A 57,671-nucleotide genomic window follows, 5' to 3' on the forward strand; every position below is an offset into this window, starting at 1 on the left:
ACGGCACTCGGGATCCTCGATTCCCGGATCTGCTCATCGCCTCCCGACTATCTCCCCCGACTGCCGCGTCGCACGATCCAGTCACCCGGGTAGCCCGGGAGACGGTGGATCCGGTGCGGATCCGGGATGTCCGTGAGCCGCAGGCGCAGATCCGTGAGCGCGCGCTGCAGGGTCATCAGCTCGCCGGGCTCGTCGTGCCCCAGCGGCAGTCTCTCGCGCCCACTGCTCCCAGGGGTGATCGCGTCGCATCGGCGGTCCGCGCGCTCGCCGGTCGTGCGGTGCTCCGCCATCCGTTCCCTCGCCGCATGCTCTGCCGTCGCGGGGCTTCTCGGAACATCGGTGTCGGATGCGCGGCTCGCGGATGCGCATCGTCGTCGGTAGGTGCCGAGCGGATCGAGGTTGATCGCCCCGCGGGTCGCGCTGCGGCCGTGGCGGGTGGTCCAGCGTACGGTGCGGCGTTCGCCGTCCTCGTCGCGGACCACGCGTGCCGTCTCCCCGGCGAGCTCCTTCTGGTTGCATGCGGCGCAGAGCCCGTTCCCGTTGTCGAGGGACGTCGCCCCGCCCTGCGACCAGGGCGTGATGTGGTCGATCTGCCGTATCGGAGCGTCACAGTGGGGGCCGCGGCAGGTCTGGTGGGCGAGGGTGAGGAACCTGGTCAGCGCTGCGGGGAACGCCCGCGACCGTGATTCCACCGCGACCAGGTCGCCGTGGTCGAGGTCGGCGTAGAGCTGACGGATCGTGAGGGCGAGGTCGGTGTCCTCCTCGGCCTGGGCCGCGCGGAGCATCTCCTCGCGCACGTGGTCGTAGGGGACGGTCCCGAATCCTTCGACCAGGGCGGCATCGGCGTGCGCGGGGGCGAGGAGGGAGCGGTCGGTGATGACGATCCCGATGTCGAGCGTCGTGGGGTCGATGCCGTCGCCGCGGCCGATCAGCGCATCGGCGAAGAGGTCGGCCATGATCTGCTGGTGGCCGCGCCGGTCGCCCTGGGCGCGGGCGTTCTCGGCCGCGACGTCGAGTCCCTTGCGGATCCGAGCGCCGTCGATGCCGGGGACGAGGGCGGTGATCCGCGCCATCCCGTGGTCGGTGCGCCGCACCGTCACGTGCCGCTCCCGCTTCGCGGCCTGGTGGCGCGCGGCGGCACCGGCAGGGTCGAGGGCGTGGAGGATCCTCGCCGCCTCGTCGCCCCACTGCTGAGGCCCGCACCCTTCGAGCTCGGCGAGCCGGGAGGTGAGGATCATATCGACCTGTCGACGCTGCTCCGGGGTCGCCGGGCCGAGGACCGAGCCGACCTTGTGGGCGGACTGCGGGAGCATGCGCGCGGAGGACAGCGCCGAGATCATCCCGGGCATGCTGCCGACGAGCCGGCGGGAGGTCGCGAGTGTGCGCCCTGCGACCGCGCGGGAGGACTTCAGCGCCCGCGACGCTTCGGCACGGGCCACCAGCGCGGCCTGCCTGGGGCTCTCCTCCCGCCGGACGCAGTCCGCCTTCACCGCGTCCTCGAGGTGCACCACTGTCCGCGCGCGCAGCGCCTCGAGCGCTCCTTCCAGGCCGACGATGGTCTCGAGGAGCGTCATCGTCCCGTCGATGTCCAGCGAGTCCAGGGGCGCGGAGCCCCGCGAACCGAGCTCGGCGAGGATCTCGCGGGTGGCGAGGAGGTCGAGCTCGCCGATGGTCAGCTGCTCGGCGTCGACCTGGATCGGGCGGTCCGCACGAGGAGGGAGTTCGCCGGCCGGATCTCCGGACGGGCGGAAGTGCTCCCCGGACGGGGGGCCGTGATGACCGGAGGCGCCGGCGGCACCTTCGGGTACATCGCGCTCGTTCGAGGATTCCTTCGACATGCCTCTATTTTCGCACAGCCATTCGAGAACGAGAAGACCCACATTGCAGCTACCGGTCAGGAACTTCATAGTGTGGATAAATAGGTCGCGGGGAGGAGAGGTCGGCGTTTGCGGCAAGGAGCCGCACCAGCACCCGTCCGCCGACCTGCAGGCCCGCATCCATCCCGGGCCTCAACTGCGCGTTCGAATCCACGGCGGAATGTCAAGCAGGGTCGATTCCTGTGGATAGCTCGCATGCCGTCCACGATCGGACGCGCCGAATTGTGGACAGCGCACTGTGGAAAACCAATATGTGGGGAGGAACCCTCGACACGACACGGTGGATGACTCCGGTTCGTGGAGGAACCGTCCATGCCGCACCGGGACGGGGCCGCGCCCGGAGGGGCGGGCCGCAGCCCGGCTCAGCACTCCTCGAGCACGCTCGCGCCGGGCGCCGAGCCCCGCGCGATCAGGCAGGACTCCACCAGCTTGCCCTCCGTCAGGCCTGCCGCGATGGTGCGCGCGGCGGCCTCGTCCTCGACCAGCGCGGCGACCGTCGGTCCGGAGCCGCTGACGATCGCGCCGATCGCGCCGAGCCGCTCGGCGGCCTCGACGACCTCCTCGAGCCGGGGATGCAGGGCGAACGCCGCGGCCTGGAGGTCGTTGTGGAGGGTGTCGGCGAGCAGCTCGAGGTTGCCGCCGCTGAGCGCCTGGAGCTGTCGCTCGTCGATCTCGGGTCGCTCCGGCGGCACTCGCCCGCCCGCGAGCACGAGCTCGTCGAAGCGCCGGAAGACCTCCGGGGTGGAGAGGTGCCCGCCGGGGACGGCGAGCAGCCAGGTCCATTCGCCGTGGGTGAGCACCGTGGTGAGGTCCGCACCGTTGCCGCGCCCGAGCGCGGTGTGGCCGAGCATCGAGAAAGGCACGTCGGCGCCGAGCCGTGCCCCGAGCGTGCGCAGCGCCTCGGCGCCGAGACCCAGCCCCCACAGCCGGTCCAGCGCCACGAGCACCGCCGCCGCATCGGCCGAGCCGCCCGCCATGCCGCCGGCGACGGGGACCTGCTTGCGGACGTGGAGCGCCGCCGCGTCCCGCACGCCGCACTCGGTGCGCAGCAGCTCGGCGGCGCGCAGGGCGAGGTTGGTGCCGTCCAGCGGCACCTCCCCGGGCACCTCGGAGGTGATCTCGAGGCTCATCTCGTCGGCGCGGGTCGCCGTGACGGTCTCGTAGAGGTCGACCGCCTGGAACACCGTCGCGAGCGCGTGGTAGCCGCGGCCGTCCACGCCGCCGACGTGCAGGGACAGGTTGATCTTGCCGGGGGCGCGCACGACCACCCGTTCGAGGGCGCCGCTCACCCCTCGGCTCCCGTCGCGTCGTCCTCGGGCGCGGAGCGCCCCGTCCCCTCGCCCGCCTCGGCGTCGCCCTCGGCCTGCTCGGCAGCGGCGTGCGCGATGGCGCGGAACTGCTCGATCTCGAGGGTCTCTCCTCGAGCCGACGGGTCGATCCCGGCGGCGCGGAGGATCTCCTCGGCGCGTGCCGCGGCGCCCGCCCAGCCGGCGAGCGCGGCGCGCAGGGTCTTGCGGCGCTGGGCGAAGGCCGCATCGATCACGGCGAAGACCTGCTCCCGCTCCGCCGCGGTGCCGAGCGGCTCCTCGTGGCGGACCAGCTGCACCAGGGCGGAGTCGACGTTGGGGACGGGCCAGAAGATCTGGCGTGAGATCCGTCCGGCCTGGACGGCGCGGCCGTACCAGGCGGCCTTCACGCTCGGACCGCCGTAGGTGCGGGAGCCGGGTCCGGCGGTGAGACGGTCGACGACCTCGGACTGGACCATGACCAGCGCCGAGCGGAGCGAGTCGAAGCGCTCCAGCATGGTCAGCAGGATGGGGGTGGCGACGTTGTAGGGCAGGTTCGCGACCAGCATCGTCGGCTCCCCCGCGCGGGGCAGTGCGGGCAGCTCGGTGACCTGGAGAGCGTCGGCGTGGACGAGGCGGAAGCGCTCCTCCTCGACGCCGCGGGCGCGCAGGGTGAGAGGGAGCAGCTCGGCGAGCCCGCGGTCGAGCTCGACGGCGACGACGTCCGCCTGCGCCTCGAGCAGGCCGAGCGTGAGGGACCCCAGACCCGGCCCGACCTCGAGCACGGCCTGGCCGGGCTCGACGCCGGCGCGTCCGACGATGGTGCGCACCGTGTTGAGGTCCATCACGAAGTTCTGGCCGCGCTGCTTCGAGGGGCGGATCCCTGCGGCCTCGGCGAGCTCGCGGATGTCGCGGTGGGTCAGCAGCAGGCCGGCGCCGTCCTGCTCGCCCCCGCGCCCCTGCTCCCCCGTGCTCATGCCGCGGCCGTCTCGGGCCAGCCGTACACGTCCTGGGTGGTGACCCGCACCGCGCGGCAGGCCTCCTCGAGGGAGGCACCGGTGGTCTCCGCGATCGTCGCCATGGTCAGCGGGATCAGGTACGAGGAGTTCGGCCGGCCGCGATAGGGCACGGGGGTGAGGAAGGGCGCGTCGGTCTCGACCATGACCTGTCCGAGGCCCACCTCGGCGAGCGCGGCGCGGAGGTCGGTCGCGTTCTTGAAGGTGACGGTGCCCGCGAAGGAGAGGTACCAGCCGCGGTCCGCGCACTCGCGCGCGAACTCCGCGTCGCCGGAGAAGCAGTGGAAGACGGTCCGCTCGGGGGCGCCGTCGGCCTCGAGGATCTCGAGCACGTCGCGGTGCGCGTCGCGGTCGTGGATCTGGAGCGGGAGGTCGAGCTCCTTGGCGAGCGCGATGTGGGCGCGGAAGGAGGAGATCTGCGCCTCGCGGGCCTGCTCGTCCTTGCGGGAGGTGCGGAACCAGTCCAGGCCCGTCTCCCCGACCACGACCATTCCGGGCCCGCGCAGCAGCTCCGAGACCTCGGCGATCGCGGCGTCGAGGCCGACGATCCCGCGCCCTTCGTGGTCGTGGCCGCGGGCGTGCAGCGCCGCCTCGTTGGGGTGCACGGCGACGCCGCCGCGCAGGGTCGGCGGGCAGTCCGGGGCGGCCAGCAGCGCCGCGGTCCAGCGCACCGCCTCGATGTCGGAGCCGATCGTGATCTGCGCGTCGATGCCGGCGGCGGCGGCGCGGTCCACGTGGTCCTGGACGCTGAGCTGCGTGTCGCCGTCGGCGAAGTCGAGGTGGCAGTGGTTGTCGATCACCGGGGACGGCAGCGGCTCGGGCGCGGGCGGCCAGGAGCGGTCGCGCTTCTTCCCGCGCGGATCGATGTCCTCGCGGTCGCGCACCGGCGGGAGCGCGGAGGCGGGGGTGTTCTCGTGCGGTGACGGCATGCGACCATCGTAGGAGGGTCGCCGCACTGCTCCGCACCGTGTCCTCGGGAGCGCCCCCGCGGCCTGAGTGGCCGACGGCCATCGCTCTGCCGCGCAGTGCCGCAGAGGCGCCCGACTGGCCGTGTCCTGCACCGCCGGTGTGCTACCTCACGGAGCGCGAGGGCGCGGAATCGATGCGGATGTGGCAGGATGGGTCGTCGTTGCGCGCCCTTTCGTGCACCCGAGCGCCCCGATCGTCGTGTCCCCGGACACTGCAGCGGGTTCGGGTCGCTGCTCGGGACGGACGCCAACGCCGTTCATCCTCCGGACCGTCCAAGGAGCGTCCCATGGCAGTGCCCAAGTTCAAGATGTCCCGTGCGCGCACGCACTCCCGCCGCTCGCAGTGGAAGGCGAACAACGCCGACCTCGTGCAGGTGACGGTCCGCGGCCGCACCGCCAACGTCCCGCGCCGCCTCGCGAAGGCCTACCAGCGCGGCCTCCTCCAGATCGAGGACTGATCTCGCGCGGGCACGGCCCGCACGCAGGACCTTCGAGAACGCCCCCGGCACCTGGCGCCGGGGGCGTTCTCGCATGCGGGGCCCGCACGCCACGGGGCGCTCACACCCCCGGCGCCCCATCGCCGGCGTCCTCACCGCCGACGGGCGGCGAGCGCGAGGTCGTACAGCTCGCTCGCGCCGACGCCCTCGTGGGCCCGGGCGATCTCCTTCGCCGCGTCCTTGAGCCGCTCCCCCGCCGCCGCCCGCTCGAGCACCTCGTCGACGAGGTCCTCGGCGGAGGCGAGGACCGGCTCGGCCCCGGCGATGACGATCACGATCTCGCCGAGGACCTCGGTGCCCTCCGCCCAACGGACCAGCTCGGCGAGGGTGCCGCGCAGGATCTCCTCGTGCGTCTTGGTCAGCTCGCGGGCCACGGCCGCGCGTCGGCCCTCGCCGAAGGCCTCCGCCATCGCGGCGAGGGTCGCGGCGGTGCGCCGCGGCGATTCGAAGAAGACCATGGTGCGGCGTTCGCCCGCGAGCGGCTCGAGGGCGCTCGCGCGCCGGCCCCCGCGCCGGGGCGGGAAGCCCTCGAAGGTGAAGCGGTCCGGGGCGATCCCCGAGGCGGCGAGCGCGGTGAGCACGGCCGACGGGCCGGGGATCACCGTGACGGGCAGCCCCTCCTCCGCGGCGGCGCGCACGGCCTCGAAGCCGGGATCGGAGACCACCGGCATCCCGGCATCGGTGACCACGAGGACCCGCTGCCCGGCGCGGACCGCCTCGAGCAGCGTCGCGGTCCGCTCGGCCTCGTTGTGCTCGTGGTAGGAGAGGATCCTCGCGCCCGTGGAGACCTCGAGGTCGGTCATCAGCCGGTGCAGGCGCCGGGTGTCCTCGGCGGCGATGAGGTCCGCGGAGCCGAGCGCCCGCAGCAGGCGCACCGAGGCGTCCAGGGGGTTCCCGATCGGGGTGGCGGCGAGGGTGAGGACTCCGGGCTCGAGCATCCCGCCATGCTAGTGCCGTCGGTGCCGGTCCCCACGACGCCGTAGGGCTCCGCGTGCTGTCCGTGGCGCGGCCTGCCGATCACCTAGCATGACCGGGTGCGCACCGAGCTGTCCGAGGAGGAGTCCGCGGCGGGGGCCCGTCGTCGTGCGGCCGTCGAGGACGAGCCGGGCGCGCTGCTGGCCTCCTACCGTCGGCGTCTGCGCGCCGTCGACCTGCCGGTCTCGCGGATGGCCTGGGCCGGGGCGATGGCAGTGTTCGGCCTCGCGCTCGTGCTGCGGCTGTGGGGGCTGGGCTCCATCGGGGAGCTGATCTTCGACGAGACCTACTACGTCAAGGACGGCTACGCGCTCACGCAGACCGGCGTGGAGATGGACTGGCCCGAGGAGCCCGACGCGGCCTTCGAGGCCGGGGATGTCGACTCCTATGAGGAGACCGGCTCGTACGTGGTCCATCCGCCGCTCGGGAAGTGGCTGATCGGCGCGGGCATGACGCTGCTGGGGGCGGACAGCCCCTGGGGCTGGCGGATCTCCTCCGCCGTGCTCGGCTCCCTCGCGGTGCTGATGCTGACCTTCATCGCGCGGCGGCTGTTCCGCTCCACCACCGCGGGCCTCATCGCGGGGCTCCTGTTCGCCGTGGACGGGATGGCGCTGGTCCATGCGCGCACGAGCCTGCTGGACCCCTTCTTGATGGTGTTCGTGCTCGCCGCCTTCGGTGCGCTGCTCATCGACCGCGACCGGTTCCGGGAGCATCTCGCGCTGACCGCCGCCCGGATGCAGCTGGCCTCCGAGGCGCCGCCGCCGCTCGGGGCCTCGGGCGGGCTGCGGCCCTGGCGGATCCTGGCCGGGGCGCTGCTCGGCGCGGCCTGCGCGGTGAAGTGGTCGGGGCTGTACTTCGTGGCGGTCTTCGGGATCATGACCGTGCTGTGGGACTGGTGGGCGCGCCGCAGGATCGCCCAGCCCCGCTGGTTCCTCGTCGGGCTGGTGAAGGACGCGATCCCCGCGTTCTTCGCGGTGGTCGGCACGGCGCTGCTGACCTACCTCGTCTCCTGGGCCGGCTGGTTCGCCTCCTCGGTCGGGTACAACCGCCATCTCGCGGTCGACGAGGGCGTCGCCACCGGGTTCGGTCCGCTCGATGCGCTGATCTCGCTGTGGCTGTACCACCGCCAGGCCTACGACTTCCACGTCGGCCTCGACTCCGAGCACCCCTATCAGGCGCACCCGGCGGGCTGGCTGCTGCAGCTGCGACCGACGAACTTCTACTACCGCTCCTACGACTACGGGGAGAACGGCTGCGAGGTCGCCAAGTGCGGCGCGCACATCCTCGACGTCGGCAATCCGCTGATCTGGTGGCTGGGAGCGCTGGCGATCCTCGTCGCCGTGGTGCTCGGGATCGTGCATCGCGACGGGCGGGCGTGGGCGTCGCTGTCGGGGATCGTCGCCGGCTACCTGCCGTGGCTGCTGTACACCGACCGCACCATCTTCACCTTCTACGCGATCGCCTTCGAGCCGTGGCTGATCCTGTGCCTGACCTACATGCTCAGCCTCGTGATCGGTCCGCCCGGCGCGGAGCGGGAGCGGCGCCTGGCGGGCGGGCTGTTCGTCGGCTCGCTGCTGGTGCTCATCGTGATGGTCTCGGCGTTCTTCTGGCCGGTGTGGACCGGGCAGGTGCTGGACGTGGAGCAGTGGCAGTACCGGATGTGGCTGCCGTCCTGGACCTGACGGACCGCGGGCGCGCCGGCGTCCCGTGCGGCAACCCCGCAGTCCGGTGCATCACGGCCCCTGACCGCCGCTACGATGACGCCATGGCCTCGGACTCTTCAGCGCTGCGAGCTCTCGCCCACGACCTCGGTGTCAGCACCCGGTACTGGGGGTGGGACGGCACAGAGAAGGATGTCGCGGACTCCACCCTGCACGCGATCCTCGCCGCGCTCGGCTCTCCGGTCGCCTCCGACGGGGACATCGCCGCCGTCCGCGCCCGCCGCGAGCGCGCCCCGTGGGAGCGCACCCTCCCGCCCGTGACGGTGATGCGCGAGAACCGTTCCTCGAGCGTCCCCGTGCACGTCGAACACGGCACCCCCGTCACTGTGCACGTCCTGCTCGAGGAGGGCGGCCGGGTCGACCTCGTCCAGGGCGAGGACCACACCCCCGCCCACGACCTGGACGGCACGCTGCGCGGCCGCGCCCGCTTCCTGCTGCCGGAGGGGCTGCCGCTGGGCTGGCACCGGCTGGTCGCCGAGACCGCCGCCGGTCCCGCCGAGGCGGACCTCGTGGTCACCCCGGCACGGCTCACCGTCCACGAGCAGTACGCGGCCCGGCGCGCCTTCGGCGTCCAGGCGCAGCTGTACTCGGTCCGCTCGGAACGCTCCTGGGGCATCGGCGACCTCGCCGACATGCGCGACCTCGCCGCGATCACCGGAGCCCGCCACGGCGCGGACTTCCTGCTGGTGAACCCGCTGCACGCCTCCTACCCGACCCCGCCCGTGGAGCCCTCCCCCATCTCCCGGTCACCCGGCGCTTCACTGCCCCGCTGTACCTGCGGATCGAGGACGTGCCCGAGCACCGCTCCCTCACCGAGGTCGCCCGTCAGAAGGTCGAGCTGCTGCGCGGCACGGTCGAGGACCGCAACACGCGCGGGGACCGGCTCGAGCGCGACGCCGTGCTGGAGGCGAAGCTCGAGGCGCTCGAGGAGCTGTTCGCGGTGCCGCTGACGGCGGGCCGGGCCGCGCTGCTGGACGCCTACCGGGCGCGGGAGGGGCAGGGGCTCGAGGACTTCGCCCTGTGGTCCGCGATCGCGGAGTCGGTGCGCGGCACGGCCGACGAGGAACTGCTGCAGCACCTCGACGAGGCGACACTCGAGCGGGCCCGGACCGAGCTCGCCGACCGGATCGAGTTCCACGTCCGCGTGCAGTGGTGGCTGGACGAGCAGATGGCCGCCGCCCAGGCCGCCTCGCGCGAGGCCGGGATGCGGATCGGGATCATGCACGACCTCGCCGTCGGCGTGGAGCAGGTCGGCGCGGACTCCTGGGCGCTGCAGGACGTGCTCGCGCGCGGCGCGACCGTCGGCGCCCCCGCCGACCAGTACAACCAGCAGGGCCAGAACTGGTCCCAGCCGCCCTGGCACCCGGAGCGTCTGCGCGAGGCGTCCTACCGGCCGTGGCGGGACATGCTGCGCACACTCATGCGGCATGCCGGTGCGCTGCGCATCGACCACGTGCTGGGCCTGTTCCGGCTGTGGTGGATCCCCGAGGGGCACGAGGCGGCCGACGGCGCCTACGTCTCCTACGACCACGAGGCGATGATCGGAATCCTCGCGCTGGAGGCGCAGCGCTCGGGCACCCTCGTCGTCGGCGAGGACCTGGGCACCTTCGAGCCGTGGGTGCGCGACTACCTGGTGGACCGCGGGATCATGGGCACCTCGATCCTGTGGTTCGAGTACGACGGCGAGGGGAAGCCGCTGCGCGCCGAGGACTACCGCACCCTGTGCATGGCCTCTGTGAACACCCATGACCTGCCGCCGACGGCCGGCTATCTCGCCGGCGACCACGTCACCCTCCGCCACGAGCTCGGGCTGCTGGAGCGGCCGCTGGACGAGGAGCTCGCGGCCGACGCCGCCGGGCGCGAGGAGGTGCTGGACGTGCTGCGTGCCGAGGGGCTGCTGGCCCCGGGTCCGGCAGGCGACGTCGAGGAGACGGTGATCGCACTGCACCGGCACCTGGCCCGCACCCCGTCGATGCTGCTCGGGGTCTCGCTCGTGGACTGCGTGGGCGAGCGGCGGATCCAGAACCAGCCGGGCACCGACGAGGAGTACCCCAACTGGCGGATCCCGCTCGCGGACCCGGCCGGCCGGCCCGTCGGCCTCGACGAGATCGCGACCGATCCCCGCACCGCACGGCTGCTCGCCGCGGTGCGGGAGGGGATCGGCGGGCGCTGAGCCCGCTGTCCCCCGACCGCCGGGACGCTCGACGACGCAGCCCCGCCTCCCGTGATCGTGGGAGGCGGGGCTGCGTCGTCGGCGGGGCAGGCTCAGGAGGCGGTGACGGTGCCCCACTCCTCGCGCGCCTCGAGGAAGGCGCGGGCCGCGGCCTGGGCGCCCTCGAGGCTGTGGTGGGCGCCCCAGCCGCACTGGACCTCGTTCGCGGCGGGGACCTCGTCGGCCGCGAGCAGGTCGCGCAGGGTCGCCTCGAGGATCGGGGCGAAGCCGTCTGCGTCGTGGTCCCCCACCAGCAGCACGTAGAACCCGGTGCGGCAGCCCATCGGGGAGACGTCCAGGACGTCCCCGGAGTGGTTGCGCATGTGCTCGGCCATCATGTGCTCGAGGGAGTGGACCGTCTCGGACTCGAGATGGGCGAGGTTCGGCTGGGTGAAGCGGACGTCGAACTTGGTGAGCACGTCGCCGCCGGGCAGCTCCTTGCGGTCGGCGATGCGCAGGTAGGGCGCGGCGACGGTGCGGTGGTCGAGGTTGAAGCTCTCGACGTTCATACGGGGCTGATCGGTCATGGTTCTCCTCTGGTCGGGGGTGGGCGGAGGGGTCAGGGGCCGATGCGGCGGATGCGAGGTCCGCGCAGTCGGCGGGTGCGGAGGCGCGACGCGGGGGCTCTGCGCGGCTCGGGCGCGGTCAGCGGCTCGAGCGGGAGGTGCGGCCGCGGACCACGCCGACGAACTCCTGACGGATCTCGTCGTCGGACGCGCGCGGCCAGGCGAGCGCGATGCGGGTCGGTTCGCCGTCCCGCAGCGGGAGGGCGACGGCGTCCTTGCGACGGTGGAGGCGGGCGAGGGAGAGCGGGACCCGCGTGAAGCCGACTCCGCTCGCGGCCACGGCGATCCGCGAGGCGGCATCGTCGAGGTGCTCCTGCCGGATCTCGGTCTGCCCCTCGAGGTCGGCCTCGACGATGTCGTCGTGCAGGCTCAGCACGTCCTCGTCGCCGACGACCACGCAGGCCCGCTCCTCCCACAGCGCCACCCGGTGCAGCTGCTCGCCCGACTGCTCCGGCAGCGGGAGGCGCACGAAGCACATGTCGACCTCGCCGCCGATCAGCGCCTCCGTCTGGCGGGACAGCGGCACGGGGACGAGCTCGAGCCAGGCATCGCGGCGGCCGGACTTCCAGCGGCGCAGGAAGCGGTCGGGCTCGACGCCGGGCACGAAGCCGACGCGCAGGGTGGTGTGGTGCATGGGACCAGACTAGGGCCCGAGACGGTCCTGGGTCGTCCCGGGGCTCGTCAATCGTTCGGCGCGGGCGAGGACGCGCAGCAGGTCCGGGGTGAAGCGCTCGGCGCGGACGAGGTTCAGCATGTGGTTGCCGTAGGGCAGCAGCTCGAGCCGGCCCTGCGGGGCGGCGGCGGCGAACGAGCGCTCGTGCAGTCGCAGCTGCTCGAAGCGGCCGTGGAGGAAGGTCACCGGCACCGGGATGCGGGACAGCTCGCCGCGCAGGTCCAGGGAGGCGACGGCGGCGAAGGCGGGGGCGACCACGTCGATGTCGGCCCGACCGCCGCGCAGGTAGGCGCGGGCCCCGTCCCGGCCCAGCAGCCAGGTGAAGGGGAAGGCCTCGGAGCCGCTGCGCATCGCGGGCAGCAGGTCGGTGGCGGTGATCAGGCGGGCGTAGAGCCGGGCGGTGAGCGGGGTGGGCTGCACCGCGGCGCCGCAGGCGACGAGGGAGCCGAGGACGGGGGATGCACCGGCCCAGTCGGTGCCGGCGTCGGCCCGGTCCGCCGCGCCGAGCCGCGCCGCGGAGCGGATCGCGAGCATCCCGCCGAGCGAGCTGCCGACGAGGTGGACGGGCAGAGCGGTCGCCTCGTGCGCGGTGCGCGCCGCGCCCTCGATGACGGACTGCGCGGCCTCGAGGGTGAAGTTCTCGCCGCGGCGTGCGCCGTGCCCGGGCAGGTCCGGGGCGAGGACGTGGTGGCCGGCGGCGCGGAGCGCGGGCACCTGCGGGTCCCACTGGCTGTGGGAGGTGCGGGTGCCGTGCACGAGCACGACGGGCCAGGGACGTGCGGGCCCGGCGGGGCGGGTCGCGGCGGGGTCGCTCACGCCGGCACCGTCGCCGCCGCGCAGCGGTGCAGCACCTTCGCGAAGCGCTTGGGGCGGGAGAGGTTCGCGATGTGCCCGGCATCCTGGAGGATCACGAGCTCGCCGTCGCGGGCGGCTTCGACGAAGAGCGCCTCGTGGCGGCGGAAGGGGTCGTGCTCGCCGTTGACGAAGGTGATCGGCACGTCGATCGCGGCGACGTCGGCGAGCAGGTCGAGGGCGCCGATCGTGCGCACCACGGTGCGGATCACGCCGTGGGCGCGGCCGCCTCCGTAGTAGCGCTTCGCGGCCTTGCGGGTGTGGCGCCGGGCGAAGGAGCGGGCGACGCGGGCGTCGGAGTCGCCGGGCAGCCAGTCCTTCATCGTCATCCACAGCCCGTACATCCGCGCCATCGCGGGTCCGGGCACGATCGTGCAGTCCGCGGCGACCACGCCCGCGAGCCGGCCGGGGTTCGTGCCGGCGAAGTGGAGGGTGAGATAGCCGCCGAGCGAGAGGCCGACGAGCAGCGGCGGCTGCTGGCAGCGGGAGACGGCCTCGTCGATCGTGGCGAGCGCGGACTCGAGGGTGAAGGGCTCGCCGCGGCGGGCGCCGTGGCCGGGCAGGTCCGGGGCGATCACCTCGTAGCCGCGGTCGCTCAGACGGCGCACCTGGCCCTTCCACATGGTGCGCGAGGAGCGCACGGCGTGGATCAGCACGATGCTCCGAGTCACGGCGTCCTCTCCTGTGGCGTTCAGCTCCCCCAAGGGAGAGTACCGGGAGCCTGCTACCCACGGCTGCATCGCAGCCCGCGGACGACTCCCCGAAAGGATCTCGCCGGGACGGACAGCCCTCCGTCGCGCCCCTTCGCCGCCGCTGCGCCGGCGCACGTCGGAGGGCGATTCCGTTTCCTCCCGGTAAGCCCTATTCTCCCGATACGGGGCGAGGACGCCCCTTTCCAGGCGAAGGAGCCCACCATGCTGACCAGTGTGTTCGACCGTCTTCGTCCCGCTCTCGTGTGGTGTGCCGCCCTGGCCCTCTCGGGCTGCGTCTCCATCAATGTCCCGACCGCTGACCAGCCCCCTCCGGACGAGCCCGAGGTCGTCGCCGAGGACGCCGGTCAGGAGGGCGAGCTCTCGGACGAGCAGGAGCCGGAGAAGGGCCCTGAGGAAGACGCTGGTCCGGTCTCCGCCGACCCGGGCGATGCCGGATCGACACCGGAGCAGGACCCCGACGAGGACGCTGACGCCGACGCCTCCTCCAGCTGGGAGACCGTCACGAAGGAGACGAGCTCGGGAATCGCCCGCCTCACCGTGGTCGGCTGTGATCCGTCGGTGTACGGCTCCGGAAGCGGATTCCTCGTCGCCCCGGATCTCATGGTCACGGCGGCGCACGTGGTCGACGAGGCGATCACGACCACCGTCGCCGTCGACGGAGAGGTCCGGGACGCCATGACGCTCGGCATCGACGACGACGCCGACGTCGCCCTACTGCTACTGGACAGGCCCTTGGACGGGGCGCACGTCTTCTCCTGGCCGGAGGACGAGGTCGGCATCGGAACGGACATCGCGGCGCTCGGGTTCCCCTACGGCGGCGACCTGTCGATCAACAGCGGGACTCTCAGCAGCATCGAGCAACGCGAGGGCCTGGAGTGGGTACGGATCAGCGCGGACGTGAATCTGGGAAACAGCGGAGGGCCGGTCATCACTCGCTCGGGGGACGTCGTCGGCATCGTCAGCCACGGCTACCACGAGATCGACGGACGCCCGGCCAATGCCATGAGCTACGCCCTCTCCCATGCCACTGCGCGTCCGCTGGTCGACGAGTGGGCCCAGTCCCCCGGCCGACCGGCCACGCCGGAGTGCGTTACCGAGACGGATCCGTCCGAGGTGGCCGTCGACGGCGATGTCTCCGACCCCGAGGTCGCCTTCGCTTTGCTCACCCTTCTCGTGCACGGCGACGCCATCAACCAAGGCAGCTACGACAGCGCGTTCGCGATCTTCACACCCCGGATGCAGGAGGCCATGGGCGGCGTCGAGGCCTGGTCGAGCGGGTTGCACAGTTCGTACTGGACCGAGCTCACGCTGACCGACAGCACGGTCACGCAGGGCGGTGTCTCGCTACGGGTGGCGCTCCGCACCGAGCAGGCGCCGGAGGACGGCCCGGACGGCCAGTCCTGCAGCGACTGGGACCTCACCTACGATCTCGTCCGGGACGGAGACACGCAGGAGCTGCTCATCGACAAGGTGACCTCGCACAGCGACCCCGTCGGCTGCTGACTACTCTGGAGCGATGCCGAGCTACCGCCTCCATCTGCCGATCGGTGCGCTCCGCCCCGGCTCCTCCCCCGCCGACGTGCTCGAGCAGGCCGCGCTCGCGCTCGGCTCCCTCCACGCCGTGGAGCGGAAGGACGTCGAGGCGCCGCTCGTCGCGGGCCGGCGCATCGGCCGGTTGGTGCTGCGCTTCGGCGTGGATCCGAGCTCCCGGGCGGAGGAGGACGAGTCGGCACGGCGGGCCCTCGCGGCGGTGGCCCGGCATCTCGAGGAGACGGTGTGCGAGGTCGCTCCGGCGAGCGCCGTGGTGCTGAGCCGCGGTGCGGGCGGACGGTTCCGTCCGATCCCGCCCTCACGCTCCGGGGCCTGATGACGAGTGCCGGGCCTGGGACGGACCCTGGTCGTGTGGTGGGATGAGAGCGGTGCGCCGTCCGCGCGTGCTGCCGTCGTCCCAGGGGGAGAACGATGATCCAGCCCGTCACCGCACCCGTCGGCCGCCCGCTCGTCAGCGCAGTCACCGGCACCAACGGCAAGACCACCGTCGCGACCGCGACCCTGCAGCTGCTGCGCGCGGCGGGGCTGCGCGCGGCCGGCTGCGACTCGACCGGGATCGACGACGTGCACGGTGCGGTGAGGCCCGCGCAGTTCCGGCGCTCTGCGCAGTTCCTGCCGGACCTCATCGCCGAGCAGGTCGCGCTCGGTGCGGAGGCGATCTCGCTCGAGGCCTTCGTGGGGATCCTCAAGGACGGGCTGCTCGAGCACGTCGAGGTCGACGTGGCGGTGTGCACCGGGCTCGAGCGCGACCATCTCGACGTGCACGGCAGCCTCGAGGCGTACTGGGGCGCGAAGCTGCGGCTGTTCGAGGAGCACCTGCGGCCCGGCGGGGTGGCCGTGCTGGCCACGGACTGCGTGCAGGGGGATCTGGTGCGGGACGCCGTGGCGCGGCGCGGGGCGCGCCTGGCGACGGTCGGCCCCGGCGGGGACGTGGCGCTCGAGGAGGCCGAGGAGGTCGCCGTGGCCGACGGGACGGTGCGGCTAGAGGGGGTGCTGCGCGTGGGCTCGCAGCGTCTCCCGGTCGTGCTGCCGACGGTGCACGCGGTGGCGGTGACGAACCTGCTGCTGGCGGCGAGCGCGGTGATCGCCCTCGGTGCGGGGCCCGGGACGGTGGCCGAGGCGCTGGCCGGGGTGACTCCTCCCCGGGCCGGCTCGAGGTGATCGGGCGCCGCGGCGGCGTCACCGCGATGGTCGACACCGCGCACAACCCCGCGGCGCTGCGCACGGCGCTCACCGCAGTGCGGGCGCGGACCGAGGGCAGGGTGCTCCTGGTGGTCGGCGTCGGCGGGGAGCGCGACCGGGCCAAGCGCACCCCGATGGGCGAGATCGCGGCCGAGCTCGCGGAGCTCGTCGTCCTCGCCGACGACAACCCGCGCCGGGAGCCGCCCGTCCGGATCCGCGCCGAGGTGCGGGACGGCTGTCCGGACTCGATCCCCGGCCTGGCCGTCGCCCGCGAGAAGCCGATCGATTGTCGCCCGCGCAAGCTAAGGCGGCGCGATCCCGTTGTCGGCGGTTCGGGTCAGACGGGGCCTTTACGAGCCGCACTGAGCGGCACCTAGTAGCAGGCCCGAGGTTCGCGCCGTGCGCGCCCCCAAGTTACCAATTTGCCGAGTGGTCTCTACATTCTTCGCGGCAACCTTGGCCGGCCTTATTCAACACCTAGGAATTGCCGTATAATTTTCGATGGGAGCGCTGACGAAATCTGGTAACCAGCCAGGCAGAACGCAGCCCGATGGGAAGCGTGGGGACAGTACCTACACCAGTTCTCCCCACTCTTCCGCTTCGGCCTCCCTATCTTGCGCTGCCGATTCCTCAGCAGCCGCAAGTGCAGGGGCATTTACTTCGTCAAGTAGATCCTCCAAACCCCACGCTAGGTAGAAGGCGAAGAAGGGATCAGTGATGGTGAATGTTGATGTTGCGCCTGCGTCTCGATACTCCAATACCGGCTGCAGGTCAGCTTGCGCATATGGATCCATCCCCGCCTCCACTGCGTCCTGCAGAGCCTTGAGTGAAGGCAGCTTTTCGAGAAGTTTAGTGGCGGCAATAAGGGACATATTCTTAATTATGGCGGTCGGCACGGTCTTTGGTGGTGGAACTTGATCGACAACGTTCCCGATTGCGATTCTCAGCTCGTCTTTTGTAAGATCGAGCTTGGGCCCAGTACTTGCGACTGCAAGCAGCACCATTTGATACGCATCAACTTCCCCGCCGGACTTGATCGGTATTAACTTCCGGTCGCTACCTCGAGTCTCCGGACCCTTGGCAAGTTTTATTACCCATGCCTTAATGTCATCGAGAAGCTGCGCCTTGAAGAACGCCTCCCAATCATTCGGCCTTGATAGCGTTACTTTCCTAGGCTGCGCTCCAAGGATGCCGTTCGGTTCGCCGACGCACAGTTCGCGGCAGAGTTGCTGCATAAGTTGGGGGCTACCAAAGCTCTGCTCTGCGAGCTTGCCTGCTAGTTCACCGTCTATGTCATCTAGATTGAGTTTGGCAAATCCATCCTTTGCAATAGTAATAAGGTCCGGCGTTTCCCAGTATTCGACAGGCAGGGGTAGCATCCTGTCCCGCATGTCATTAAGACTCGTCAGCACATTAATTACGCGATTCCCAATGGAGATAAAGACCACTCGACGCCCGGGCGCATCCTTTGAGCCAAACACGAGCGGCTTGAGCGCTTTAATTATGTCCTCCTGCGCGCCGCGAGGTACAAAATGGATATCGTCGATCACAAGCGGTCGCTCAGTAGCGAGAAGCGCCTCCCTTGCGACAAGCTCGATCGGTCGATCGACCGCCACGCTGTATCCATTGCTAGTTGAGTCTTTATAGGTCGGATTTGTCGCAATATGCGTACCCGGTATACCCGCCTGGACGTTGATATTAACGCTAAGTTCATCGGAGTTGCTGTTGTCGCGCTTGATGTTGGTATAAAGGTTGAGCCGATCGCCGATACGCGCCCAAAGAACGTCAACGGAAGTCAATCCATGCCCATCAATCCAGATCGGATCGTATTGGCTCAGAAGGTTTTGCACGAGAACTGTCTTGCCGGTCTTGGAGGGCCCGTTCACAATTAGAATTTTACCGCGGTCCATCCACCACTTCTGAACGGCGGACTCTTCTTTCGTCCGTGGCCGATAGGTGTACCTTGGATATTGGCCGGGGTTAAAAACGTCGCTGGTCGAAAGCGGGTACGCTGCAGATGACTTTCGTATCATGCACGTGACTCTACCGTCACGCGACGCTCGCGGCGCGGGTTTGACAGATTTTGGTGCCGGCAGCGATGCTTCTGATGCCCAGACAGATGAGGGCGGTGCAGGGCTAGTACGATCAAGTTGCCAGACATTCCTCGAGCTGAGCGCTGAATCTGAATCGGCCCAGGTTCTCTGCCGCTACTTTGCGGGTTCGGGCTCCCGGGTGAGGGCCTCGTTGTGCAGCGTCTCGAACTCTATCGGGGTGAGCATCCCGAGGGTGCCGTGGAGGCGGCGGTTGTTGTACCAGTCGACCCAGCCGGCGGTCGCGAACTCGACGTCCGCGAGGGTCCGGTAGGGGCCGGCGTGGAAGACGGTGGTGCGGATGCACTCGGTCTTGTAGAGCCCGTTGATCGTCTCCATCAGCGCGTTGTCCAAGGCGTCGCCGACGGTCCCGATCGACGGGGCGATGCCCTCGAGGGCGAGATGCTCGGTCAGTCGAATGGCGGTGTACTGAGTCCCAGCGTCGCTGTGATGGATCAAGTTCCCTGGTGAGACCGGGTTTCCTTCCCTCTCGCGGTTCCACAGCGCGATGCGCAGCGGGGTCATGACCAGGTCGACCTGCTTCGAGGTCGAGGCGTGCCAGCCCACGATTCGCTGGGCGAAGACGTCGACGACGAACGCGACGTAGACGAACCCCGCCCAGGTGCGGACGTAGGTGAAGTCGGTGACCCAGACCCGGTTCGGAGCAGGGGCGGTGAAATCGCGATTCAGCAGGTCACCGGCCCGTTTCCCGTCCGGGCCGGGGATCGTGGTGCGGACCTTCTTCACTCGCCGGATGCCCTCAAGACCGAGGGTCCGCATCGCCCGGTCCACCGCCCCGCGGGAGGTGCCGGCCAGGCCTTCCTGGCGGCGGAGCCGCGCGACCCACTTCCTACGTCCGTAGAGGCCCTCGGGCGTCATATGGACCTGCCCGGTGGCGGGGTTGATGGTCCAGGCGAGGTCGCGGATCTTGTCCTCGACCAGGGCGTCTGTGACGGTGCGGGCCGCGATGCTGGCCGGCTTCTTCCAGGCCCGGTAGGTGCGTGCAGCGATCTTCAGGCCCTGCTGGCGCGGGACGCGGAGGATCGGCTCGACTGCATAGCCCTCGGCTCTCATCTCGTCGATGAACGCGCAGATCAGCGGTTGTGGGGGCCGAGCTCCCCCGCGAAGAAAATCGAGGCGCGGCGCAGGATCTCATTGTCCTCCCGCAGCCGCTTGTTCTCGGCCTTCAGGCGCTTGACCTCTGCAGACTCCTTGGTCGTGATGCCGGGGCGGGTCCCGTCGTCGACCTCGGCCTGCGCGAGCCAGCGCCGCACGGACTCCCGCGAGACACCTTCCTGCCGAGCCACTGCGGTGACGGCGGCGGTCAAGGTGGGGTACTCCTGGAGGTGCTCCCTGACGAGCCGCACGCACCTCGCGCGCAGCTGGGGAACGATCTTCTTCGGCATGCTGTCCATCCTCTCGGACTCAAACAGCAGCGGCATCAAACCTGGGCCGATTCAGCTCGCGAACTGCGCCGACATCTACGCTCGCTGCGACGACACGAACCGGCGGCTCTGCAACCAGGCGTTCTTCACCAAGGTCTACATCGACGAGGACAACGAGCTGCGCGTCGAGCACAACCGGCCCTTCGAGATGCTGCTCGACCCGCAGGTCAACGCCAACGCGCTGACCTGGGCCGCAGATACCGACAAGGCCCGAACCTCCACCAACATTGAAGTTGGCAAGGGTTCGAGCCTTGTGCGTGGTGTGGACGCGGGTGGACTCAAACCGAACACCTGGCAGCGATTGGAGCGGCTGAGTTCCGCGTGGAATCAGGCGAAGCTCGTGCTCGGCGACCAGCCGGACGGCGCAGCTGACGATGAGCCGGGAGTCGTCGTGAACCCTAGGAGACGAGCTAGAACACCCCTCACGGAGAGCCAAGTGGACGCTATCCGAACAGCCCGCGCGAACGGTGAGAGCGTGGTCTCGATCTGTCAGCGGTTCAACGTGCATCGGATGACCGTCTGGACGCACACGAGAGACTTGTTCTGACGTCCCCTTGTGCTGCACACTCCGAGGTGACCGTGCACGAGCTGCGGCACACGAGCGTTGCTGAGTCCGGAGGCCTGTCGGCTTCACTTGCGATAATGGCACCGTGAAGTTTAAGCGCCGCAACCTCGAAGCTCTTGCTGACCTCATCGTGGGCAACACGGGCCGTGACGACGCGGAAAATGAGGACGAAGCCAAGTACTTCCCCTACCGGTCCAGCATGTACATCACCTCGTTCTTCCAAGAGCTGGAGACTGAGTACCAGCATGACGGTTCCACTCGCCACCGCTGGGTGGCAGATGTGCTGGAACAGATGCTGGCCGAACCGCACGACGGACCCAACCGCCCGCCAGAGATCTTCTGTCGCCTCATCGATCAGCTGATGAGCCCGGCCGATCGTCTCAACGAAGGGTCAGACCGTCCTCGGGCGCTCGCGCAACTCAACGAGGTCCTTGGCCGCGAAGGTTTCGAGGCATTCTATGGCGAAGACAACCACTGCTATCTGCGTCATGTCGGCACCCAGACCGTGACCATCCTTGCCACCAACCCCCACCGACCCTTCAGCAAGGCTGAGCTGGAACGGCGGCAACTCCTGACGGCGTACCTCAACGAGTGCAGCGAGGATGACCTCATCGAGGAGGTGCTACTCCCGATGTTCAGACAGCTTGGCTACCACCGCATCACGGCTGCCGGGCACAAGGATAAGGCTCTGGAGTACGGCAAGGACATTTGGATGCGATACACCTTGCCGACGCAGCACATTCTCTACTTCGGAATCCAGGCGAAGAAGGGCAAGCTCGACGCTTCGGGGGCAACCAAGACGGGTAACGCCAACATGGCTGAGATCCACAACCAGGCGCTCATGATGCTGGCGCACGAGATCTTTGACCCCGAGACCAATCGTCGCGTCCTGGTCGATCATGCCTTCATCGTGGCGGGCGGCGAGATCACCAAGGCGGCGCGCAACTGGCTCGGCAACGCACTCGACGCCCACAAGCGCAGCCAGATCATGTTCATGGATCGCGACGACATCTTGAACCTCTACGTCGTCGCAAACCTACCGCTCCCAGAAGGTGCGTTGCCGCCAACGCCAACCAGTCCGTGGTCCACGAACGCCGAGACTCCGTTTTGAACCGCGACGGCGTTCGCCAGCGGCATCGGTGCGACGAAGGCAAGTTGACGTACGCTGCCAGCCTCGCCCGGCTAGCAGAATCGAGGAAGGAGTGCGATGAATAGTCACTTTCAAAAGGCAGGTGAGTTCCTGCGAGATACTGCGCAGGAGTCTGCTCGACAGGTATTAAGCGATCATCGTGATGACGGCCACATAAGGGGTTTTACTGGCCATTCGCGGTTAAGCGTGGAGGTGTCGTGAGTCAAGGGGCTCGCGCCCTTGTTGGATGATGGGTTCTGCGAAGAATCACATCGTCTACCGAAGGACGCGAGCCATGTTCCAGCCTACGGGCACTGACCTGTCCCTGCCCACTGCCAGCAGCACTGCCGAGCTCTTTCGGGATCCGGCCTCGGTGGTGTTCAACCTCGACGGCTACCAGGTGCTCTCAGCGTGTGATCTGCCGATGGGTGGCCGCCGGGTCATCGCCGCGGCCAACAGCAGTGAGGCGGCCTGCCCTGACTGTGGGGTGATCTCGGCCCGGGTGCATCAGCGCACCCGCCAGAAGGTCAAAGACCTCGGCGTCGGCGGCAAGAACATCGAGCTGATAGTCATCAAGCCTCGGTTCCTGTGCACCGAGGTTGCCTGTGCTCGGCGGACCTTCACTCAGGTCACCAGCCAGCTGCCCTTCCGTGCCCGGTGCACCGCCCGGTTGAAGGCCGCCGCTGTCGAGTCGGTGCTGGATGAGGGGATGCCGATCTGGCGGGCTTGTGCCCGTCACCGGTTGGGCTGGGCAACGATCAACGCCGCAGTAGTAGCCGATACGCTCACTATCCCTGACCCGGACCTGGTGCCGGTGCGGGCGCTGGGGATCGATGAGCACCGCTTCGCTCGAGCGAAGTGGTTCAAGCACCCCGAGACTGCTCAGTGGTGCCGGGTCGAACCGTGGATGTCGACCTTCGTCAACGCCGACACCGGCAACATCCTCGGCGTCGTCGACGGCCGCTCCAGCGCGAACATCACCCGCTGGCTGAAGCAACGCTCCCAGGCGTGGCTGGAGCAGCTGCAGGTGGTCGCGATCGATCCCTCCAGCGCGTTCCGCAACGCCGTACGCCAGGTGCTGCCGGCGGTGGAGATCAGCGTTGATCACTGGCACGTAGTCCGCCTCGGTAACCAGATGCTCACCGAAGTCCGTCAACGAGTCACCCGCGAAGTCCTGGGCCGCAGAGGCCGCAAAGAAGACTCCGTGTGGGCTCACCGGATGCTGTTGCTAAGAGCCGGAGACCGACTCACCGATGCTGGGCTGCACCGGCTCGAAGAAGTCCTCGCCGACGCCGACTTCGAGCAGGTCGCAGCTGCCTGGGCAGTCAAAGAGCGCCTGCGGGCCATGCTGGCCGCCAAGGACATCCCAGCAGCCCAGAACGCCCGGATCGACTTCGAAATGGCGGTCACCGCCGCTGACATGGTCGAGACCGATAAGCTCGCCGCCACGGTCGCGAACTGGTGGACCGAGATCAAGGTCTTCGTCCGCACCCAGGTCACCAACGCCAGGACCGAATCCGCGAACACCGGGATCAAACAGATCAAGCGTACTGGCCGCGGATTCCGCAACCAGAGGAACTACCAATCACGTATTCTGGGTACCAGCGTCAGGCAGACACGCCGACGCCGCAGGATCCCCCACCAACAGGGACTCCACGCTCAACGGTGAATAGCCGGCATACTCGTCCAGATCGACTTCATGGTCGAACAGGAAGTTCAAGGCGTACTCCGTGGCACTGATACCGGTCACTTCAGCATCAGCAAGACTCGGCGGCGCGTAGCGCTGAAGGATCCGGGTCCGGAACAGCGCGATGAGGTCAGCCCGATTGCCGACATAGTGCCGAATATGGCTGCGACTCATTCCGCTCTCGGCGGCAACCTTCTCCAGGGTGGTGCCATTTACGCCGTTGCGGGCGATAGAACGACCGGTCGCAGCAAGGATCGTCGCGATCCGCTCCTCCGCCAGACTTGGACGCCCCACAACCACTCCTCCCTTTTGTTTGTCATTAATGACAATAGAGCAATGATCAGAACCTGTGGATGGCCCTCGGCGGGGTGACGTGAAAGTGGCGTACCTCCCGAGCAAGATCTGAAGCCCATACAAGTTCTGATCAGGGTCGGCGTTGGCGCGCCGGCTCGGGAAGGTACGCCCATGCTCAAGGTAGTCCAGGAGAGCACCAAGTCCAACGTCGACGCGACCACCGTTGGGGGTGGGTCGCTGCTGGATGAGATCGTGCGCGATGGCGCCAGGCAGATGCTCGCGGCCGCGCTGCAGGCCGAGGTCGCCGCCTACATTGAGCGGTTCATCGAGGAGGTCGACGAGCACGGCCACCGGCTCGTGGTGCGCAACGGGTACCACGCGCCCCGGGTGGTGACCACCGCCGCTGGTGCGGTCCCGGTCCGGCAGCCTCGGGTCAACGACCGGCGGGTGGATGAGGCCACCGGTCAGCGCAAGCGGTTCGCCTCGGCGATCCTGCCCGCGTGGGCCCGCAAGTCCCCGCAGCTGGCCGAGGTGCTGCCGCTGCTGTACCTGCACGGCCTGTCGAGCTCGGACTTCGCTCCGGCGCTGGAGCAGTTCCTGGGCACCGCCTCCGGACTATCGGCCAAGACGATCACCCGGCTGACCGAGCAGTGGCAGGCCGAGGCCGCCGCGTTCAACCAGCGGTCGCTGGCCGAGACCGACTACGTGTACGTGTGGGTCGACGGGATCCACCTCAAGGTCCGCCTGACCCAGGACAAGGTCTGCCTGCTCGTCATGGTCGGCGTCCGCGCCGACGGCACCAAGGAGCTCGTCGCGCTCGAGGACGGGCACCGCGAGTCCACCGAGTCCTGGGCAGACCTGCTGCGCTCGTGCAAGCGTCGCGGCATGGCCGCCCCCGTCCTTGCCGTCGGCGACGGCGCCCTGGGGTTCTGGCGTGCGCTGCGGGACGTCTTTCCCGAGACCGCCGAGCAGCGGTGCTGGTGGCACAAGATCGGCAACGTGCTCGCCGCGCTGCCCAAGTCGGTGCACAAGGACGCCAAGGCCGCCCTCGCCGAGATCTACAACGCGCAGGACCGCGAGCACGCCGAGGCCGCGGCGCAGGCGTTCGCGGCCGCCTACGGTGCGAAGTGGCCCAAGGCGGCCGCGAAGATCACCGAGGACCTGGACGTGCTGCTGGCGTTCTACGACTTCCCGGCCGAGCACTGGGTGCACCTGCGCACGACCAACCCGATCGAGTCCACGTTCGCCACCGTCCGGCTGCGGCAGCGCGTCACCAAGGGACCGGGCTCGCGCGCCGCGGGCATCGCCATGGCGTTCAAGCTCATCGAGTCCGCGCAACGACGCTGGCGCGCGGTCAACGCACCCCACCTCGTGGCCCTCGTCCGCGCCGGCGCCACCTTCGAGAAGGGAAAGCTCGTCGAACGACCCGAGGAATCAGCAAACCAGCAACACGTAGCGTGACACGCCGATCCACAGGTCTTGACAATTACTCTTATGACAATATACTATCAGCCTGTACGCGGTGAGCGACGGAGAGAGGAAACGATGGAAAAGATCCGCCAGGAGACCCCAGTGGTCGAGACGGCATATGGTCCGGTGCGCGGCACCGTCGAGGATTCGATATTGGCTTTCCGCGGCATTCCCTATGCCGCACCGCCAGTAGGTGACCGGCGGTTCAAAGCGCCTGAGCCCCCGGAACCATGGACTGAGCCGCGAGAGGCGACGCAGTTCGGCCCGGCCTGTCCCCAGGAGTACAGCGAGCTGGAGCTTCCGGAAGGCCTGGAGCTTCCGGAAGGCTCGCCCATCTCTGAGGACTGCTTGACCCTCAACGTGTGGTCACGCTCATTGGAGGGCAATGATCCGGTGATCGTGTTCATCCATGGAGGCGGCTTCGTCGCAGGATCGGCCAGCATTCCTTGGTATGACGGTGCAGACCTCGCCCGGCGCGGGGCGACGGTGGTCTCGATCCAGTACCGTCTTGGCCCGTTCGGCTGGCTCGATCTCAGCGACCTCGGCCCCGAGTACGCACAGAGCATGAACAACGGCCTGAAGGATCAGATGGCCGCACTGCAGTGGGTCCGGCAGAACATCGCTGCCTTCGGCGGGGATCCGCGGAACGTGACGGTCTCAGGTGAATCTGCTGGCGCGATCAGCATCTCCGCACTCATGGGAGCCCCGGAGGCTGATGGACTCTATGATCGGGCCATTCTGCAAAGCGGCACCGCCGGCACTGTAGCCTCCCGCAAGTGGGCCGCAGGCGTGGCGAAGACCTTCGCCAAGAAGGCTCGGGTGAAGAACCTGGCGGAGGTGCTCGAGCTCAGCACCGAACAGATGCTCCGGGCCGCATCGAAGCTGTACTCCTCCGAGTTCTTCGACACTGTGTTCCACCCGGTGGTCGATGGCGGGCTCATCCCCGAACTGCCGTCTGCGCGGATCGCCTCACCAGATGGCCCGAGCACACCGGTGATCATCGGGACCACACTCGACGAGGCCCGCTACTGGTACTACCCACTGCCTGTGATCCGACGACTCCCCTTGGTCTATTCGCGTCCCTGGCTGGAGGCCCTGGTCAGCGACCGCGCTGATGAGGTCATCGAGGCGTATCGGACCGAACGCCCGGATCTGACTGACTCGGAGCTGCAGCTGGCGATGATCGGCGACGTCGGGTTCCGCATGCCGGCGATCCGCATGGCCGATGCGCTCTCAGCCCGCGGCGTCGAGACCCACATGTACCTCGCGACCGTTCCGACCATAGACATGGACGGCGCTCTGGGCTCCCCGCACGCGGTGGAGCTTCCATTCGTCTTCGGCACCACCGGCGCCGCCACGACGTTCGTCGCCGACGATGCCGCCAACCGTCGCCTCTCCGAGCAGGTTCAGGATCTGTGGGTCTCCTTCGCCCAGGGGCAGACTCCGACCACCGCGGAGACAACCTGGACTCAGTACGACGAGGACACCAGGTCCACCTTAATCATGGACACTGACCTGCGCGTCGAGAGCGACCCATATCCGGCCGCCAGACAGGCGTGGGGCGAGCTGTCCTTCAACGGTGCCGAGCCCGGCTTGGAAGGCCTCACCCCATTCCAGTACGCCGGCACCAACACATACGACCCACGAGTCATCGGTGCTGTCATCGGATGGGGGCGGGTCTGAGCTGCAGGTGCAGTGCTGCTCGGTCTGGCGGCCGGGGCATTGCTGCTGGGGCGGCGTCTCTGGCGCGGGTGATGCCGGCGGCGTGGACGACGATCTGGTGCGTCCTGTGGAGTAGCGTCCGGGATAGTGGTGTACGAGCCTCGGTGAGCTGGCTGTTGGAATGACAGTGACGGCCACCGCGTGTTCTTTCGAGTGAACCTCTCACAGCACTCTCGAAAGGAGCCACGACGATGACCGTCACCCCTTCCAGTATCGACCTGAAGGCCCTTCTGGAGAAAGAGGTCCTGCAGGCCTCTCCGGACCTGATTCGGGAACTGCTGCAGATCTTCATCAACACCCTGCTCTCGGCCGAGGCTGACGCGGTCTGTGGGGCCGAGTACGGTGCCCGTGATGCATCCCGGAGCAACCGGCGCAACGGCTACCGGCACCGAGAGCTCGATACCCGGGCTGGGACCATCGATGTCGCAGTCCCGAAGCTGCGGGAAGGCTCCTACTTCCCCGACTGGCTGCTGGAGCGCAAGAAACGCGCGGAGCGGGCTCTGACCTCGGTGGTGGCCACCTGCTACCTGCTCGGTGTCAGCACCCGCCGGATGGACAAGCTGGTCGGCTCTTTGGGGATCACCAGCCTGTCGAAGTCCCAGGTCAGTGACATGGCCGCCGAGCTCGATGAGCAGGTCGAGGCCTTCCGCACCCGGCCGTTGGATGCCGGGCCCTACACCCTGGTCGCCGCAGACGCGATGGTGATCAAGGTCCGTGAGCATGGGCGAGTGATCAACGTCCACGCGCTGATCGCTACCGGAGTCAACAGCGACGGATACCGTGAGATCCTCGGGGTCCAGGTCACCTCTGCTGAGGACGGAGCCGGATGGCTCTCCTTCTTCCGCGACCTGGTCGCAAGGGGCCTGTCCGGGGTCAAGCTGGTCACCTCTGATGCCCACCCCGGGCTGAAGGCCGCGGTGGCCGCGACCCTGCCTGGGGCAGCCTGGCAGCGGTGCAGGACCCACTACGCGGTGAACCTGATGAGCATCACTCCCAAGCAGCAGTGGCCAGCAGTGCGGGCGTTGCTGCACAGCATCTATGACCAGCCCGGCCCTGAGGCCGTCCATGCCCAGTTCGACCGAGTCGTTGAGGACCTCGATGCCAAGCTGCCCAAGGTCGCTGACCACCTCGCCGCCGCCCGGGAAGACATCCTGGCCTTCACCGCCTTCCCCAAGGCCATCTGGCGCAAAGTCTGGTCCAACAACCCCAACGAGAGACTCAACCGCGAGATCCGCCGCCGCACCGATGTCGTGGGGATCTTCCCCGACCGCGACTCCATCACCCGGCTGGTCGGAGCGGTGCTGGCTGAGCAGCACGATGAATGGGCAGAAGCCCGCCGATACCTCTCGCTGGAAGCCATCGAAGCAGCCCAGGCCCTCGAGCCCACCAGCAGTCAGGAGGTGAGCACCACAGAGCCCACCCTCGAAGCCATCCCCGCCTGAACACACCCTGAAACGAGAGCACACCGCGAACACGACTCATACACCACTACTCAGGACTTGACCTCCTGTGGGGATCGAACCCACAATCAGCGGGTCAAAAGTCGCAGCACCTTGGGTAGCACCCTGGCTGCCTACCCAGGAGGTACCGAACACACCCACACAGTACCTACCCTCGGCTACCAAACCAGCCAGAACAGCAGTGTGAGGGAATCGAGGCAGTCTTCCAACCGCCACCATTCAGCATCACTGCTGTAATTCTGCGTAGGCAGTCAGCGCCGCCCAGAGGTTAATCCGCTTTTGAACTCGACCACGTCGCCGTCCTTCATGACGTAGTCCTTGCCCTCCAGGCGGACCTTTCCGGCGGCTTTGGCCTCGTTCATGGAGCCGGCAGCCACCAGATCATCGAAGCTGACGATCTCGGCCTTGATGAAGCCACGCTGGAAATCAGTGTGAATCACACCAGCCGCCTCCGGCGCTGTCGCGCCCTGCGGGATAGTCCAGGCGCGTGTCTCCTTCGGGCCCGCCGTCAGGTAGGTCTGCAGCCCCAGGGTGTTGAAGCCCACGCGTGCCAGCTGATCCAGACCGGACTCCTCCTGACCGTTGAGCTCCAGCATCTCGCGGGCTTCCTCCTCAGAGAGATCCACCAGATCAGACTCCAGCTTGGCGTCAAGGAACACCGACTCAGCCGGTGCCACCAGATCCGCCAGCTCCTTCTGACGCTCAGGAGAACCCAGCACACCCTCATCTGCGTTGAAGACATAGATGAACGGTTTAGCGGTCAGCAAGCTGATCTGCGCCAGCTGATCCATATCCAGTGATGAAGCCTTGGAGAACACCGTCTCCCCCGCCTCCAGCACGGTCAGCGCCTCCCGGTAAGCATCCAGGGTGGCCTTATCAGCCTTCTTACCCGAGACCTGCTTCTCCAACTTCGGGATCGCGTTCTCCAGGGTCTGCATATCAGCCAGGATCAGCTCAGTGTTGATGGTCTCCATGTCAGAGGTGGGATCCACCTTGCCGTCCACATGGATGACATTCTCATCCTCGAAGACACGCACCACCTGAGCGATCGCATGAGCCTCACGAATATTGGCCAGGAACTGGTTGCCCAGACCCTCACCCTCGGAGGCGCCCTTCACAATGCCGGCGATGTCCACAAAAGACACCGTGGCCGGAAGGATCTTCTCCGAGCCGAAGATCTCGGCCAGCTTCCCCAACCGCTCGTCCGGCAGGTTCACCACGCCCACATTGGGTTCAATGGTCGCGAACGGGTAGTTCGCCGCCAGGATCGTCTGCCGGGTCAGTGCGTTGAAGAGGGTCGACTTACCCACATTGGGGAGTCCCACGATTCCGATAGTCAGTGCCACGATCCCCTAACCTACCGCGGGAGCCCCCGCTATGCCGAGTCCAGTGTCCGTTCCACCGATTCCCGTCTCGGAGCACCCTGTGCCAGTATGAGGTGATATTGCCCACAAATAGGACCCGTTATCGGGCTCTTCAGAGTTGAGTGTGGGGTGAGGCGTCGAGGCCGCCGGTGATGAGGAGCATTCGGAGGCGGTAGTGCTCGAAATTCCGGAAGCCGCGGGCGGTGCGGCGGCCGAGCTCGATGAGCCCGTTGACGGCCTCGGTGCCGCCGTTGCTCGCGCCGTTGGTGTCGAAGTAGGCCAGGAACGCTGTCCGCCAGCGGCGCAGAGTCTTCCCGAGCCTGGCGATCTCCGGGATCGGGCAGGACGGCAGGGAGGCGATGAGCTCCTCGGCGAGCTGTCGCCCTCGTGCGGGTGTGGGCTGGTGGAAGACGTCGCGGAGGTCTTGGGAGCAGTGGTAGGCGACCTCGACCGCGACATGCTCGGGATGCGCCGCGAACGCGCTGGCCAGCCGAGTCTGCTGGCGCGGGGTGAGGCGTTCGCGCCCCGCGCGGAGGATGTGGCGGATGCCGTAGAGGGGATCTCCCTTGCGGCCGCGGTGGCCGAGGGTCTCCTGCTGGATCCGGCGGCGAACGTCATCGACCGCCGCCCCGCCGAGCTTGACGATGTGGAAGGCGTCCAGCACGCAGGTCGCATCTTCGAGCTGGTCATCGATCGCGTTCTTATATCCCTGGAACGGGTCCAGCGTCGCGATCTCGACCCGCCGTCGGAACGTCTCGCCCCGCTCGTCCAGCCAGTCTCGGTAGGCCTTGCCGGATCGGCCGGGGACCAGGTCCAGCAGCCTGGCGGTGGGGTGGGGTCCTCGGGTCAGGTCGACCATCCCGGTGAGCTCCTTCGGGCCGCGCCGGCGCGGGTCGCGGTGGTGCCAGATGTGCTCGTCCACGCCCAGGACCTGCACTCCCTCGAACCGGGACGGGTCGTTCGCAGCCTCGATCAGGAGTGGTCGGACCTGGGACCAGACCGTGTTCCAGGTCGTGCCGAGCTGACGAGCAAGGCCCTGGATAGTCGCTCCCTCGCGGCGGAGCTGACCGATCGCCCAGCGGATCGCGCGCGTGCTCAGCAGGCCCCGCGGAGCGCAGACCTCCGGGTCCTGCTCCACGAACGAGACCACCTCGCAGAGGCCCTCGTGGCAGATCCAGCGGCGCTTGCGCCACCGGATCCGCACTGGACGGCCCGCCCAGGGCGCATCGATCACCTCGACCATCACTCGGCCGTGACCAGCGGCGATGACTCCGCAACCAGGGCATCCGGCCACTGGATCGCAGGACTCGACCTCGAGCACCAGGCCCGTACGGCCCTTCACCACCGAGGCCAGATGGAGGGTGGGGAAATCGAGGAGAAGATCGCAACGGTCGCAGCGGCCGAGCGCGTCAGAGCAGGCGCACGTAGAGTTGGGCATTGTCGAGGTCCTTGAGATTAGCGGGGGTAGAAGTCCGCTCATCATCGAGGACCTCGACGTCTATCCCCAGCTACCCGACGCCACCGGCGCGCCCACACTCAACTCTGAAGAGCCCGTTATCGTCTTGCTCCTTTCCGCGTGACTATGCGCCACAATCAAGAATCCGCCCCCTCCTAATTCGCGAGTCTCACTTCAGATTCGAAATAACGTAGGGATGTTTTGTGCACAAGCATGTTTGGTCCGCGCAAGGCTGCCCCGTCAGCCGTGCGCCTGACTGACGAGGTAAAGAACTGAAAGGTAGAAAATCATGGCAGCTGCGTCTGCAGTCTCCAAAGTGAATTGGCCGGTGTTCATCGTGTCCGCGGTGCTCATCCTGGCCTTCACGCTCTGGGCCGCCCTTGCACCGGGCACCGCCTACACCACGCTGGAAACAGCGTTCACATGGCTCAGTGAGTACCTGGGCTGGTACTTCATTCTTACGGCGGCGATCATTGTCATCTTCGTACTGATCGTGGCATTCTCACGCGTCGGTAAGACGAGGCTTGGCCCCGACCACTCCAAACCCAAGTTCAGCCTTTTCACCTGGGCCTCCATGCTCTTCGCCGCCGGTATCGGCGTAGACCTGATGTTCTTCTCCGTAGTTGGTCCCGCCACGAACCTGCGAGTAGGCCCCGGAGCAGCCGAAGGCACCCTCCAGGCCGCTGAAGAGGCTGCCCTGTGGACTATGTTCCACTACGGCATCCCAGGTTGGGCGATGTACGCCCTTACCGGTATGGCATTCGGGCTCTTCGCCTATCGCTACCACCTGCCGCTGTCTATCCGCAGCGCGCTCTACCCCATCATTGGCAAGCGTGCTAAAGGGGCTATTCACCGTTGAGCGTGGAGCCCTTGTTGGTGGGGGGTCCTGCGGCGTCGGCGTGTCTGCCTGACGCTGGTGCCTAGGATACGTGATTGATAGTTCTTCTGGTTGCGGAACCCGCGGCCGGTGCGCTTGATCTGCTTGATCCCGGTGTTCGCCGACTCGGTCCTGGCGTTGGTGACTTGGGTGCGGACGAAGACTTTGATCTCGGTCCACCACTTCGCCACCGTGGCGGCGAGTTTATCGGTCTCGGCCATGTCAGCGGCGGCCACGGCCATTTCGAAGTCGATCCGGGCGTTCTGGGCTGCTGGGATGTCTTTGGCGGCCAGCAGGGCCCGCAGGCGCTCCTTGACCGCCCAGGCAGCTGCGACCTGCTCGTAGTCCTCATCATCGAGGACTTGCTCTAACCGGTGGAGTCCGGCGTCGGTGAGTCGATCTCCTGCCCGGAGTAGCAGCATCCGGTGAGCCCACACCGAGTCCTCTTTCCGGCCCCGCCGGCCCAGGACTTCGCGGGTGACTCGTTGGCGGACCTCGGTGAGCATCTGGTTACCGAGGCGGACTACGTGCCAGTGATCAACGCTGATCTCCACCGCCGGCAGCACCTGGCGTACGGCGTTGCGGAACGCGCTGGAGGGATCGATCGCGACCACCTGCAGCTGCTCCAGCCACGCCTGGGAGCGTTGCTTCAGCCAGCGGGTGATGTTCGCGCTGGAGCGGCCGTCGACGACGCCGAGGATGTGGCCGGTGTCGGCGTCGACGAAGGTCGACATCCACGGTTCGACCCGGCACCACTGAGCAGTCTCGGGGTGCTTGAACCACTTAGCGCGGGCGAAGCGGTGCTCATCAATCCCGAGTGCTCGTACCGGCACCATGTCGGGGTCGGGGATGGTGAGGGCATCGGCAGTGACGGCGGTGTTGATTGTTGCCCACCCAAGCTGGTAGCGGGCGCAGGTTCGCCAGATCGGCATCCCCTCATCCAGCACTGCTTCGACGGCGGCTTCCTTCAACCGGGCGGTGCACCGGGCACGGAAAGGAAGCTGGTCGGTGACCTGGGTGAAGGTCCGCCGAGCACAGGCGGCCTCGCTGCAGAGGAACCGGGGTTTGATGATCACCAGTTCGATGTCTTTGCCGCCGACGCCGAGGTCTTTGACCTTCTGGCGGGTGCGCTGATGCACCCGAGTCGAGACCACCCCGCAGTCAGGGCAGGCCGCCTCGACGCTGTTGGCAGCGGCGGTGACCCGCCGGCCGCCCAGCGGCAGATCACAGGCTGCGAGAACCTGGTAACCGTCCAGGTTGAACACCACCGAGGCCGGATCCCGAAAGAGCTCGGCAGGGCTGCTGACAGTGGGCAGGGACAGGTGTGGGCCCGTAGGCTGGAACATGGCTCGCGTCCTTCGGTAGACGATGTGATTCTTCGCAGAACCCATCATCCAACAAGGGCGCGAGCCCCTTGACTCACGACACCTCCACGCTCAACCGCGAATGGCCGTTTTACTAGCGCTGCTGGTATAGCCTTGCGCCGAATTCAAGAGAAGCTCGATGCGTACAGAGAACAGATGAAGGGTCCAGGTCTGTCCAAGTCTGAGCAAGCGAACTACGCGCAACTGGACGAACTGAAGTCTGAGATCGAGGCGGAATGCGACCGCTACTGGCGAGGCAGCGGCATCGACTGGAGACCTCTAAAGCCGGTCGCCAAGGGCGTCGTCAAGCGAGCCGACGAATCACAGTCTGATGACTGAAGTGATGTCTCACTTCTAGTTAGGAAGGCTGGGATCCTCGTGCAAAGTCGTCCGCTCGTATCTCCGTGCCCTCTCCGACTGGAGTCATACCGACACGAAATCTAGATAATTGCGTCCTGCATGACCAACATGTGATTCATGATCGACAACTCCTTGACCTTGCCAAGCCCGGGAAAGTGCTGACGCTGATACAGATCGCGGAACCCGTCGATTCCTAGGTTTGTTGGGAGCGACCTTTCGTCAACGAAGTCGATGAGCTTCTCAAGGGCCTCGAAGAACTTCCCAGCCGGGTCATCCTGAGTCTCGTTGCTGTCAGAGCAGAAGTGCTTCAGGCGGACAACATCACCGGATTCATATGTGAAGTGGATAACCACCGCATAGGCAGGCCCGCCGCCGGATTGAAATCCCCTTCCAAGCGTGAGGAAATCGCTGACGCCGAGGTAGCCTGCGCTCTTGTAGCCGGCAACGCGAGTGCTGAAGATCCCCTCTTCACGGCCGACGTACTCTCGATTGCGCGGCAAAGCAGGAAACGGGTCATTCGCCCAAACCACCGGAAGGCCTCCGAGGGGAAGACCATATGACGCCGGGACCGTCCGATCTTCGGCAATGTTCCATCGAACTCCGTGATACGTCGCACCTTGTAGGGTCACGGAGAGATCCAGTTCATGAACGATGTCGAGTGTGAACTCGTGTCCAGCACCCCTGGCCTCACTGATCCAACGTGACATCGCCGCGTGATCAGCGTCAGCATTGGAGAGGACCGCAAGTCCGTGGTGCTTGAGAAGATCATTCTCAAGGTAGTAGTCGCCAAGCCCTCTCCAACTACCCTTCGAACGTAGGTCACCAACCGAGGGGTTAAGGACGAGGTCACAACTGCCTCCCTCGTCGGCTATCGCTCCCAACCTCCGCGTGAAGAGGTCGTTTGGCGCGGCCACCGGCTCGAGAACCGGTACGACACGCGAAGATGCAGCAAAACTTGAGGCGCAGTTACGCACGGCGAAGACCTCATGCTGTCGTGCCCTCAGCCTAGGCATATACATTTGCCACCTCCTGGTTCATCCAATCTTGAAGACTGGATATCTGCTGTCTCGTCGGATCAAGCTTTAAAACGGCGGGCCGCACCGGTTCGGGCAATTTAGCGATCAATGTACGGCCAGCCCGCGGCTTCCGCGCTCTCAGCTGATCGGCTACCGCGTTGTGGAAAATCAGCGGGTCCAGATCTCGGGAAGCTGCTAGTGCGTATGAGAACACCCGCGTGTTCGGGAGATCGGGAACAGTAGAGCCAAGAGCAGACAGGACTCTGAGATACTCTGCGCGACGAAGTGACCGCATTAAGACCTCTGAGTCAAGGTATTCACGGCTAAACTCCGCGTTGCGGACAGTCTCCACGCGACCGTTCACATTAAGCCAGTGAAGACCAACAGTCTCGAACTCCCGGGCAGCGAGCAGTCGTTCCACTACGCGCTTTGATGCCATAACAGACACCAAGGGTGCAATTTTCCGGTAATCGTGTAGTTGGCTATCGAGTCGGGAAGTGTTGTCGAGGTCGCTCTTGATCTCGACGGCGTGCAACGAGTCTGTCACGGCCAAGAAGTCGACGATGGAGCGGCCGACCCTGAACTCCGGCAGAAGGATGCCGTCGCTCCACGGGATCATCTGACCGAGAACGGCTCTACGGTAGACGAGATCGTTACGGTAGTGGCGCGAAAGCCATCGGTCGCAACGCCAGATCAGTGTTCGAACGGTGGATGCGCCAATGGCTAGACCACTCTCAACAAGACTTGAAATGGTGCGATTCGCCAACTTCGATGCCGGGCCGTCTCGCATCGCTGAGCGGAGAACGGGAGCCGAAAGCAATGCCGAAGCCGCTGCCGCCTGGCTCTCTACAACGCTCATGATTTGGCCTCGTTCGGGGGTCCGTACATCAGCCAGTCGAGAGTCACGGCCAACTTGGCGTACTGCGTGAGGTAGTAGGACTGCTGACGATAGCTTCGGTTGTTGTTCAGGTACTCTCGCAAGCCCTCACCGTCGCGGGTCTCGTCGAGCAACGACCAAGGGTGGCCAAGAATCCAGTCCTCTCCTTCGCGATCGAGCACGTCTTGAAAGGTCACACCATCCGGGAGAGAGCGTTTTCCCAGGTTCTTGGTTTCTCGGGATATATAGGAATGAATCTTGGATGGGACCTCAAGCTGCGGCAGCAAGCTCCCCGCCTCGTCAAGGAATCCACCTTGCCGGAGATGCTTCCAGTAGGGCACATACCAGTTGCTAGCGAAGGAACTCCCGAACGCCTCCGATATCACCTGGTCACTGGGAAGCCCACGGTCTGGCGAACCAAGCACATCATCAACGAGGTCCCAGCGAGATAGGCCAATGATCCCTTTAACAGTCATCTTGGCACCAACACCGAACACCACGTCGAGTTGATCCGAAGCTGACTCAATGTCGGAAACCTGCACGAGTCGACCGTCAGGATCGTTGCTCTTCACCAGTTCGTAAATCTGATTCTTGAGCTGACGTAGAACACGAGCCGGAAGCGCCCTCTCCTTGATTCCTAGCGCTCGAAAGACGTCGATGAAGTCGGGGACAACAATCTCAAATGCCTCGATTTGACCACCTTCGATCTGCACAGTTCGAGAGCGAATCTCTGGGGAAGCTTCCGAGTCCCAGTTGACGAAAAGTAGGCGCTCCTTAAGCTTGCTCGCGTTGGTGCCACGCATCGCCTTCACCAGCGAACGAAGTATCTCAAGTACGTTGTTGTCACTCAGGCTGTAGCCAAGGAAAACGATCGGGTGCTCGACGAAGAAGGTCATCAGCTTGGCGGCAAGGTACGCATCTCGCTCTTGAAAGTCCTCGTAGTCCTCCCCCGTCAGAACGAGTGAACGCGGCTGCTGCGAGGACCCGTGAATCATGTAGATTTCCGCGATACCTTGTGGATCGGCAAACAGCAACTCATCTTGGCCAGTAAAGACGGTGTAGTCAGGGTAAACAACGGACATCAGCCTGTCGAAGTTGGTCGTTATCACTCCTTCGACGTTTGCGCTCTGCAGGAGCGAGAACTCGGAAGCGTGCTCGGCCGTCGGCTCGAATCCTTCAATCGCTTCTTCGAAATACCTTGCCACTTCGATCTTTAGCGCTGATGAGGGATCAGTAACCTCAGGACCATACCTGTCTCTCGAATCTGAGAATCGCTTATCGGACCACCACACCGAGTAAAACTCATTGGCCAGCAGTGAGGCAGTCTTAGGAAGATCGCCTGAAGCGAGGCCACGGTAGTACTCATACGGGTGGCTAGTAAATGCAGCAAAGTGTCTGAGGAGACCTTCCCAATCGGGCAGATCAGCATACCGTCTTGAAATCCCCGAGCCGATAAACAGGTACGGCGCAGCCATCGTCTTCAGATGAGAGCTGAGGAAGTCGTACGCGGTACCCATGCTACATAGGGTATCTTCCGGCGTCCTCCCGCGTAGTCGGTTCCGTGGTGACACGCCCGGCGGAGCAGTTTTCCACCCGCCACAACGTCGTCACCGAGTGGTTCTCCGCGTGGCGTGTCGTCGCGCGCCTGATGAGGTCGCGGGTCAGAGTCCACGTCGTGGTGTGTTGCCGACGGTCGACTGAGGTCCTCTGTGATCATCGTGTTGAGCACTCGCCTTGATGTGCCGCAACGCATGCTGACCGGCTCGGTACTCGGCCGCTTGGTCAGGGCCACGCACGATGTTCGGGTCGCCCAGCGGTGCCGGGCCGCTGACGTCGTATTGGTAGCGGTACAGCGCGACCGTGGCGGCGTGTGCTTCCCACCGCTCTCGCGCTTCGGGTCGTGAACTCGGCTGGCCGAGCCGCGCCACCCATTCGGCTCCCGCTTCTTGGGCGTCGTGCAGGAGTCCGCGCGCGGCAGCCTCGATCAGCGCCTGCCGCTCGGTGAGCGCGGTCTGCATGTCGTCTGCGATCGGCTCGGCAGGCGTGGAGATGAGTCCGGCAACTCGTACTGTGGTTCGTTTGCCGGGCCGGAGCTTCTGAGTGGCTTGGTCGAGCATGTCGGCCAGCTGCGCGGCGGGGTCGGCCTGGTCTTCGCCGGGCGTGAGTCTCGGTGCGAGCGCGGTGAGCGCGACGGCTGCAAGGTGGCCGGCTGCCTCGTGACGTGCGAGTGCGCTCTCCAAGCGCTCGTAGTAGGGGCTGGTGAACACGTCGTCGGCCACGTTCTCGGGGAACGGCGCGATGTCGAGCAGCGCGGCCCAGCGGTCGATCTGCGCTTCGCGGGCGAGCACGTCGTACTCGGCGAGCAGCGTGGACAGCGAGGCGTGACGGTCTACCTCGAGCGTCAGCGTCTCGGTCGCGGAGAGGTCGGCGTCGCTGCGCGCAAGCACCTTGGCAAGCCGGTCGATCAGGGTCAGCGGCTTCGGCTGGTCGAGATGCGGCTCGACCTCGTGCGGGTCAGGCACGATCACGTAGGCGTGGTTGCGGTGCTTACCGCGCGTCATCGCCACGTAGAACAACTCCCGCGACGAGACTTCGGGGTCAACGAGCGCGTGCGCGGTATCCACGCTGGCTCCCTGGGCACGGTGGACGGTGGAGGCGTAGCCGAGTTCGAGTTCCTCGCGCACGTACTTCGCAGGCAACACGAGCGCCTTGCCGTGGGGCTTGTCGCCGCGCCCCAGCCGCCGCACAGCGAGCGAGCCGTCGTCGTAGCGGTGCGTGACTTGCCAGCGATCACCGTTCTTGACCCATGCCCTGCCGGTGGACAGGCGGCGGTCGTTGAGCCGGGTGACGACGAGATCGCCGACGCCTGCGGTGGTGCCGTCGTGCAGACGCAGACCGTCGGCCTCAACCTGCCCGGTCTCGATGAGGTCGGCGCGGGCGCGCTCGTTGAGTTGGGCGACCATCTCGCCGGTGCCCGCAATCATCAGCGTGCGCAGGCCCGCGTCGCGGTCGCTGCGCCATGCTTCGTAGATCGCATTGAGCATGGCCTCGGCGTCACCGTCCGCCAGCCTGCCGCGCTCCTGGTACTCGTCGAGCGCATCGGTGCGTCCGTGTCGCAGGCCGAGGCTGGCGCTCTTCTCCCAATCGTTGGCGAAGCGGCGCACATCGGTGAGTTCGGGAACGCTCTGACGGTGTCGCACGAGCATCCCGAACGCCCCGCCTGTCTCGACCGCGCTCAGTTGCGCCCAATCGCCGATGAGGACGACCTTGGCTCCGACTTCGGTGGCGTGCTCGGCGATGCGATCGAGCGCGAGGGTTCCGGCAAGCGAGGACTCGTCCACAAGCACGAGCTGCCCGGCTTCGAGGTTCCAGCGTCCGTGATGGTGTTCGTAGAGGAACTTCGCGGTGTTCTCTGCTCGCACGCCGAGGGAGTCGCCGAGCACTTCGGCGGCAGCTGCCGACGGCGCGAGGCCGATCACCGAGTCGCGTCCGTACGCGGCTGTCCATGCCCGGTGCAGAGCGCGTAGCGCGGTGGTCTTGCCGGAACCAGCGGGGCCGACCAGCAGATCGAGGCTCAGCCCGGAACGGGCGATGCGGGTGATAGCGACGGCCTGGTCGGGGTCGAGCCGAACGCCCCTGATCTTGCGAGAGGTATGCCGCGCGACGAGCCGCGCCGTCAATGCTGGCCCGCCGGTGCGCTGGCTGTGTGCGAGTAGGCGCTGCTCGGCGTCGAGGATGTCTTGGCTGGAGTACGCGATCTGATCGACCGGCTGGAACCTGTTGCCCTCGCTCTCGACGTAGTGGGCGGGTAGGGCGCGGTGGTAGTCGGGGGTGAGCCGCAGCGATTCGGCTTCGGCGTGCGCGACGATCTGGTCGAGCACCTGGAGACGGTCGTCGGTGGTTGCGAACCGGACGCCCATGATCTGCCGCATGGTCTCGGCGTGCAGGTTGAAGCGCCCCCAGGTTGCGCGCCGGTTCGCCACGCTCATCAGCACCACCGAGGCGAGATCCTCGATCTGCTCCAGCCCGAGATCGTCCGCGCGCAGCCGGGCTTCGGTCGCACCCCGGTCGAGCAGGTGCTGCGCCCAGGTGGGTGCGTCCTCGCCGAGCACGACCTCGGCACGCGCCCGCCAGTCGGTGGTGAGGTCGGCCAGCGAGTGCAGTTCTTTCTCTGGTCGCGTCTCCAAGGTCGCCTGTTGCCGGAGCTTCGCAATCGTCGCCGCTGAGGGTTGCCTGCCGTGCTCGGCGACGTACTGCTCGATCAGCCGGTTCTTGACCTGCTCGATGCCCGCCCCGCCGTCGCTGCCGCCGGTGGTGCGTCGGGAGAACTCCGCGATCAGCGCCGCCGGTACGCCTTCGATCTCCCATCCGGTGTTGCGGTCTTTGCCCCGGTCGACGGGCACCCACGTCACGCCGAGCAGCCGCGCGGTGTGATCGGTGAGGAAGGCGTTGTACGACTCCGAGAGAGCGACAGCGGCCTTGTGCAGTCGGCGGGAGTCGAGGGTGCGCCAGCGCCCATCTACGCCCTGCACCTTGTTTGACACCACGACGTGCGTGTGTAGTTGCGGGTCGGCGGCTCGGGAGTCGTAGTGGTCGAACGCGGTGGCGATCACGCCCACGATCGGCATCTGCGCGATACCGCCCGCACCGACGCGGGTTGCAGCGACCCGCTGTTCCAGCAACGCGATCGTGTCGCGCATCGCGGCGTGATGCGCCTGCGCAATCAGGGCTTGCGTGCCCGCGTCGGCCACGCCCCAGATCGCGCTGACCGACTTCGGTGGGGAGAACGTCAAGTCGAACCCTGCAACGGCGGTGCGAGGCTTCTTCGCAACCTCTCCCTCACGGATGCGCTCCACAGCCTCGGCCCGCGCCGCGCCACGCAAGCCGGGGTCGAGGCGTGCAACGCGCGCCGCAATCCGCTCGCGTGGGGGTTGCAACGAGGGGAACCTCTTGCCGAGCTTACCGCCAGTGACCGGATGGATGCCGTCACCGAGCAGTCGGGCCAGGTGTTCCTCAGTCACCGTGTCGCCCTCGGCCAGCGCCGGGGTGCGCCCGTCGTCGAGGCTCATCAGGCCGGTGCCGACCCAGGTTCCGGGCGGGCAGCCGGACTCGGTGTAGTACCGGGTCAGCGGGCTGCTCATCTCCCGGTCGCCGTCGCCGACGACGACCGATTTCAGCAGGTACTCGTAGCCCTTGCCGGACGACATGACACGGATGGTCATCACCACGACGGCCCCTCCCCGAGACCGTCACATCAGGGGCGATCTCGGGGGTTAGGTGCGCGCGCAGCGCGCGGCTCGCACTCTTAGTGCCAGACGTGTGGGGGAATCTGAGGGGCGGTCAAGGGAGCGGGAGCGCGGAGGCCCTAGCGCTGGGAGTCGTAGCCGGGGCTGGGCTGACCGGATACGTTCCGCTCTCGCCCTCTGAGTGCCTGAGCCGCGTGACGACAACGACGGCGAGCGGTGGCACTGACTCGCTTCGTCGAAGGGATGCGGCAAGTGAGAGAGGAGTTCCAGAGTTAGTACGGAAGAACGATATAGCGTACTATCGTGCTTATGATCAAGCCTGGTGAGGATTTGAGAGCGGAGCTGGAGGCGCTGTCCGAGCGCATGGCACGGTTGGAAGCGATGGCCGAAAGCCCCGATCGGGCGCGTGATTCTTCACCAATCCTGGATGAGGAGCAGTTCTGGGCTTTGACGGGCTTACAGTCCCAGCTGAACGATCACCCCTCGACAGTCGAGGGGGCGGTCATGCTGGTGGGTTCGCTCAAACTGCCGGATGGTACGCCGGTAGCGTGGCAGCAGGCCGCGGGCACCGCGGGTATTTGGGAGACGGAGTGGTCCGATCAAGCCGCGGCATTCTCTGCGCTCGGGCATCCTGTGCGACTGGAACTGCTGCGCCATATCCTCTCGGGCACGCACGCGACGGCTGATCTTGCCGAGGTTGCGTCTCTCGGCACGACCGGACAGCTGCACCACCATCTCCGGCAGCTTGTCGCAGCGGGCTGGGTCAAGCAGAGCGGTCGCGGGAATTACGAGGTGCCCGCGGCGCGGATCGTGCCGCTGCTGGCCTGCCTGGTGGGGGCGGGGCGATGAAACGAGCAGTGCTGGCGCTGTACCGCGTGCGAATCCCGCTCTACTACCTCGCGGCAGTGGTCCTCATCGGCAACGCAGTCTTGGGGCGCTTCATGAGTGCCGGAGGTGTTCGTGAGGTGTGGCTCGCTGCTGTGTTCGCCGCTCTCGCACTTGCCGGTCTCTGTCTGATGCTGGTGTTCCTGGCACCGCGACTACTCCCGGACTCTCCGGTCCGGGTGGTCGAGCCACCAGTGCGAGGCCGGTGGTTGGGGATGAATAGTCCAGCCTCGAAGGTTCCTAGCCACGGTGTGAGGGCCTATGGGCAGGCTTATGCCATCGATATTGTCGCCGACCCGGTGGCTGAACCGCGCCCGGAGTTCGGTGGCGCGATGATGCGGCTACCGAGTGCGTATCCTGCGTTCGGTGAGCCCGTATTCGCGATGGTCGACGGGGAGGTCGTACGCGCTTCAGGATGGCGCAGGGATCACCGGGCCCGCTCCAACGGTTGGGGCATCGTCTACATGATGATCGAGGGCATGATCCGCGAAATCGGCGGGCCAGGGTTCGTCATCGGAAATCACGTCACCATCCGCAGTGGCGATGGCGCATACGCGACTGTCGCACATCTGCAGCAGGGATCGCTGACCGTGAAGGTCGGTGACCGGGTGACTGCTGGCACGGTCATCGGAGGCTGCGGGAACTCTGGCAACACCAGCGAGCCGCATGTGCATGCGCAACTCATGGACCGCGCCTCACTTTGGACCGCACAGGGCCTCCCGATGAGCTTCTCCGGCATCACGCTCGACAACCATCCCGAGGCCGTTGACGCGCTCCCAGCGAACGAGCAGCATATGACAGCGACAGGAGAGCGCCACGAAGCATTGCCACGTTAGGTGTTAGGAAGCCACGGCGTGTTGGAGGACTTGGAATGCGACGGCGACGACAAGGGCGTTGTAGAAGAAGGAGACCACGCCGTGGATGAGGACGAGTCGTCGAGCGGGGAGGGTTTTGAGTGTGGCGTCTGAGGTGGCGAAGGATGTTCCGATGGTGAAGGAGAAGTAGAGGTAGTTGAGGAAGACGGGGCGGTCGTTGCCGGGGAAGGTGATGGCGTCTTGGTCTGAGGCGATGTCGGTGGCTTCATACATCTGCGCGAAGCCGGTGTGCAGGAGTGTCCAGGACAGGACGACACCGATGGATGCGGCGACGCCGAGCAGGGCGTCGTTGTGGATGCCGTCGCCGCGGGCGATCAGGGCGAGCACGGCGGAGTTGACGCCGGCGAAACTGGAGATGAGGGGAAGAACCCACGACCATCGTGCGACGGCGCGGACGTCGCCGCGGGAGACTCGGGAGGGGCGTTTGCCGCTCCAGGCGAGGGTGAACCCGATAGCGAGGTAACCGGTCGCGAGTGCTTCCCAAGCGATCAGCGCCCAGAGTTCGCTGGAGACCACGTAAACGAGGCTGGCGACGATGATGCAGATTTCTGCGACCGCGCCGACCCAGAACCCTCCGCGGGAACGTGTACGTGCCATCGGCTCCTGCTTTCGTGTCGGGTGGCGTGGTCGGTCTGCCGGTGTTCGGCGACGATCGCGTGCCGTAGGCGGGAACGGGCCGATGCGACCCATTGTCCCATCGAGGGTTCCGGGCTTGAAGTCCTGGAGCCCGGTGCTCGTGTCGTGGTCTTAGGTGGCGGTGCCCGAGTACAGGTAGACGCCTAGGGCTTCAGGTTTGCCGTCGAGGACGAGGTTCATGTCTTCGGAGGCGGTGCGGGTCATGCCCTGCTTCTCGTAGAACTGGAAGGTGCACAGGGAGTCGGTGTAGAGGTAGAAGTCGCTGCGTCCGAGGCTGCGGAGGTGGTCGAGGTAGTCGCGGTAGAGGGTCTTGCCGATGCCGAGTCCGCGGGTGCTGGAGTCCACGGCGAAGAGCGTCAGTTCGTCGGTCAGCGGGCTCGGGGTTTTCTTGCGCAGCTCACCGTATACGCGGTCGAAGGCGAAGTATTGGCGCATCGACTTCCACTGGGGCAGGCCGAGGATGCCGGCGCGGAGCGTGTGCGCCAGGGTCAGGAGTCGGTTGGTGAATCGGCCGCCGAGGCGTGGCTGCCCGTCGACTTGGCCCATGATGATGCCGACGACACGTTCGTCCTGGACCGCGACGCGGGTCCAGGTGCTGGCCAGGAGGCGCTCGCGCAGGTAGATCTCCAGCGCACTGTCAAGGACCAGGCGGCCGGTGACGTAGCGGTGGATGTAGAAGGCTTCGTTGATGATCTTCTTGATGTCCTCGGCGTCTTGCGGCTGGTAGGGGCGGTAGACGATGTTGGTCATGGCGTGGTTTTCCTTTCCGTGAATGGTGTGGGTCAGCCGGATGAGTCGTCACGTTGCGTGAGGGCGATCAGGTCGGCTTCGAGGGCGGTGCGGTCGGGCTCGGTCAGGACGGCTCCCCACAGCGGGGCGCTGTTGGACCCGTCGGTGGCGGCGATGACCATGCGAGCGATCGCGGGGTCGAGGCCGTCTTCGAAGAGCGCGCTGCGCCACTGCGCGGCGTCTGCTTGGGCGAGTTCTTCTAGGGCGGGCTCGAACATCAGGTGAGCGGCTAGGGCGATGTAGTCGCGTAGCCCGCTGGGGTCCCCGGCGTGAGCGAAGCTGACGCGGATGTAGGCGCGGGTGAGTCTGCCCGGGACCCCTTCGGGCTCGGCGGTCGCGGCCTGCTCGACGTGGCTGCGGAACTGGGTCATCAGGTTGGTGGCCACCCCGTTCAGCAGTGTTTCCTTGTTCGGGAAGTGGTAGAGCAGGCCGCCTTTGGAGACCCCGGCGGCCTCGGCGATGTCGGTCACGGGCACCGTGGTGCCGTGCCGGCCGATCAGGCGTGCGGCCGAGGTCAGGATGAGTTGTCTGGTCTCGTCTGCGCTGCGTCCGGCGGTCCGTGCCATGATGCGTCTCCTTTCTCGTGGGTTCGGTTCAAGGATTTCAGTTGTGGTCAGGTTTTCAGTGGTCGGCGGTGACGGCGTCCTTGTTGTTCGGGATGAGGGTGAAGGCCACGATCGCGGCGAGGACCATCACTCCCCCGGCGATCAGGGTGGTGGACTGCATTGCCGAGACGAACGCGTGCTGCGCGGCTTCCAGGACCGGGCTTCCGGGCTCGAGGACCGCGGTCGCCGAGGCGAGTGAGTCCTCGACCCGGGCCGCTACCTCGCCGGGAACACCTGTCGGCAGGTCGAGGCCTCCGCGGTAGAACACGCTCATCAGCGAGCCGAGGATCGCGATGCCCAGGGCCACGCCGAGCTCGTAGGCGGTCTCGGCGACCGAGGCCGCGGCTCCGGCCTTGGCTGGCTTGACGGCGGAGACCACCGCATCCACCGACAGGGTCTCGGCGACACCGATGCCCAGCCCGAGTGGGACCACGGCCAGCAGCACCCAGGCCAACTGCTCGCTGCTCTCCAATGCGGCCAGCAGCCCAAGCCCGACCGCGCCGGTGATCAGAGCCACCCCGATCGCCCGGCCGCGACCGAGACGGGTGAGGAGGAACCCGACCACTGCCACAGCGGCCATCGCCGAGAGGGCGGCGGGTAGCTGCGCGAGTCCGGCCTGGAGCGGGCTGAGGCCGCGGGCGAGCTGGAGGTACTGGGAGAAGAAGAACAGCACACCGCTGAGGGCGAACACCGAGATGAAGTTGACCAGCACCGCGCCGCTGAAGGCAGGCACGCGGAACAGGTCCACGTCGATCATCGGAGAGGCGGTCTTGCGCTGACGGCGCACGAACAGGATGCCGCCGACCACGCTCGCGATGATCGCCGCTGCGGTGAGGAGGTCGAACTTGCCGCCGGTGACCTGCTTGATCGTGTACACGAACGGGATGATCGCCAGCATCGACAGGCCGCTGGAGATCAGGTCGAACCGGCCGGGGTTGGGGTTGCGGGACTCCGGCAGCAACCACGCGCCCAGGCCGATGACCAGTGCCATGACGGGCAGGTTGATCAGGAACACCGAGCCCCACCAGAAGTTCTCCAGCAGTGCCCCGCCTACCAGAGGGCCAAGTGCGATGCCGCTGGCGGCCGCTGCCGACCAGATCGCGATCGCACGGGTGCGCTCAATCGGATCGGTGAAGATGTTGCGGATCAGCGACAGCGTCGAGGGCATGATCGTCGCTCCGGCCACACCCAGCAGCAGGCGTGCGGCGATGAGGACTTCCGCGGTCGGCGCGAAGGCGGCCAGGATGGAGGCGAGTCCGAACGCTGCGGCTCCGATCAGCAGCAGCTTCTTGCGCCCAATCCGGTCGGCCAGGTTCCCCATCGTGACCAGCAGCCCCGCCAGGGCCAGGGAGTAGATGTCCCCGATCCACAGCACCTGCGAGGCCGTCGGGGACAGGTCGGCGGTCAGCGACGGCACCGCCAGATACAGCACCGTGGCGTCAATGGCCAGCAGCAGCACCGCTCCCACCAGCACAGCCAGCGAGGCCCATCGCCTGGCTGGCGTCATCAGTTCATTCATGTTCAGTCTCCTCAGTATCTTCCTCAAACTAAACCGTCGTGCCGGTACAGTTCTGGTGGTAGTGCGCAGCCCGTACAGGACTGCTGGTGTGATGTGCGGCGAGGTGCCGCGTGGCGCTAGCTGGTGTGTTCGCTGCTGGTGCGTGCGAACGATGCCGCCAGGCTCGCGAACCGTTCCAGGCTCTGGCGGGCGAGGTCGTTGTCTCGGTGGGCCAGCCAGGACCAGGCGACTCCGTTAAGTGTGTCGAGGACGAGTTCGGCGAGCACTCGCTCGTCCTGGGCGAAGTCCAGACGCGCCTCGTCCGCCAGGCGGGTGATGTAGCCGGTGGCTTTCTCCAGGGAGGCGGCGTGCTCGTGCTGTGGCAGCTCCTGGAGTTCGGGGTCGCGCAGCGCGAAGCTGCCCAGGTCGAACAGGACCAACTGCGCGTCGGGGTCGGTCTCGATCTGTGACCAGAACGCCAGCAGCAAGGTGCGGATGTTCTCAAACGGGCTTGCATCGGGTGAAATATGCGGCCAGGCGGCCCCCAGGTCGATCTCGATGTCACTGGCCAGCAGGGCTGCGTACAGCTCCTTCTTGGAGTGGAAGCAGTAGTGAAACGCCCCGTGCGGCATCCCCGCCTCAGCGCAGATCGCACGGGTGCTCGCCGCAGCGATCCCGTCGCGCCTCATCACCCGCAGCGCGGCGGCCACCAACTGCTCTCGACGCTCGCCAGCGCTGATCTGATTGCGCGGCGTACGCGCCTCTCCTCGATCGTCCATAGCCCCATCATACGCCTTGGGCACACGACGTGGCCAGTTGACCTAGGCGAGTGGCCAAGTTAGTGTGTTGGGAGACGTCACGCGGTGCCCGAACTCATGGCCGGGCTTCAGGCCGCACTCCGACCTCTGACCGGGTGCGCCCGCTCACAGCCAGCCACCAGGGGCGATGGACGGTTCGACCCGATAGATCGTGAACAGGAGGGCCCTTTCGATGACTCCTCCCAACGCCACCGGCACCCCTCGTATCCCCGGCCCTGCCGCCCTGCCGGTGGTGGGGAACCTGTTCGAGGTGCTGGGCGCTTCGCAGGAGACCTCAATCGAGTTCGCTGAGGACTATCACGCCAAGTACGGCGGCATGTTCGCCCTTGATGTGCTGGGCACGCGGCAGATCTTCGCCTCGGAACACGCGCTGGTGGCGGAGATGTGCTCCAGTCCGTTGTGGTCGAAGAAGGTCCATGACGCGATCGATCAGGTGCGCGACTTCGGTGGTGACGGGCTGTTCACCGCGTACAACGAGGAGCCGAACTGGGGGAAGGCGCACCGGTTGTTGATGCCGGCGTTCGGGACGATGGCGATGAAGGACTACTTTGGCCAGATGCTCGACATCGCCGAGCAGATGATGGTCCGCTGGGAGCGCTTCGGGCCAGACGTGGAGATCGACGTCGCCGAGGACATGACCCGGCTGACGCTGGACACGATCGCGCTGTGTGCGTTCGATGTGCGGTTCAACTCGTTCTACTCCGAGAACCATCACCCTTTCGTCGGTGCGATGGTGGGCGCGCTGACCGAGGCGGGGCTGCGCAGCGAGCGCCTACCGGGGGTGCAGCCGTTCATGGTCGGCACCAACCGCCGCTACCGCGAGGACATCGCCACCATGCGGCAGATCACCCAGGACATCGTCACGGCCCGCGCCGGTAGGCCTGTCGATCAGCGGCCTGATGACCTGCTGGAGCGGATGCTGTCGGCTGCGGACCCGCTCACCGGGGAGAAGCTGTCGGAGGAGAACGTCCAGTATCAGCTCGCGACCTTCCTCATCGCCGGGCATGAGACCACCTCCGGGCTGTTGTCCTTCGCGACCCACAAGCTGCTGACCCACCCCGATGTGCTCGCGAAGGCCCGCGAGGTGGTTGATGAGGTCTTGGGTGATCGGACCCCGGAGTTCGCTGACCTGGCCAAGTTGGGCTACATCGGGCAGGTTCTGCGTGAGACCCTGCGGCTGCATCCCACCGCTCCGGCGTTCGCGCTGTCCCCGAGTGAGGACACCACGCTGGGCGGATACGACATCGCCGCCGGAGAGAGCGTGATGGTGATGCTCCCGACCCTGCACACCGATCCGGCCGTGTGGCCCGAGCCGACGCGGTTCGACCCGGACCGGTTCTCCCCGGAACGGATGGATGAGATCCCCGAGTATGCGTGGATGCCGTTCGGCCACGGCGCACGGGCCTGCATCGGTCGTCCCTTCGCGTTGCAGGAGGCCACCTTGGTGCTGGCGATGATGCTCCAGCGCTTCGACATCGCCCTGACCGACCCCGGGTATGAGCTGAAGATCGCCGAGTCGCTGACGATCAAGCCCAAGAACCTCACCATCCACGCCGCCAACCGCCTCAGCCACACCCAGCTCCGCACCGACGCCACAGCACCCGCGTCCGCCCCTGCTCCTGCTCCTGCTCGGAAGGCGTCCGCCGCCGCGACACCACCGGCGGATGCGCACGGCACGCCGATGCTGGTGCTTTACGGCTCCAACGGGGGCAGCAGTGAGGGCTTGGCCCGCACCATCGCCGGCGATGGGGCCGCCCGTGGCTGGCACACCCGAGTGGCCTCCCTCGATGAGGCCACCGCGGACCTGCCCACGGCCGGGCCGGTCGTCATCGTGACCTCCTCCTACAACGGCACCCCACCCGACAATGCGAAGCGCTTCGTCGACTGGCTCACCACCACCGGCCCGGACCTGAGCGGTGTTGAATACCTGGTGCTGGGCTGCGGGAGCCTGGACTGGGCCGCCACCTACCAGCGCGTCCCCACCCTCATCGACGACGCCATGACTGCTGCCGGGGCCACGAGGATTCGTGAACGCGGTGCCACCGATGCCCGCACCGACTTCTTCGGCGACTGGGAACGCTGGTACCAGCCGTTGTGGCCCGAACTGTCCGAGCACTACCAGATCGAGGACACCGCCCCGACAGGCCCCCGCTACCGGATCGCCTCCACCAGCCAGCCCGCCGCCCATCGTGAGGAGGCCACCGCGATCGTGCTGGAGAACCGCGAGCTAGTCCGCGGCGACTCGCCCCGCTCCAAGCGGCACCTCGAACTCCGCCTGCCCGAGGGCATGACGTATCGCACCGGCGACTACCTCTCGGTGCTGCCGCAGAACCACCCCGAACTCGTCACCCGCATGCTCACCCGCCTGGCACTGCCAGGCGACGAGTTGGTGACCATCGACTCCGACGCCCCCAGCGGACGCATCCCCGTCGGAGTGCCGGTGCGGGTCGATGACCTGCTGACCCGCCACGTCGACCTGACCGCCCCAGCCACGCAGGGGGTACTCGCCTCGCTCGCCGAGACGACACGCTGCCCTCCCGAGCGCGCAGAACTCGAAAAGCTGGCCTCCCCTGAACAGGCGGACACCATCAGGCAGCGCCGGTTCTCACTGCTGGACCTGCTGGAGATGTTCGCCTCCTGCGAGGTCGACCTGGCCTGGGTGATCGAACGACTCCCCGCCCCCAGGGCACGGCAGTACTCGATCAGCTCCGCCGCCGAAACCCAGACCGAAGTAGCACTGACCGTCTCAGTCATCGAGGGCCCCGCACTCTCGGGGACGGGCACCTACCGAGGCGCGGCCTCCAGCTACCTTCAGCGCGTCCAGCCCGGCGACCGGCTCACCGTCACCCTCGCTTCGCCGACCGAGCACTTCCGGCCCCCAGCCCAGAACTCGATCCCGGCGATCATGATCGCCGCTGGCTCCGGCATCGCCCCGTTCCGCGGCTTCATCAACGCTCGTCATGCTCGCGCCACCGGCGGCGAACCGGCGGGTGAGACGGTGCTGTTCTTCGGCTGCCAGCACCCCGACTGGGACGACCTCTACGCCGAAGAGTTCGCCACCTACGAGGCTGCCGGGACGCTGCGCGTGCACCGGGCATACTCACGCAAGCCCGACGGCGAGGTCCGCTACGTCCAGCACCGGCTCTGGGCCGAACGAGACAGCATCCTCGACCTCATCGAGCAGGGCGCGCACGTGTATGTGTGCGGTGACGTCACCGGCATGGGGCCAGCGGTCGAGGAGACCCTGACCCGGATCGGCCAGGACGTCCACGGACCCAACTGGCTCACCGAACTCAGCCAGACCGGGCGATACGCCACTGACCTCTTCTGAGCCACTCACATGAGACTGCGGGCTCAGACGACTGACAGTTCCTTTCGAGAACTCAGACTCTCGGAGCTGAGTTCTCGTCACGTCGCACGCTTCGGAAGTGGTGCACGCGGACCTCACGCCGATTCGCGTGTTGCTCCTGATCGTGGAGGTAAGCCATAGGCGCGCGCGAGGCTGTGAGGAGACTCCATCTCGAACTCGACAACGGCGCGGATTGGTCGCACTCGCTAGCAGAGAACCGAGATGTTCCCGGAGGGATGACGGCTCTCGAACTTGTCCGGACGCTCGCGTCGAGTCGAGCGCTCTTTCGCCATGCGCAGATCATGAATGTGATGGAAGGCAGTACTCGGATCGAGACTGCCAACGGCGACTATATGCTGAGGGCCGGGATGTCGATCGCCCTAGGGGCAGACAGATGGTGCCGGATCAAGCCACAAGGCCGGGTGCGCATCTGGTCGATCTATGCAGATGAGCAGTTTCTTCGCATGCAGATGTCTTGGTTTCTTCCTCATCGCGAACGTGTTCACAGTGGGCTGCACCCCTGCGAATGGGATGGTACGGCAATAGTGTTGACTCCGGGGACTGCCGCCCTACGCAAGGTCGAGCCGCTGTGGCGTCAGATGAGCATCCTGAATGATGGTACCCATGCGCCAGAAGTAGCTGCGATCCACACCATTGAGCTGTTCGCTCGCTGGGTTTCCGGTGTTCTTCCTGTCTTCCTGGACGCTAGCATGTCACCGCAACCCATTCGCCCGTTGTGGCGGCCGATCGCTGGACGGCTGACCCGGCCACCCTCAGCTGGCCATGTCACCAAAGCGATTGACCTTCTGCGCGCTCGACTGGCGGAACCTTGGACTGTGAACTCTCTGGCAAACGAGGTCGCTGTGTCGCGCACCCATCTCACGCGTCTCTTTACGGCACACGCCGGCGCGCCTCCGATGCGGTTTCTTGCTGAGATTCGATTAACGGAGTTCACACGCTTAATCGAAGAAACAGATGTGCCTATAAGCGCGGCCGCCCGGCAAGTGGGGTGGGTGGATTCTCGCATCGCCTCCGCTCGATTCCGACGTCGATTCGGCGTATCCCCATCCGAGTTTCGGGAGACACCTCACCCGGCCGCGACCTAGGGACGTCCTGCGGGCAGCTCCAGCCGACGCACCTCCGCGCAGCGTGGCGTGATGCGTCATTCGTGCCCCGTCATGCGCGATGTGTACCGCAGTCGTGACAACTGCTGGACAGTCTGCCTCGACGTAGGTAGTCCGGAATAGACACGTCGGGTTCTTCAAGATGCCTGACGGTCACAGTCTCGATTCCTTGTCCGTCTCGTCTTCCTGATCCTCCCGACGCACCTCACGGTCGTAGGGCCACCCAGCGAGGGGTGGTCTCCGGATGGGAGGGAGGTCTGGCGATGGTGAAGGTAGGCGACGCTCGCGGGGCGCACGATCTGATCGAGCGGCGGGCCTCATCGGTCGCTGCGGTCTTCTCCCGGCTCGGCGGGGACGTGCCGCTACCGCTGGTCGCGCACGAGCTAGCCCGACACGGCGTGCCGGTGTTCCCGTGCGCGCCCGGCGGGAAGCGCCCGATTCCCGATCGAGGTTTCCACGAGGCAACCAACGATGTGAGACAGGTGGAGGCGTGGTGGCGGCATCGGCCTCATGCGAATCTCGCCATCCCGACTGGCGCAGCCTCGGGTGTCGTCGTCGTCGACGTCGATGTACACAAGGTCAACGGGTATCCCGCATTCAGACGCGCTACACGCGCCGGGCTGCTGCCGGAGCCGTTGGCGGTCGTTACCACGCCGACCGGCGGCAGGCATCTGTACTACCCAACGGACGCCGAACGTGAGCAGCGATCGTGGCAGGCGGGCCGGGCGGGTATCGACTTTCGGGGCGACGGCGGCTACATCATCGTGCCGCCCTCGCAGCGCCCCATCGACGGTCGCCGGGTGCCGTATCGGGTCGAGAGCATGGCGACGCGCCCTGTCGCGCTACTAGACGCGCAGCAGTTGCGTGACTTCCTCGACCCGCGCCCGAAATACGCGCCCGCGCCGGAACCGCCGGGCGGCTGGCCGCTGGACGTTGCCCGGCTCGCCTCGCAGGTAGCTCGCAAACCCGAGGGCGAACGCAACCTCGGGTTGTTCAAGGCCGCGTGCCGCATGGCTGAGCACGGACACTCACCCCGCGACGCGCTCAACGCGCTCGGCCCAGCAGCGGGCCAGTCCGGGCTGGGAGAGCACGAGATCACCCGGACAGTCGGCTCGGCGTATCGCCACGTCAGCACCTACGGGCCGCGCCGTCGCGCCCCGGTACGTCAGACGGGTTCCGGGTTCGCCCACACCGAGCCGCCTGTCTCGGTGAGTGGTCGGAGGCTGTGATGAGCGTGCGGCAACCGGCATGGGGTTGGGCGGTGGTGACCGCCGCGACCGGCACCGTGCTGATCGGTATCGGCGCGTTCTGGCTCTCGTTCATGGCGCTGGCCGATCTCGCGGCCCGGTCGGGTATCGCGCCGGGGCAGGCGTGGATCTGGCCCTTGCTCGTGGACGGCCTGATCGTAGTCTCCACCATCGCGGTTGTCGCACTCGATGGTCGCCGGGGTGCCTGGTATCCGTGGGCGTTGCTGATCTGCGGAGCACTCGTGTCGGTTGCTGCAAACGCGCTGCACGCGATCGTCGCCGCCGACGCCAGCGTGCCCGCCATGCTCGCCGCAACGGTCGCGGCCGTGCCGCCGCTGGTACTGCTCGCCAGCACGCACCTCACCGTCGTCCTCACACGCTCGACCACCGCGCCACCGAGCACGGCGCAGGCACCGCCCGAGCTATCCGCCGCGACCGAACCCATGGCCGCGATCGAGTCCGAAGCAGACCCGGAGGCCGAGCTGGTGCTGGGGCGGCGTGAGCGTGCCACTCGGCTGCGGGAGGCCGGCTGGTCGAACAAGGCCATCGCCGACGAGCTCGGCGTCCATGCCTCGACGGTGGGCCGCTGGTTTACCCCGCCGGTCAAGGAGCCGGAAACCACAACAGAGATGGAGACAACACCATGAACATCGACCCGCGCGAGCAGGCGCATGCCTACGACGACTGGCACGTCGAGGATGTGCCTGAACCGGAGATGCCGGAAGACCGCAGCGAGGTTCGGCAGGTGCCCGAGGCGGTCGCCGCTGCCGACGTGACCAAGCGCAAGGACACCACGGTCGAGACCCCCGCGACTGACGAGATGACCGGTGCAGCTGAGGCGGCAGAGGTCGAGCAGAAACTCGAGGAACACCGGGCGCGCGGTATCGAGTGGGTGCGGCCCACCGATCTCATCGCCCGTAACACGGCGTCGCTGGCCGGGCGGGGCATCGACATGGAAGTCGAGATGTCACGCAAGGCCCGCGAACCACTCGTGGCCGGGCTGCGGAACCTCAGCGACCGGGCCAGGCGGCTGTCGCCGCTGACGGCGTTCGGGCACGGTGCCCGGCACCACGCGCCGACGAGGGCCGCGGTCGGGAAGTCGTGAAGTGGTGAGTAGCGATGATTCGACAGCGAACGCCCGACCGCCCCCGACCTGTTGGGCATGGGAGCGCACCTGGCTGGCAGGAGGTGCCTACCATGACAACTCGCACAACCGAGCACGTACCGGAGGATTTCACTCGCAGCGAGGGCTTGCGTGCCCTGCTGAACCGACTGCACGAGGGCGGCCCTGGCGCTTGGCAGTGCGATCCGGTGGCCGCCGACCTGATGGCCTACGCCGCCGACAAGTACGGGGCGCTGGCCCGCAAGCACGGCCTCGACCCGTGGGAGGCAGCCAGTGCCGCGTTCGATGTGATGCGCACCAAGGCCGCCCGCACCGCGAACGATCCGTGGGGCGTGGTGACCCACGCGGTTCGCATCACCTGCATCGCCGAGGAACGCGGGCAGGGCCTGCTCTGTTCGGTGCATCAAGCCCGGCGTCCGCACATCTCCGCGTTCCACGACGCCGAGCGGCTGTCAGATCGAGAGAACCCGCTCACGGACTACCACACGGCGTTCCACGTTACCGACCCAGACCCGACTGGCACGGACGAACCGGCAAGCACGACGGCGTGCTGCTCGACAGACTCGGCGGTCGAAGACGCCATCGCACTGTTCACGCTGCTGGGCTGGCCCCCGCATGTCGCCCGCGCCGGGGTCGAGCACATCTGCCAGGCGCTTGCCCGGGCGGGCAGCCGCCAGAGCGCCTATGAAGCGCTGCGCCGCGACAAGCACGCCCGCGCCCTGCTCGACGTGAACAGCACCGCGTGGACAGCGCTGCTGAAGGCACTGCTCGGGCACCCCAGCCCGGCCTACGCCGCGACCGCTGCCGGGCGCGGCATCTTGCTCAGGCTGCTGATCGGCGAGAGCCTGCGCGCGCTGCTGCGCGACGACGATCTCGTGCTGATGATCTCGCTCGCGGCCCCAAAACGTGGGGGCCGGTCATGAGCAGGCATACCGGGCACATCGAACTCAACCGCACCGTCGAGTCCATCGTCGTCGGCAACCGTCACCGCACTGACTTGGGTGACCTGACCGCGTTGGCCGAGTCCATCGCCCGCGACGGCCTCCTGCAACCGCTGACGGTCACCATCGACGGGGTGCTGGTGTGCGGTGCGAGGCGGCTGGCCGCAATCAAGATGCTCGGCTGGCGCACGGTGAGCGTGTGGGTGCGCTCGGGCATCTCGGGCAGGCTCGGTCACCTGCTGGCCGAGCAAGACGACAACATGCTCCACAAAGACCTCACCCCGGTCGAGGCGGCTGCGCTCTACCGCGAGCTGAAGACCCTCATGGCCGAGGATGCCGCGCGCAGGCAGGCCGCGACACGGTTCAGCGCGGAGAACCAGCCCGGAAAGGACGGTGCGGGAAAGTTTCCCGCACCGTCCGAACCTGTGGGCCGTGCCAGCGAGCAAGCCGCCGCGATGATTCCCGGCGGCGCGTCGTACAAGACGCTCGACAAGATCGACTACCTGCGGCAAGTCACCGACGACCCCGACCTGCCCGCCACGGTGCGCGGCGACGCCGCTGCCGAACTCGAACGCATCGACGCCGGTGCCCCGGTGCATCCCGGCTTCGAGCGCATCCGCGCCGCCGTCACCGAGACCGCAAGCGAGACCACCGACCTGGAGGCACTCGCACGAGAGGCCGTCGCCCGCGCGCAGGCGGCACAGACCAAGCCTGCGCCGGTCACCTTCGCGGGCGCGGCCGAGCCTGCACGGTGGCCGGTGCGCGCGTTCGTCGCCACCTGGAGCGAGCTTGCCGACTGGTGGACGCACTACGACGCCGAGGTGCTGGCGAACGAACTCAGCGATGAGCAGATCGCCTCGTTCCTGGCGACCGCTGACGGCACCAGCACGTTCGCCGACGACCTGCGCACGGCGCGGCAGGCGTTGAGCAATCCGCGCAGGCACCTCCGGGCGCTCTGACCCTCGTCGGGTGCGCGGACGGCGCACCTGGGGGTCATGAAGACGACTCCCGATGATCCCGCCCGCACCCGCCGCCGACTGATCTCCTTTGTCTGCGCCGGCGTCGCGTTCCTCGTCCTGGCTGCGATCGGCGTCTACGGGCTGGTGACCGGCCCGAACGACGACGGCACCCGACCCGAAGCACCGGCAGCGCCTGCGCCCACCGACCCGACCCGGCCGACTCCGCGCCTGCCCTACATCGCCCCGTCGACCGACCCCGACGAGTTCGCGCGCGAGGCCGCGCACGTGCTGTTCACCTGGGATACCACCAGCGGGTTCCTGCCGCTGGATTACACCGCCGTGCTGCTGGACGTGGGCGACCCGACCGGGAACGAGCAGGCGGGCCTGGCCTCTGACATCGCCTCCTACCTGCCGTCGCGTGACGCCTGGGTCGATCTGCGCCAGTACAGCACGAGCCAGCACCTGACCATCACCGAAGCCTACGTGCCCGAGCAGTGGGCACAAGCGGTCGAACAAGCCCGGCCCGGACAACTCCCGGTCGGGGCGACCGCCATCACGATCGAGGGCACCCGGCACCGCGAGGGCATCTGGAACGACGAACCCGTGACCTCCGAGCACTCGGTGGCGTTCACGATCTTCCTCGCCTGCCCGCCCGACGACCCGCCGACCGGCAGCCAAAGCGAGACCAGCACGCCCGATGCGGGTGTCGTGCCGTCCTGCTACCTGCTGCGCCTGTCGATTCTCGACCAGCCACTGCGCTGAGACGGAGGCCATGACGATGAAGAAAGCAGTCATCGCCCTCGCCCTTCTGCTCCTGCTCGGCCCATTCATGGGCCTGCTGGGTATCGGCGTGCTGATGAACCCCTCCGCGAACGCCGAGTGCACCATCGACGGCTCCGGCATCACCGTAGGGAACATCCCCGACTCGTTGACCGCGACCACCGCGAACGGCGAGACCATCACGCTCAACCGGCAGCAACTCACGCACGCGGCCACCATCATCGAGATCGGTTCCGGCATCGACGGGGTGGGGCGCGACGGCATCCAGATCGCGCTCATGGCCGCACTGACCGAATCCAGCCTGCGGATGCTGTCGAACACCTCCGCCTACCCCGAGAGCGCCGACTACCCGAACGATGGCAATGGCTCAGACCACGACTCACTCGGCCTGTTCCAGATGCGCCCGCAGTCGGGGTGGGGAACGGTCGCCGACCTCATGGACTCCACGTATCAAGCGCGGGCGTTCTACGGCGGGCCGGACGGCCCCAACTACCCGAGTCCGCGTGGCCTGCTCGACATTCCTGGCTGGCAGCAGATGGGCAAGGGCGAGGCGGCACAGGCTGTCGAGGTCTCAGCCCACCCGGACAGGTACAACAACTACGAGCCGGTCGCGGCCACTATCCTCAGTGCCCTCACCGGCTCCGGCGGCCCGACCACCGCGACTGGCCCCTACCTGGTGACGACTAGACAAGTCACGGAGTCTTCGCGCGTGGTGTTCCCGCTGCCCGAGGGCACCTGGGTCGTCACCAGCGAGTTCGGGTATCGCAGCGACCCATTCACCGGCGAGACCTCCTATCACTCCGGTCTCGACCTCGGCGCAGCTGACGGCACCCCCATCCTGGCCGCCGCTGACGGCACAGTGACTGTGGCTGAGTTCTCAGGCGGTTACGGCGGTCTCATCATCATCGAGCACACCATCAGCGGGCAGACCGTCGCCACCGCCTACGCGCATATGTGGCAGCACGGCATCCACGTCTCGGTCGGAGATCACGTGCGCGCGGGCCAGCACATCGGCGATGTCGGGTCGAGTGGACGTAGCACCGGAGCACATCTGCACTTCGAGGTTCGACCCGGCGGCACCAACGGCGAACAGATCGACCCGGCAGCATGGCTGAACCAGCACAACGCCGCCGACCTCCCCGAAGCCTCAGTCGGGCCTCCCCACGGTTGCGCGGGCACCAACGGTATCGCCGGTGACCCGGCTCCATTCGACGGCGACGACCCGAGCCGGATGGTCGATGACCCGACGTCGACCGGGCAGATCACTGCCCGGATGCTGCACCTGTATGAGCAGACTCTCGCCCAGTTCCCCGACACGGGCTGGGGCTGCTACTCGCCCCGGCCCGGCACGCAGTCAGAGCATCCCCTGGGCAGGGCGTGTGATCTGACGTTCGGCAACGCGATCGGCCAGTATCCGGCCAGCGAGCAACTCGACTACGGCTGGCAGGTCACCGAGTGGATGCAGACCCACGCCGAAGCTCTCGGTGTCGAGTACCTGATCTGGCAGGGCAAGATCTGGTCGCTCTCGCGC

General features: G+C 67.1%; 49 protein-coding genes and 1 pseudogene (1 of these 50 cut by a window edge). 26 read left to right on the plus strand and 24 right to left on the minus strand.

Features of this window, described 5'->3' with window-relative positions:
- Positions 1-47: 47 nt before the first annotated feature.
- The 4 genes from RBL05_RS03745 to RBL05_RS03760 form a co-directional block, all read right to left on the minus strand.
- Positions 48-1,838 (minus strand): HNH endonuclease signature motif containing protein, encoded by a 1,791-nt coding sequence (locus RBL05_RS03745; RefSeq protein ID WP_308740588.1) that lies wholly within the window; start codon positions 1,836-1,838, stop codon positions 48-50.
- A gap of 401 nt (positions 1,839-2,239) precedes the next feature.
- Positions 2,240-3,166, minus strand: coding sequence for a 4-(cytidine 5'-diphospho)-2-C-methyl-D-erythritol kinase (locus tag RBL05_RS03750; RefSeq protein ID WP_308740587.1), 927 nt, complete (start codon positions 3,164-3,166; stop codon positions 2,240-2,242).
- Positions 3,163-4,140 (minus strand): 16S rRNA (adenine(1518)-N(6)/adenine(1519)-N(6))-dimethyltransferase RsmA, encoded by a 978-nt coding sequence (rsmA, locus tag RBL05_RS03755; protein ID WP_308740586.1) that lies wholly within the window; start codon positions 4,138-4,140, stop codon positions 3,163-3,165. The genes RBL05_RS03750 and rsmA overlap by 4 nt, the downstream gene beginning before the upstream one ends.
- Positions 4,137-5,108 carry a TatD family hydrolase gene (locus RBL05_RS03760; RefSeq protein WP_308740585.1) on the minus strand — a complete coding sequence of 324 codons (972 nt, stop codon included), beginning with the start codon at positions 5,106-5,108 and terminating at the stop codon, positions 4,137-4,139. Before RBL05_RS03760 ends, rsmA begins: the two co-directional genes overlap by 4 nt.
- Before the next feature lie 326 nt (positions 5,109-5,434).
- Between RBL05_RS03760 and rpmF the strand changes: the two genes are divergently transcribed.
- A complete protein-coding gene (gene rpmF / locus RBL05_RS03765) occupies positions 5,435-5,605 on the plus strand; it encodes a 50S ribosomal protein L32 (protein WP_010551080.1) in 171 nt (56 codons plus the stop codon).
- A 131-nt stretch (positions 5,606-5,736) separates the two neighbouring features.
- Here the strand turns inward: rpmF and rsmI are convergent, their stop codons facing one another.
- Entirely contained in the window at positions 5,737-6,582 is an 846-nt protein-coding gene (gene rsmI, locus RBL05_RS03770) for a 16S rRNA (cytidine(1402)-2'-O)-methyltransferase (RefSeq protein WP_308740584.1), read from the minus strand.
- A 96-nt stretch (positions 6,583-6,678) separates the two neighbouring features.
- Here rsmI and RBL05_RS03775 point away from each other — a divergent pair, with 96 nt between their 5' ends.
- Complete coding sequence (locus tag RBL05_RS03775; RefSeq protein ID WP_308740583.1) at positions 6,679-8,301, plus strand: dolichyl-phosphate-mannose--protein mannosyltransferase; 1,623 nt, start codon at positions 6,679-6,681, stop codon at positions 8,299-8,301.
- A gap of 83 nt (positions 8,302-8,384) precedes the next feature.
- A pseudogene (malQ, locus tag RBL05_RS03780) lies at positions 8,385-10,513 on the plus strand (4-alpha-glucanotransferase).
- 92 nt (positions 10,514-10,605) lie between these two features.
- Here malQ and RBL05_RS03785 read toward each other — a convergent pair.
- The 4 genes from RBL05_RS03785 to RBL05_RS03800 form a co-directional block, all read right to left on the minus strand.
- Positions 10,606-11,079 (minus strand): S-ribosylhomocysteine lyase, encoded by a 474-nt coding sequence (locus RBL05_RS03785; protein WP_308740581.1) that lies wholly within the window; start codon positions 11,077-11,079, stop codon positions 10,606-10,608.
- Positions 11,080-11,197: 118 nt separating this feature from the next.
- On the minus strand, positions 11,198-11,752 hold the full coding sequence (locus RBL05_RS03790) for a LysR substrate-binding domain-containing protein (protein WP_308740580.1): 555 nt from the start codon (positions 11,750-11,752) through the stop codon (positions 11,198-11,200).
- 9 nt (positions 11,753-11,761) lie between these two features.
- Complete coding sequence (locus tag RBL05_RS03795; RefSeq protein ID WP_308740579.1) at positions 11,762-12,607, minus strand: alpha/beta fold hydrolase; 846 nt, start codon at positions 12,605-12,607, stop codon at positions 11,762-11,764.
- Positions 12,604-13,314 carry an alpha/beta fold hydrolase gene (locus tag RBL05_RS03800; RefSeq protein WP_308740578.1) on the minus strand — a complete coding sequence of 237 codons (711 nt, stop codon included), beginning with the start codon at positions 13,312-13,314 and terminating at the stop codon, positions 12,604-12,606. The genes RBL05_RS03795 and RBL05_RS03800 overlap by 4 nt, the downstream gene beginning before the upstream one ends.
- Between RBL05_RS03800 and RBL05_RS03805 the strand changes: the two genes are divergently transcribed.
- The 4 genes from RBL05_RS03805 (at position 13,288) to RBL05_RS03820 (ending at position 16,466) form a co-directional block, all read left to right on the plus strand.
- Positions 13,288-14,859: a S1 family peptidase gene (locus tag RBL05_RS03805; RefSeq protein ID WP_308740577.1), complete on the plus strand. Its 1,572-nt coding sequence runs from the start codon at positions 13,288-13,290 to the stop codon at positions 14,857-14,859. The genes RBL05_RS03800 and RBL05_RS03805 overlap by 27 nt on opposite strands.
- A gap of 13 nt (positions 14,860-14,872) precedes the next feature.
- Entirely contained in the window at positions 14,873-15,223 is a 351-nt protein-coding gene (locus tag RBL05_RS03810; protein WP_308740576.1) for a hypothetical protein, read from the plus strand.
- 95 nt (positions 15,224-15,318) lie between these two features.
- The gene (locus RBL05_RS03815; protein ID WP_318604079.1) at positions 15,319-16,068 is read left to right on the plus strand and encodes a Mur ligase family protein; all 750 of its coding nucleotides are present in this window, start codon (positions 15,319-15,321) and stop codon (positions 16,066-16,068) included.
- Complete coding sequence (locus RBL05_RS03820; RefSeq protein ID WP_318604080.1) at positions 16,065-16,466, plus strand: glutamate ligase domain-containing protein; 402 nt, start codon at positions 16,065-16,067, stop codon at positions 16,464-16,466. The genes RBL05_RS03815 and RBL05_RS03820 overlap by 4 nt, the downstream gene beginning before the upstream one ends.
- A gap of 195 nt (positions 16,467-16,661) precedes the next feature.
- On the opposite strand, the gene RBL05_RS03825 is transcribed toward RBL05_RS03820, so the two are convergent.
- Together RBL05_RS03825 and RBL05_RS03830 are read right to left on the minus strand one after the other, a co-directional pair.
- Positions 16,662-17,975, minus strand: a complete 1,314-nt coding sequence (locus RBL05_RS03825; protein WP_308740574.1) for a hypothetical protein — start codon at positions 17,973-17,975, stop codon at positions 16,662-16,664.
- A gap of 321 nt (positions 17,976-18,296) precedes the next feature.
- Positions 18,297-19,585, minus strand: a protein-coding gene (locus RBL05_RS03830; protein ID WP_308740573.1) for an IS3 family transposase whose coding sequence is annotated in 2 segments (ribosomal slippage) — positions 18,297-19,312 and positions 19,312-19,585 — 1,290 coding nt in all. Because the reading frame shifts where the segments join, the coding sequence is not laid out codon by codon here.
- On the opposite strand from RBL05_RS03830, the gene RBL05_RS03835 reads away from it, so the two are divergent.
- The 3 genes from RBL05_RS03835 (at position 19,584) to RBL05_RS03845 (ending at position 22,987) form a co-directional block, all read left to right on the plus strand.
- The gene (locus RBL05_RS03835; RefSeq protein ID WP_308740572.1) at positions 19,584-20,171 is read left to right on the plus strand and encodes a helix-turn-helix domain-containing protein; all 588 of its coding nucleotides are present in this window, start codon (positions 19,584-19,586) and stop codon (positions 20,169-20,171) included. The genes RBL05_RS03830 and RBL05_RS03835 overlap by 2 nt on opposite strands.
- 103 nt (positions 20,172-20,274) lie before the next feature.
- Positions 20,275-21,300, plus strand: a complete 1,026-nt coding sequence (locus RBL05_RS03840; RefSeq protein ID WP_036340952.1) for a hypothetical protein — start codon at positions 20,275-20,277, stop codon at positions 21,298-21,300.
- A 313-nt stretch (positions 21,301-21,613) separates the two neighbouring features.
- Positions 21,614-22,987, plus strand: a complete 1,374-nt coding sequence (locus RBL05_RS03845; RefSeq protein WP_318604081.1) for an ISL3 family transposase — start codon at positions 21,614-21,616, stop codon at positions 22,985-22,987.
- On the opposite strand, the gene RBL05_RS03850 is transcribed toward RBL05_RS03845, so the two are convergent.
- Entirely contained in the window at positions 22,904-23,299 is a 396-nt protein-coding gene (locus tag RBL05_RS03850; RefSeq protein WP_164509702.1) for a TetR/AcrR family transcriptional regulator, read from the minus strand. The genes RBL05_RS03845 and RBL05_RS03850 overlap by 84 nt on opposite strands.
- Before the next feature lie 171 nt (positions 23,300-23,470).
- Between RBL05_RS03850 and RBL05_RS03855 the strand changes: the two genes are divergently transcribed.
- From RBL05_RS03855 to RBL05_RS03865, 3 genes are all read left to right on the plus strand, one after another.
- Complete coding sequence (locus tag RBL05_RS03855) at positions 23,471-24,760, plus strand: IS256 family transposase (RefSeq protein WP_125106307.1); 1,290 nt, start codon at positions 23,471-23,473, stop codon at positions 24,758-24,760.
- A gap of 84 nt (positions 24,761-24,844) precedes the next feature.
- Complete coding sequence (locus RBL05_RS03860; RefSeq protein ID WP_164509703.1) at positions 24,845-26,452, plus strand: carboxylesterase/lipase family protein; 1,608 nt, start codon at positions 24,845-24,847, stop codon at positions 26,450-26,452.
- A gap of 230 nt (positions 26,453-26,682) precedes the next feature.
- Positions 26,683-27,933, plus strand: a complete 1,251-nt coding sequence (locus RBL05_RS03865; RefSeq protein ID WP_125106309.1) for an IS256 family transposase — start codon at positions 26,683-26,685, stop codon at positions 27,931-27,933.
- Between the two features lie 269 nt (positions 27,934-28,202).
- On the opposite strand, the gene ychF is transcribed toward RBL05_RS03865, so the two are convergent.
- On the minus strand, positions 28,203-29,297 hold the full coding sequence (gene ychF / locus RBL05_RS03870; RefSeq protein WP_125106310.1) for a redox-regulated ATPase YchF: 1,095 nt from the start codon (positions 29,295-29,297) through the stop codon (positions 28,203-28,205).
- Positions 29,298-29,427: 130 nt separating this feature from the next.
- Positions 29,428-30,753: an ISL3 family transposase gene (locus RBL05_RS03875; protein WP_308739197.1), complete on the minus strand. Its 1,326-nt coding sequence runs from the start codon at positions 30,751-30,753 to the stop codon at positions 29,428-29,430.
- 307 nt (positions 30,754-31,060) lie between these two features.
- On the opposite strand from RBL05_RS03875, the gene RBL05_RS03880 reads away from it, so the two are divergent.
- Positions 31,061-31,630: a BCCT family transporter gene (locus RBL05_RS03880; protein ID WP_125106311.1), complete on the plus strand. Its 570-nt coding sequence runs from the start codon at positions 31,061-31,063 to the stop codon at positions 31,628-31,630.
- Here RBL05_RS03880 and RBL05_RS03885 read toward each other — a convergent pair.
- Positions 31,621-32,994 (minus strand): ISL3 family transposase, encoded by a 1,374-nt coding sequence (locus RBL05_RS03885; RefSeq protein ID WP_240796069.1) that lies wholly within the window; start codon positions 32,992-32,994, stop codon positions 31,621-31,623. The two genes, RBL05_RS03880 and RBL05_RS03885, sit on opposite strands and share 10 nt — an antisense overlap.
- Positions 32,995-33,168: 174 nt before the next feature.
- On the opposite strand from RBL05_RS03885, the gene RBL05_RS03890 reads away from it, so the two are divergent.
- On the plus strand, positions 33,169-33,351 hold the full coding sequence (locus tag RBL05_RS03890) for a hypothetical protein (RefSeq protein WP_058630940.1): 183 nt from the start codon (positions 33,169-33,171) through the stop codon (positions 33,349-33,351).
- Positions 33,352-33,452: 101 nt separating this feature from the next.
- Here the strand turns inward: RBL05_RS03890 and RBL05_RS03895 are convergent, their stop codons facing one another.
- The 4 genes from RBL05_RS03895 to mobF all read right to left on the minus strand — a co-directional run bounded on the left by RBL05_RS03895 (position 33,453) and on the right by mobF (position 40,487).
- Positions 33,453-34,391: a sce7725 family protein gene (locus RBL05_RS03895; RefSeq protein WP_127434961.1), complete on the minus strand. Its 939-nt coding sequence runs from the start codon at positions 34,389-34,391 to the stop codon at positions 33,453-33,455.
- Complete coding sequence (locus RBL05_RS03900; protein WP_127434960.1) at positions 34,378-35,247, minus strand: sce7726 family protein; 870 nt, start codon at positions 35,245-35,247, stop codon at positions 34,378-34,380. Before RBL05_RS03900 ends, RBL05_RS03895 begins: the two co-directional genes overlap by 14 nt.
- On the minus strand, positions 35,244-36,782 hold the full coding sequence (locus RBL05_RS03905; RefSeq protein ID WP_080695011.1) for an SIR2 family protein: 1,539 nt from the start codon (positions 36,780-36,782) through the stop codon (positions 35,244-35,246). The genes RBL05_RS03900 and RBL05_RS03905 overlap by 4 nt, the downstream gene beginning before the upstream one ends.
- A gap of 144 nt (positions 36,783-36,926) precedes the next feature.
- Positions 36,927-40,487, minus strand: a complete 3,561-nt coding sequence (gene mobF, locus RBL05_RS03910) for a MobF family relaxase (protein WP_231728764.1) — start codon at positions 40,485-40,487, stop codon at positions 36,927-36,929.
- 333 nt (positions 40,488-40,820) lie between these two features.
- Here mobF and RBL05_RS03915 point away from each other — a divergent pair, with 333 nt between their 5' ends.
- Together RBL05_RS03915 and RBL05_RS03920 are read left to right on the plus strand one after the other, a co-directional pair.
- Positions 40,821-41,360 (plus strand): ArsR/SmtB family transcription factor, encoded by a 540-nt coding sequence (locus RBL05_RS03915; RefSeq protein ID WP_052001286.1) that lies wholly within the window; start codon positions 40,821-40,823, stop codon positions 41,358-41,360.
- 8 nt (positions 41,361-41,368) lie between these two features.
- Positions 41,369-42,232 carry a M23 family metallopeptidase gene (locus RBL05_RS03920; protein ID WP_235188202.1) on the plus strand — a complete coding sequence of 288 codons (864 nt, stop codon included), beginning with the start codon at positions 41,369-41,371 and terminating at the stop codon, positions 42,230-42,232.
- Between the two features lie 3 nt (positions 42,233-42,235).
- Here RBL05_RS03920 and RBL05_RS03925 read toward each other — a convergent pair whose 3' ends face one another.
- The 5 genes from RBL05_RS03925 to RBL05_RS03945 all read right to left on the minus strand — a co-directional run bounded on the left by RBL05_RS03925 (position 42,236) and on the right by RBL05_RS03945 (position 46,578).
- Positions 42,236-42,868, minus strand: a complete 633-nt coding sequence (locus RBL05_RS03925; RefSeq protein WP_052001289.1) for a DUF1345 domain-containing protein — start codon at positions 42,866-42,868, stop codon at positions 42,236-42,238.
- 150 nt (positions 42,869-43,018) lie between these two features.
- A complete protein-coding gene (locus tag RBL05_RS03930; RefSeq protein ID WP_036340964.1) occupies positions 43,019-43,657 on the minus strand; it encodes a GNAT family N-acetyltransferase in 639 nt (212 codons plus the stop codon).
- Between the two features lie 32 nt (positions 43,658-43,689).
- Entirely contained in the window at positions 43,690-44,262 is a 573-nt protein-coding gene (locus tag RBL05_RS03935) for a TetR/AcrR family transcriptional regulator (RefSeq protein WP_036340967.1), read from the minus strand.
- A gap of 55 nt (positions 44,263-44,317) precedes the next feature.
- Complete coding sequence (locus RBL05_RS03940; protein WP_318604087.1) at positions 44,318-45,847, minus strand: MFS transporter; 1,530 nt, start codon at positions 45,845-45,847, stop codon at positions 44,318-44,320.
- Positions 45,848-45,936: 89 nt separating this feature from the next.
- Complete coding sequence (locus RBL05_RS03945; protein ID WP_259790909.1) at positions 45,937-46,578, minus strand: TetR/AcrR family transcriptional regulator; 642 nt, start codon at positions 46,576-46,578, stop codon at positions 45,937-45,939.
- Between the two features lie 211 nt (positions 46,579-46,789).
- Between RBL05_RS03945 and RBL05_RS03950 the strand changes: the two genes are divergently transcribed.
- From RBL05_RS03950 to RBL05_RS03990, 9 genes are all read left to right on the plus strand, one after another.
- Complete coding sequence (locus tag RBL05_RS03950; protein WP_036340976.1) at positions 46,790-49,948, plus strand: bifunctional cytochrome P450/NADPH--P450 reductase; 3,159 nt, start codon at positions 46,790-46,792, stop codon at positions 49,946-49,948.
- A gap of 254 nt (positions 49,949-50,202) precedes the next feature.
- On the plus strand, positions 50,203-51,072 hold the full coding sequence (locus tag RBL05_RS03955; protein WP_080695013.1) for a helix-turn-helix domain-containing protein: 870 nt from the start codon (positions 50,203-50,205) through the stop codon (positions 51,070-51,072).
- Between the two features lie 281 nt (positions 51,073-51,353).
- Positions 51,354-52,319, plus strand: coding sequence for a bifunctional DNA primase/polymerase (locus RBL05_RS03960; RefSeq protein WP_052001291.1), 966 nt, complete (start codon positions 51,354-51,356; stop codon positions 52,317-52,319).
- Positions 52,320-52,354: 35 nt separating this feature from the next.
- Positions 52,355-52,984, plus strand: coding sequence for a DUF2637 domain-containing protein (locus RBL05_RS03965; RefSeq protein ID WP_080695015.1), 630 nt, complete (start codon positions 52,355-52,357; stop codon positions 52,982-52,984).
- On the plus strand, positions 52,981-53,442 hold the full coding sequence (locus tag RBL05_RS03970; RefSeq protein ID WP_052001295.1) for a hypothetical protein: 462 nt from the start codon (positions 52,981-52,983) through the stop codon (positions 53,440-53,442). Before RBL05_RS03965 ends, RBL05_RS03970 begins: the two co-directional genes overlap by 4 nt.
- A 92-nt stretch (positions 53,443-53,534) precedes the next feature.
- Positions 53,535-54,383 (plus strand): hypothetical protein, encoded by an 849-nt coding sequence (locus tag RBL05_RS03975; protein ID WP_036340978.1) that lies wholly within the window; start codon positions 53,535-53,537, stop codon positions 54,381-54,383.
- Positions 54,380-55,360: a ParB N-terminal domain-containing protein gene (locus RBL05_RS03980; protein ID WP_058630943.1), complete on the plus strand. Its 981-nt coding sequence runs from the start codon at positions 54,380-54,382 to the stop codon at positions 55,358-55,360. The genes RBL05_RS03975 and RBL05_RS03980 overlap by 4 nt, the downstream gene beginning before the upstream one ends.
- A 36-nt stretch (positions 55,361-55,396) precedes the next feature.
- Positions 55,397-56,122, plus strand: coding sequence for a hypothetical protein (locus RBL05_RS03985; RefSeq protein ID WP_036340984.1), 726 nt, complete (start codon positions 55,397-55,399; stop codon positions 56,120-56,122).
- A gap of 16 nt (positions 56,123-56,138) precedes the next feature.
- Positions 56,139-57,671, plus strand: the 5' portion of a protein-coding gene (locus tag RBL05_RS03990) for a M23 family metallopeptidase (RefSeq protein WP_231728765.1). The gene runs 99 nt beyond the window's last position; 1,533 of the gene's 1,632 nt are visible here — the first part of the coding sequence; its start codon is at positions 56,139-56,141; its stop codon lies beyond the right edge, outside the window.

The sequence above is a fragment of the Brachybacterium sp. GU-2 genome (assembly GCF_030866705.2).
Lineage (GTDB): Bacteria > Actinomycetota > Actinomycetes > Actinomycetales > Dermabacteraceae > Brachybacterium > Brachybacterium conglomeratum.

What these genes read in the sequence shown, in the direction of transcription:
- RBL05_RS03745 (WP_308740588.1), bottom strand. Translation starts at nt 1,838, where the DNA reads ATGTCGAAGGAATCCTCGAACGAGCGCGATGTACCCGAAGGTGCCGCC.
- rsmA (WP_308740586.1), bottom strand. Translation starts at nt 4,140, where the DNA reads ATGAGCACGGGGGAGCAGGGGCGCGGGGGCGAGCAGGACGGCGCCGGC.
- RBL05_RS03760 (WP_308740585.1), bottom strand. Translation starts at nt 5,108, where the DNA reads ATGCCGTCACCGCACGAGAACACCCCCGCCTCCGCGCTCCCGCCGGTG.
- rpmF (WP_010551080.1), top strand. Translation starts at nt 5,435, where the DNA reads ATGGCAGTGCCCAAGTTCAAGATGTCCCGTGCGCGCACGCACTCCCGC.
- rsmI (WP_308740584.1), bottom strand. Translation starts at nt 6,582, where the DNA reads ATGCTCGAGCCCGGAGTCCTCACCCTCGCCGCCACCCCGATCGGGAAC.
- RBL05_RS03785 (WP_308740581.1), bottom strand. Translation starts at nt 11,079, where the DNA reads ATGACCGATCAGCCCCGTATGAACGTCGAGAGCTTCAACCTCGACCAC.
- RBL05_RS03790 (WP_308740580.1), bottom strand. Translation starts at nt 11,752, where the DNA reads ATGCACCACACCACCCTGCGCGTCGGCTTCGTGCCCGGCGTCGAGCCC.
- RBL05_RS03810 (WP_308740576.1), top strand. Translation starts at nt 14,873, where the DNA reads ATGCCGAGCTACCGCCTCCATCTGCCGATCGGTGCGCTCCGCCCCGGC.
- RBL05_RS03815 (WP_318604079.1), top strand. Translation starts at nt 15,319, where the DNA reads ATGATCCAGCCCGTCACCGCACCCGTCGGCCGCCCGCTCGTCAGCGCA.
- RBL05_RS03835 (WP_308740572.1), top strand. Translation starts at nt 19,584, where the DNA reads ATGCTGTCCATCCTCTCGGACTCAAACAGCAGCGGCATCAAACCTGGG.
- RBL05_RS03845 (WP_318604081.1), top strand. Translation starts at nt 21,614, where the DNA reads ATGTTCCAGCCTACGGGCACTGACCTGTCCCTGCCCACTGCCAGCAGC.
- RBL05_RS03855 (WP_125106307.1), top strand. Translation starts at nt 23,471, where the DNA reads ATGCTCAAGGTAGTCCAGGAGAGCACCAAGTCCAACGTCGACGCGACC.
- RBL05_RS03860 (WP_164509703.1), top strand. Translation starts at nt 24,845, where the DNA reads ATGGAAAAGATCCGCCAGGAGACCCCAGTGGTCGAGACGGCATATGGT.
- RBL05_RS03865 (WP_125106309.1), top strand. Translation starts at nt 26,683, where the DNA reads ATGACCGTCACCCCTTCCAGTATCGACCTGAAGGCCCTTCTGGAGAAA.
- RBL05_RS03875 (WP_308739197.1), bottom strand. Translation starts at nt 30,753, where the DNA reads ATGCCCAACTCTACGTGCGCCTGCTCTGACGCGCTCGGCCGCTGCGAC.
- RBL05_RS03880 (WP_125106311.1), top strand. Translation starts at nt 31,061, where the DNA reads ATGGCAGCTGCGTCTGCAGTCTCCAAAGTGAATTGGCCGGTGTTCATC.
- RBL05_RS03885 (WP_240796069.1), bottom strand. Translation starts at nt 32,994, where the DNA reads ATGTTCCAGCCTACGGGCCCACACCTGTCCCTGCCCACTGTCAGCAGC.
- RBL05_RS03890 (WP_058630940.1), top strand. Translation starts at nt 33,169, where the DNA reads ATGAAGGGTCCAGGTCTGTCCAAGTCTGAGCAAGCGAACTACGCGCAA.
- RBL05_RS03895 (WP_127434961.1), bottom strand. Translation starts at nt 34,391, where the DNA reads ATGTATATGCCTAGGCTGAGGGCACGACAGCATGAGGTCTTCGCCGTG.
- RBL05_RS03900 (WP_127434960.1), bottom strand. Translation starts at nt 35,247, where the DNA reads ATGAGCGTTGTAGAGAGCCAGGCGGCAGCGGCTTCGGCATTGCTTTCG.
- RBL05_RS03905 (WP_080695011.1), bottom strand. Translation starts at nt 36,782, where the DNA reads ATGGGTACCGCGTACGACTTCCTCAGCTCTCATCTGAAGACGATGGCT.
- mobF (WP_231728764.1), bottom strand. Translation starts at nt 40,487, where the DNA reads ATGACCATCCGTGTCATGTCGTCCGGCAAGGGCTACGAGTACCTGCTG.
- RBL05_RS03915 (WP_052001286.1), top strand. Translation starts at nt 40,821, where the DNA reads ATGATCAAGCCTGGTGAGGATTTGAGAGCGGAGCTGGAGGCGCTGTCC.
- RBL05_RS03925 (WP_052001289.1), bottom strand. Translation starts at nt 42,868, where the DNA reads ATGGCACGTACACGTTCCCGCGGAGGGTTCTGGGTCGGCGCGGTCGCA.
- RBL05_RS03930 (WP_036340964.1), bottom strand. Translation starts at nt 43,657, where the DNA reads ATGACCAACATCGTCTACCGCCCCTACCAGCCGCAAGACGCCGAGGAC.
- RBL05_RS03935 (WP_036340967.1), bottom strand. Translation starts at nt 44,262, where the DNA reads ATGGCACGGACCGCCGGACGCAGCGCAGACGAGACCAGACAACTCATC.
- RBL05_RS03945 (WP_259790909.1), bottom strand. Translation starts at nt 46,578, where the DNA reads ATGGACGATCGAGGAGAGGCGCGTACGCCGCGCAATCAGATCAGCGCT.
- RBL05_RS03950 (WP_036340976.1), top strand. Translation starts at nt 46,790, where the DNA reads ATGACTCCTCCCAACGCCACCGGCACCCCTCGTATCCCCGGCCCTGCC.
- RBL05_RS03955 (WP_080695013.1), top strand. Translation starts at nt 50,203, where the DNA reads ATGACGGCTCTCGAACTTGTCCGGACGCTCGCGTCGAGTCGAGCGCTC.
- RBL05_RS03960 (WP_052001291.1), top strand. Translation starts at nt 51,354, where the DNA reads ATGGTGAAGGTAGGCGACGCTCGCGGGGCGCACGATCTGATCGAGCGG.
- RBL05_RS03970 (WP_052001295.1), top strand. Translation starts at nt 52,981, where the DNA reads ATGAACATCGACCCGCGCGAGCAGGCGCATGCCTACGACGACTGGCAC.
- RBL05_RS03975 (WP_036340978.1), top strand. Translation starts at nt 53,535, where the DNA reads ATGACAACTCGCACAACCGAGCACGTACCGGAGGATTTCACTCGCAGC.
- RBL05_RS03980 (WP_058630943.1), top strand. Translation starts at nt 54,380, where the DNA reads ATGAGCAGGCATACCGGGCACATCGAACTCAACCGCACCGTCGAGTCC.
- RBL05_RS03985 (WP_036340984.1), top strand. Translation starts at nt 55,397, where the DNA reads ATGAAGACGACTCCCGATGATCCCGCCCGCACCCGCCGCCGACTGATC.